Annotated in this window: 52 protein-coding genes, 1 tRNA gene and 1 pseudogene (1 of these 54 running past the window's edge); 46 read left to right on the top strand and 8 right to left on the bottom strand. The window is 41.7% G+C overall.

Going from position 1 to position 57671, the window contains the following annotated elements; translation table 11 throughout:
• The 3 genes from DWW33_RS15665 to DWW33_RS07265 form a co-directional block, all read left to right on the top strand.
• A protein-coding gene (locus DWW33_RS15665; RefSeq protein WP_118639179.1) for a methyl-accepting chemotaxis protein crosses the window boundary here: on the top strand, nt 1-1268 show its 3' portion. 952 nt of this gene lie to the left of the window's left edge; 1268 of the gene's 2220 nt are visible here — the last part of the coding sequence; its start codon lies off the left edge, out of view; its stop codon occupies nt 1266-1268.
• Between the two features lie 315 nt (nt 1269-1583).
• Nucleotides 1584-2645, top strand: a complete 1062-nt coding sequence (locus tag DWW33_RS07270) for an iron-containing alcohol dehydrogenase family protein (protein ID WP_117841808.1) — start codon at nt 1584-1586, stop codon at nt 2643-2645.
• 111 nt (nt 2646-2756) lie between these two features.
• A complete protein-coding gene (locus DWW33_RS07265) occupies nt 2757-3281 on the top strand; it encodes a SpoVA/SpoVAEb family sporulation membrane protein (protein WP_118639178.1) in 525 nt (174 codons plus the stop codon).
• Nucleotides 3282-3641: 360 nt separating this feature from the next.
• On the opposite strand, the gene DWW33_RS07260 is transcribed toward DWW33_RS07265, so the two are convergent.
• Nucleotides 3642-4535, bottom strand: coding sequence for a hypothetical protein (locus DWW33_RS07260; RefSeq protein ID WP_022244353.1), 894 nt, complete (start codon nt 4533-4535; stop codon nt 3642-3644).
• A 68-nt stretch (nt 4536-4603) separates the two neighbouring features.
• Here DWW33_RS07260 and spoVAD point away from each other — a divergent pair, with 68 nt between their 5' ends.
• The 3 genes from spoVAD (at nt 4604) to DWW33_RS07245 (ending at nt 6504) form a co-directional block, all read left to right on the top strand.
• On the top strand, nt 4604-5617 hold the full coding sequence (spoVAD, locus tag DWW33_RS07255; RefSeq protein WP_118639177.1) for a stage V sporulation protein AD: 1014 nt from the start codon (nt 4604-4606) through the stop codon (nt 5615-5617).
• Nucleotides 5618-5687: 70 nt separating this feature from the next.
• Entirely contained in the window at nt 5688-6044 is a 357-nt protein-coding gene (spoVAE, locus tag DWW33_RS07250; protein ID WP_117841811.1) for a stage V sporulation protein AE, read from the top strand.
• Between the two features lie 79 nt (nt 6045-6123).
• Nucleotides 6124-6504, top strand: a complete 381-nt coding sequence (locus tag DWW33_RS07245) for a hypothetical protein (RefSeq protein WP_197420834.1) — start codon at nt 6124-6126, stop codon at nt 6502-6504.
• 125 nt (nt 6505-6629) lie between these two features.
• Here DWW33_RS07245 and guaB read toward each other — a convergent pair whose 3' ends face one another.
• On the bottom strand, nt 6630-8087 hold the full coding sequence (gene guaB, locus DWW33_RS07240; RefSeq protein ID WP_022244357.1) for an IMP dehydrogenase: 1458 nt from the start codon (nt 8085-8087) through the stop codon (nt 6630-6632).
• 202 nt (nt 8088-8289) lie between these two features.
• On the opposite strand from guaB, the gene hisA reads away from it, so the two are divergent.
• From hisA to DWW33_RS07215, 5 genes and pseudogenes are all read left to right on the top strand, one after another.
• A complete protein-coding gene (hisA, locus tag DWW33_RS07235; protein WP_118639176.1) occupies nt 8290-9069 on the top strand; it encodes a phosphoribosylformimino-5-aminoimidazole carboxamide ribotide isomerase in 780 nt (259 codons plus the stop codon).
• Between the two features lie 19 nt (nt 9070-9088).
• Entirely contained in the window at nt 9089-10417 is a 1329-nt protein-coding gene (gene glnA / locus DWW33_RS07230) for a type I glutamate--ammonia ligase (protein ID WP_118639175.1), read from the top strand.
• A 33-nt stretch (nt 10418-10450) separates the two neighbouring features.
• A complete protein-coding gene (locus DWW33_RS07225; protein WP_117698948.1) occupies nt 10451-10999 on the top strand; it encodes an ANTAR domain-containing response regulator in 549 nt (182 codons plus the stop codon).
• A gap of 56 nt (nt 11000-11055) precedes the next feature.
• Nucleotides 11056-12270 (top strand): LL-diaminopimelate aminotransferase, encoded by a 1215-nt coding sequence (locus tag DWW33_RS07220; protein WP_117841815.1) that lies wholly within the window; start codon nt 11056-11058, stop codon nt 12268-12270.
• Nucleotides 12271-12345: 75 nt separating this feature from the next.
• Nucleotides 12346-12761 (top strand): annotated as a pseudogene (locus DWW33_RS07215) (GH36-type glycosyl hydrolase domain-containing protein); the annotation flags it as partial.
• A gap of 312 nt (nt 12762-13073) precedes the next feature.
• On the opposite strand, the gene DWW33_RS07210 reads toward DWW33_RS07215, so the two are convergent.
• Nucleotides 13074-13146: transfer RNA gene (locus DWW33_RS07210), tRNA-Gly, on the bottom strand.
• Nucleotides 13147-13257: 111 nt separating this feature from the next.
• Here DWW33_RS07210 and DWW33_RS07205 point away from each other — a divergent pair.
• Genes DWW33_RS07205 through DWW33_RS15560 form a run of 4 tightly spaced genes read left to right on the top strand, consistent with a single transcriptional unit; the run spans nt 13258 to nt 14800 of the window.
• Nucleotides 13258-13707: a hypothetical protein gene (locus DWW33_RS07205; protein WP_117947679.1), complete on the top strand. Its 450-nt coding sequence runs from the start codon at nt 13258-13260 to the stop codon at nt 13705-13707.
• A 56-nt stretch (nt 13708-13763) separates the two neighbouring features.
• The gene (locus tag DWW33_RS07200; RefSeq protein WP_117699161.1) at nt 13764-14357 is read left to right on the top strand and encodes a M48 family metallopeptidase; all 594 of its coding nucleotides are present in this window, start codon (nt 13764-13766) and stop codon (nt 14355-14357) included.
• A complete protein-coding gene (locus DWW33_RS07195) occupies nt 14341-14670 on the top strand; it encodes a hypothetical protein (RefSeq protein ID WP_117947678.1) in 330 nt (109 codons plus the stop codon). The genes DWW33_RS07200 and DWW33_RS07195 overlap by 17 nt, the downstream gene beginning before the upstream one ends.
• Entirely contained in the window at nt 14597-14800 is a 204-nt protein-coding gene (locus tag DWW33_RS15560; protein ID WP_147343693.1) for a hypothetical protein, read from the top strand. The genes DWW33_RS07195 and DWW33_RS15560 overlap by 74 nt, the downstream gene beginning before the upstream one ends.
• Here DWW33_RS15560 and DWW33_RS07190 read toward each other — a convergent pair.
• On the bottom strand, nt 14797-15171 hold the full coding sequence (locus DWW33_RS07190) for a DUF3783 domain-containing protein (RefSeq protein WP_158565790.1): 375 nt from the start codon (nt 15169-15171) through the stop codon (nt 14797-14799). The two genes, DWW33_RS15560 and DWW33_RS07190, sit on opposite strands and share 4 nt — an antisense overlap.
• A gap of 172 nt (nt 15172-15343) precedes the next feature.
• On the opposite strand from DWW33_RS07190, the gene DWW33_RS07185 reads away from it, so the two are divergent.
• From DWW33_RS07185 to aspS, 5 genes are all read left to right on the top strand, one after another.
• A complete protein-coding gene (locus DWW33_RS07185; protein ID WP_118639174.1) occupies nt 15344-17659 on the top strand; it encodes a RelA/SpoT family protein in 2316 nt (771 codons plus the stop codon).
• A gap of 75 nt (nt 17660-17734) precedes the next feature.
• The gene (locus DWW33_RS07180) at nt 17735-18367 is read left to right on the top strand and encodes an MBL fold metallo-hydrolase (RefSeq protein WP_118087965.1); all 633 of its coding nucleotides are present in this window, start codon (nt 17735-17737) and stop codon (nt 18365-18367) included.
• 9 nt (nt 18368-18376) lie between these two features.
• Nucleotides 18377-19870 (top strand): coproporphyrinogen dehydrogenase HemZ, encoded by a 1494-nt coding sequence (gene hemZ / locus DWW33_RS07175; RefSeq protein WP_118639173.1) that lies wholly within the window; start codon nt 18377-18379, stop codon nt 19868-19870.
• 108 nt (nt 19871-19978) lie between these two features.
• Nucleotides 19979-21235, top strand: a complete 1257-nt coding sequence (gene hisS, locus DWW33_RS07170) for a histidine--tRNA ligase (RefSeq protein ID WP_118639172.1) — start codon at nt 19979-19981, stop codon at nt 21233-21235.
• A gap of 64 nt (nt 21236-21299) precedes the next feature.
• A complete protein-coding gene (gene aspS, locus DWW33_RS07165; RefSeq protein ID WP_117699154.1) occupies nt 21300-23123 on the top strand; it encodes an aspartate--tRNA ligase in 1824 nt (607 codons plus the stop codon).
• 283 nt (nt 23124-23406) lie between these two features.
• Here aspS and DWW33_RS07160 read toward each other — a convergent pair whose 3' ends face one another.
• A complete protein-coding gene (locus tag DWW33_RS07160; RefSeq protein WP_022244372.1) occupies nt 23407-24279 on the bottom strand; it encodes a DegV family protein in 873 nt (290 codons plus the stop codon).
• 233 nt (nt 24280-24512) lie between these two features.
• Between DWW33_RS07160 and DWW33_RS15835 the strand changes: the two genes are divergently transcribed.
• From DWW33_RS15835 to DWW33_RS07125, 9 genes are all read left to right on the top strand, one after another.
• Nucleotides 24513-24680 carry a hypothetical protein gene (locus DWW33_RS15835; RefSeq protein ID WP_022244373.1) on the top strand — a complete coding sequence of 56 codons (168 nt, stop codon included), beginning with the start codon at nt 24513-24515 and terminating at the stop codon, nt 24678-24680.
• A gap of 11 nt (nt 24681-24691) precedes the next feature.
• Complete coding sequence (locus DWW33_RS07155) at nt 24692-25774, top strand: ATPase, T2SS/T4P/T4SS family (RefSeq protein ID WP_330408398.1); 1083 nt, start codon at nt 24692-24694, stop codon at nt 25772-25774.
• Nucleotides 25761-27023 (top strand): hypothetical protein, encoded by a 1263-nt coding sequence (locus tag DWW33_RS07150; RefSeq protein WP_118639171.1) that lies wholly within the window; start codon nt 25761-25763, stop codon nt 27021-27023. Before DWW33_RS07155 ends, DWW33_RS07150 begins: the two co-directional genes overlap by 14 nt.
• 8 nt (nt 27024-27031) lie before the next feature.
• Nucleotides 27032-27406, top strand: coding sequence for a hypothetical protein (locus DWW33_RS07145; protein ID WP_022244376.1), 375 nt, complete (start codon nt 27032-27034; stop codon nt 27404-27406).
• 116 nt (nt 27407-27522) lie between these two features.
• Entirely contained in the window at nt 27523-27666 is a 144-nt protein-coding gene (locus tag DWW33_RS15660) for a hypothetical protein (protein WP_156454680.1), read from the top strand.
• A gap of 5 nt (nt 27667-27671) precedes the next feature.
• The gene (locus DWW33_RS07140; RefSeq protein WP_118639170.1) at nt 27672-28115 is read left to right on the top strand and encodes a hypothetical protein; all 444 of its coding nucleotides are present in this window, start codon (nt 27672-27674) and stop codon (nt 28113-28115) included.
• The gene (locus DWW33_RS07135) at nt 28112-28747 is read left to right on the top strand and encodes a hypothetical protein (protein WP_117841827.1); all 636 of its coding nucleotides are present in this window, start codon (nt 28112-28114) and stop codon (nt 28745-28747) included. The genes DWW33_RS07140 and DWW33_RS07135 overlap by 4 nt, the downstream gene beginning before the upstream one ends.
• A gap of 10 nt (nt 28748-28757) precedes the next feature.
• On the top strand, nt 28758-31424 hold the full coding sequence (locus tag DWW33_RS07130) for an InlB B-repeat-containing protein (protein WP_147404706.1): 2667 nt from the start codon (nt 28758-28760) through the stop codon (nt 31422-31424).
• Between the two features lie 77 nt (nt 31425-31501).
• Entirely contained in the window at nt 31502-32281 is a 780-nt protein-coding gene (locus DWW33_RS07125) for a hypothetical protein (protein WP_118639168.1), read from the top strand.
• 32 nt (nt 32282-32313) lie between these two features.
• Here DWW33_RS07125 and DWW33_RS07120 read toward each other — a convergent pair whose 3' ends face one another.
• Complete coding sequence (locus tag DWW33_RS07120; protein ID WP_117698829.1) at nt 32314-33564, bottom strand: HlyC/CorC family transporter; 1251 nt, start codon at nt 33562-33564, stop codon at nt 32314-32316.
• Nucleotide 33565: 1 nt separating this feature from the next.
• Nucleotides 33566-33805, bottom strand: a complete 240-nt coding sequence (locus DWW33_RS07115; RefSeq protein WP_022244383.1) for a hypothetical protein — start codon at nt 33803-33805, stop codon at nt 33566-33568.
• 128 nt (nt 33806-33933) lie between these two features.
• On the opposite strand from DWW33_RS07115, the gene DWW33_RS07110 reads away from it, so the two are divergent.
• The 4 genes from DWW33_RS07110 to DWW33_RS07095 all read left to right on the top strand — a co-directional run bounded on the left by DWW33_RS07110 (nt 33934) and on the right by DWW33_RS07095 (nt 36643).
• On the top strand, nt 33934-34575 hold the full coding sequence (locus DWW33_RS07110; protein WP_117698828.1) for an HAD family hydrolase: 642 nt from the start codon (nt 33934-33936) through the stop codon (nt 34573-34575).
• A 276-nt stretch (nt 34576-34851) separates the two neighbouring features.
• Nucleotides 34852-35175 (top strand): PadR family transcriptional regulator, encoded by a 324-nt coding sequence (locus tag DWW33_RS07105; protein ID WP_022244385.1) that lies wholly within the window; start codon nt 34852-34854, stop codon nt 35173-35175.
• On the top strand, nt 35172-35864 hold the full coding sequence (locus DWW33_RS07100; RefSeq protein ID WP_158577464.1) for a DUF1700 domain-containing protein: 693 nt from the start codon (nt 35172-35174) through the stop codon (nt 35862-35864). Before DWW33_RS07105 ends, DWW33_RS07100 begins: the two co-directional genes overlap by 4 nt.
• The gene (locus tag DWW33_RS07095) at nt 35861-36643 is read left to right on the top strand and encodes a DUF4097 family beta strand repeat-containing protein (protein ID WP_118639166.1); all 783 of its coding nucleotides are present in this window, start codon (nt 35861-35863) and stop codon (nt 36641-36643) included. Before DWW33_RS07100 ends, DWW33_RS07095 begins: the two co-directional genes overlap by 4 nt.
• Nucleotides 36644-36729: 86 nt before the next feature.
• On the opposite strand, the gene DWW33_RS07090 is transcribed toward DWW33_RS07095, so the two are convergent.
• Entirely contained in the window at nt 36730-37296 is a 567-nt protein-coding gene (locus DWW33_RS07090; protein WP_022244388.1) for an ECF transporter S component, read from the bottom strand.
• A gap of 210 nt (nt 37297-37506) precedes the next feature.
• Here DWW33_RS07090 and DWW33_RS07085 point away from each other — a divergent pair, with 210 nt between their 5' ends.
• The 13 genes from DWW33_RS07085 to DWW33_RS07035 form a co-directional block, all read left to right on the top strand.
• Nucleotides 37507-38739 carry a CapA family protein gene (locus tag DWW33_RS07085; RefSeq protein ID WP_117841834.1) on the top strand — a complete coding sequence of 411 codons (1233 nt, stop codon included), beginning with the start codon at nt 37507-37509 and terminating at the stop codon, nt 38737-38739.
• 106 nt (nt 38740-38845) lie between these two features.
• Entirely contained in the window at nt 38846-40609 is a 1764-nt protein-coding gene (locus tag DWW33_RS07080) for a S8 family peptidase (protein ID WP_118639165.1), read from the top strand.
• A 123-nt stretch (nt 40610-40732) separates the two neighbouring features.
• Nucleotides 40733-45001 carry an EAL domain-containing protein gene (locus DWW33_RS07075; RefSeq protein WP_117698822.1) on the top strand — a complete coding sequence of 1423 codons (4269 nt, stop codon included), beginning with the start codon at nt 40733-40735 and terminating at the stop codon, nt 44999-45001.
• Between the two features lie 361 nt (nt 45002-45362).
• Entirely contained in the window at nt 45363-47999 is a 2637-nt protein-coding gene (locus tag DWW33_RS07070; protein WP_118639164.1) for a cation-translocating P-type ATPase, read from the top strand.
• A gap of 318 nt (nt 48000-48317) precedes the next feature.
• The gene (locus DWW33_RS07065; RefSeq protein ID WP_117698821.1) at nt 48318-48749 is read left to right on the top strand and encodes a hypothetical protein; all 432 of its coding nucleotides are present in this window, start codon (nt 48318-48320) and stop codon (nt 48747-48749) included.
• Between the two features lie 33 nt (nt 48750-48782).
• Nucleotides 48783-48926, top strand: a complete 144-nt coding sequence (locus DWW33_RS15830; protein WP_197420839.1) for a hypothetical protein — start codon at nt 48783-48785, stop codon at nt 48924-48926.
• Nucleotides 48927-49268: 342 nt separating this feature from the next.
• Entirely contained in the window at nt 49269-52697 is a 3429-nt protein-coding gene (locus DWW33_RS07060; protein ID WP_117841838.1) for an ABC transporter ATP-binding protein/permease, read from the top strand.
• A 65-nt stretch (nt 52698-52762) separates the two neighbouring features.
• Entirely contained in the window at nt 52763-53197 is a 435-nt protein-coding gene (locus DWW33_RS07055) for a MarR family winged helix-turn-helix transcriptional regulator (RefSeq protein WP_117698820.1), read from the top strand.
• Nucleotides 53198-53320: 123 nt separating this feature from the next.
• Nucleotides 53321-53827: a DUF2798 domain-containing protein gene (locus DWW33_RS07050; RefSeq protein ID WP_117698819.1), complete on the top strand. Its 507-nt coding sequence runs from the start codon at nt 53321-53323 to the stop codon at nt 53825-53827.
• A gap of 72 nt (nt 53828-53899) precedes the next feature.
• Nucleotides 53900-55168, top strand: a complete 1269-nt coding sequence (locus DWW33_RS07045) for a Y-family DNA polymerase (RefSeq protein ID WP_117698836.1) — start codon at nt 53900-53902, stop codon at nt 55166-55168.
• Complete coding sequence (locus DWW33_RS15555) at nt 55158-55343, top strand: hypothetical protein (protein WP_147326048.1); 186 nt, start codon at nt 55158-55160, stop codon at nt 55341-55343. Before DWW33_RS07045 ends, DWW33_RS15555 begins: the two co-directional genes overlap by 11 nt.
• 114 nt (nt 55344-55457) lie before the next feature.
• Nucleotides 55458-56249 carry a sporulation initiation factor Spo0A C-terminal domain-containing protein gene (locus DWW33_RS07040; RefSeq protein ID WP_117698818.1) on the top strand — a complete coding sequence of 264 codons (792 nt, stop codon included), beginning with the start codon at nt 55458-55460 and terminating at the stop codon, nt 56247-56249.
• Nucleotides 56250-56699: 450 nt separating this feature from the next.
• Nucleotides 56700-57671, top strand: a 972-nt coding sequence (locus DWW33_RS07035; protein WP_199650747.1) for a T7SS effector LXG polymorphic toxin, incomplete at its 3' end; no start/stop codon positions are given.

The raw sequence follows: 57671 nt of genomic DNA, 5'->3' as shown, positions 1-57671 counted from the left end.
AAGAAGTGTCTTATGAGGGCGCAGATTATCTGTTTACATACAGCAGGATTGAAGGTACGAATATGCTGGTATGTGCCATGGTTCCGCAGAAAGAGATTATGGCAGGTGCACAGGCGATTCTCAGATATACGTTAATTGCCGTAGCAATATGTGCAGTTATTGCAATCGTGGTAGGTTCCGTTCTTGCAAGCGGAATTTCCAAAGCAATCCGTAAGGTTAACCGTGTCTTAAAGAAGACCTCCGATGGAGATTTGACCGGACAGATCAGCATGAAGCGTAAGGATGAGTTTAATGTGTTGTCATCCAGCATTACCAATATGATTGGCAGTATGAAGGATCTGATTCTCAAGATGACCAATGTCAGTGGTCATGTTTCTGATTCGGCAGTCCAGGTAGGAACCAACTCCGAAGTTTTATTGGAAGTAACAAAGGATATCACGGAAGCAGTGGATTATATCAACAGTGGTATTTCCCAGCAGGCACAGGATACGGAAAGCTGCCTGGAGCAGATGAATGGTCTGGCAGAAAGAATCAATGTTGTACATGAGAATACTGATGAAATCAGCGAAATTGCCCAGGAAGCCCAGGGAGCAATTGAAAATGGTATGGTTATCGTAGCAAACCTTGGTGAAAAAGTTCAGGGTACAACGGAAGTAACAGAGACCATCATCCGGGAAATCAGAGAACTGAACAAAGAATCTATTGCAATTAACAGCATCATCGGAACAATCAATGAGATTGCAGAACAGACTAATCTTTTGTCCTTAAATGCATCAATTGAGGCGGCGAGAGCCGGTGAAGCAGGAAGAGGATTTGCAGTAGTTTCTGAAGAAATCCGTAAACTGGCAGAACAGTCCGGAAATGCGGGTAATCAGATTGGTGAGATTATCAATCATATTCAGGAACGTCTGGCAGCTACCATCGAGACAGCTGGACTTGCAGGCGAGAGCGTTGCATTCCAGACAGAAGCATTGAATAATACCGTTGATGTATTTAAGAATATCAGTCAGCAGGTAAGCAAGCTGGCAGAGGATGTTGAGAAGATTACCCAGAGTGTGGGTGGCATCGAACAGGCAAAAGAAGATACCATGAATGCCATCGAAAGTATTTCAACGACCTCTAACCAGACAGAATCTGCATCTGAAGAACTTGCCCGTAGTACAGAGAAACAGTTACAGGCAGTAGAAGTATTAAATGATGCGGTAAAACGGCTTCAGATGGATGCAGAGGATCTGGATACATCAGTAAGTATCTTCAAGGTACAGTAAGGAATATAATTCGGCAGTCAGGTTTCTGGCTGCCGTTTTTTACTTTACAGGAAATTGCTTTCCTGTAAAGTAAAAAAACGCTCCGCGAGGATGCGCACTGCGGCGTATAAGGTAGATGTCGCAAGCGACCGCCGCAGGCGCGGGAATGTGCCAAGGCACATTCTTTGTTTCGTAAAGAATCCGTAAGAAGCTGCCAGTGACAGGTTCTGCAGGGCGAGCTTGATATTATGGCATAGAATACATATAATAAGAGTCAGAGTATTTCAAAAGTTTGAGAAAGCTAAGAAGTTGAGATAGAAAAGAGGAGAAATAAATATGCAGACAGGAAAAGCAATTTCAGTTCCGGCAATTCTGAAAGTCGGAAATGGCACGTTAAATCAACTGGGAAGTTATTTAAAGGGAGAAGGCTTAAAGCAGGTAGTCATTTTTCTTGGAAATGGTTTGATTGATATGTTTGGTGAGACTGTAATGGAATCACTGAAAAAAGAAGAAATTACAGTGTTGGAGTATAGCGAACTGGATACCGTTGATATCGATGATATTATAACGCTTGCATTTTCCATGCCGAATAAAACGCAGGCAGTTATTTCAATTGGTGGCGGAAAAGTAATCGATGCTGGAAAATATGCCGCATTTTTAAGAAACATTCCGTTTATCAGCGTTCCGACCTCCAGTTCCAGTGATGGATTTTCCAGTGCCAGTGCATCCCTTTTGGTGCACGGTAAGAGAACTTCGGTTCCGGCAAAACTGGCTTATGGCATTGTGGTGGATACGCAGATTATCCGCACGGCACCAGAGAAATTTATTTATTCCGGTATCGGAGATATGATTTCAAAAATCACAGCATTATATGACTGGATTTATGAGGAAAAATGTGGTTACTCCACGGTAAATGATTTTGCAGTTATGATAGCGAAGAAAGCGGTGAACAGTTTTGTCCGGACTCCATATCAGAGCATAAAGGATGAATTGTTTTTAAAAGAACTGGTGGATTCTCTAGCCATGAGCGGAATTGCCAATGAAATTGCCGGAAGCAGCGCACCGACCAGTGGAAGCGAGCACCTGATTTCGCATGCACTGGACAAATTATTGGAAGTGCCACAGTTACACGGTATTCAGGTCGGTATTGCAACCTATATCATGAGCAAGGTGCACAATCACAGATATGTGCGGGTACAGACCGTATTGGAAGAGACCGGATTTTTTGATTTTGCAGCAACACTTCAGATGAAAAAGAGCGATTTCCTTGCGGCAATTGATTTGGCACCGTCTATTAAGCCATTCCGTCACACTTACCTTCACGAAGAAAAATACCGGGAAGAAGCAAAACGCCTGGTGAGAGAAGATGAAATCTTAAATCGTATATTGGTTGACTGACATTCATAAGGAACTGCCGGGCATCCGTAAGAAGCTGCCGGTGTATGTATAAAAGAAACAAGTTTTGCCATACTAAGAGAAAAATATTATATTATTTAGGAAGGTTTTAGCATGGCAAAAAGTGAATCAGAAAAAGATATGCGGCAAAAAAATGAAAATCTGAATAAAACAGTACAGGAGCAGGATGTTGTGGAAAGAAACCAGGCATATAACGAATATGTAAAGCAGGTAACACCAACGCATAATCTTGCCCTGAAAATGTTAAAAGCATTTGTGACCGGCGGAATTATTTGTTGTATTGGCCAGGTGATTTTAAATATTGCACAGAACGCAGGACTGGATAAAGATACTTCCGGCGGCTGGTGCAGTATGATCCTTGTCCTCATGAGCGTAATTCTTACCGGTCTTAATATTTATCCATCAATTGCAAAATTTGGCGGGGCAGGAGCCCTCGTTCCAATTACCGGATTTGCCAATTCAGTGGCGGCTCCTGCCATCGAATTCAAAAAGGAAGGTCAGGTCTTTGGTATTGGCTGCAAAATTTTTACCATTGCGGGTCCGGTAATCCTTTATGGAATCTTTACAAGCTGGCTACTTGGGGTCATATACTGGATATATCAGCTGATAGCGAAGTAAATTGGGCAAAATCGTTCAAAAACAAGAGAATTTTGCCCAAAAGAAGTAGAAAAGCAAGACTTTATCAAGGAAGAGGAGTCGTGTCCCGCGGTAAATTGGGCAAAATCGTTGAGGAACAAGAGAATTTTGCCCAAAAGAAGTAGAAAAGAGAGACTTCACCAAGGAAGAGGAGCCGTGTTCGGTGGTAGATTGGGCAAAATCATTGTGAAATAAGAGTGTTTTGCCCAAAAGAAGTAGAAAAGCAAGACTTTATCAAGGAAGAGGAGCCGTGTCCCGCGGTAAATTGGGCAAAATCGTTGAGAAACAAGAGGGTTTTGCCCAAAAGGAGAAGAAAAACAAATTCACAAAGTCAGCTTCCCGCTAATCCCCAAAATAGTAATGAATTAATTGCTCGGCATAAGCAGAATCAAAGGGATGCTCACTTGTTTCATAAGTAGTAATTAATTGAATGGATGGGATAATGTTATGTGCGGTGTAAAGCTGAAGCTTGGAAAAGACATTCTTTCGATAAGAAGGAAAATCCATCAGACCAAAATGCTCCCAGTAATAAAATGCTCCTGTTTTAGGATGACGAAGCGTGAAATCAGGGTGCAGGGTAGTTTCGCCTAAACACAGTGCACATTCATAACGAAAAGGAATACGGTTATGTGAGAGCAGTGTTGCAATCAGTGCTTCTGATTTGGAACGGACCATCAGACCGGAAGCAGATTTGTGAATCCGTTGTTCCGGGTATTTGATATTGTATTCAAAATCAGCATTCATCCATTGATTTAATTCTGTGGAAATGGGTTGGAGGACAGTGTGAAATAATTCACAATAGGGAGAAGATTCTTGAAAAAGAGTTTCAATTTTAGAAGGATGTGAGGCAAGGGTGTCAATACAGGTGCGGATTGTCTGTCGCTCAAAAGAGAGGGACTGCAGTTTTAGTTCTAAATATTTTTTCCGGGCCATGACTTGAGCAAAATTTTTCTCTTTCTTGGGAATATAAAACTGTTGGGATAGAAGTTGATGATACCACTTGGTATAGTTGCCATTGTGGGTACAATAAAGAGTGCCGGGTGGCAGAGTGGAAAGTTCATCCTGAATGGCAGAGATTTGCTCCGTAAGATTCTTATAATGAGATAATAGTTTATTATAGATGTCAGTTTCTCCTTTCTCAAAAAGTTCAATGGAAATATTGAAAAATGTTGAAATTAATTGCTGCCATGGATTTATTACAGCATAACCGTAGATAGAAGTAAAGAAAAGAAACATGAAAAATTTCTGAAAAATACATAAAATGTCAGAACCTGGACATGCTAATCACAAAAAGGAGTGATGACATGTCTGAGGTAAAGGGAAAACAGAGTCTTCGCTTTGCGAAGACTCCTTTTATTTTAAATTCGGCATCGGTGGTCGGAAAGAAAGAAGGTGAAGGACCGCTGGGAGAGTATTTTGATGTGATTGGAAATGATGACAAATTTGGATGTGAGTCATGGGAGGAAGCAGAAAGTACCTTGCAGAAGGAAGCAGCAACCCTGGCATTGGGAAAAGCAGGGCTTGCGCCGGAAGAAATCCGTTATATTTTTGCAGGAGACCTATTGGGGCAGACCATAGCAACATCCTTTGGACTTCTTGATTTTGAAATTCCATTGTTTGGAGTGTATGGCGCCTGCTCCACGGCAGGGGAATCCATGTCACTTGGAGCGATGTGTGTGGCGGCAGGATTTGCGGAAAATGTCCTGACGATTACGTCCAGTCATTTTGCCAGCGCGGAGAAACAGTTCCGATTTCCGCTGGAATATGGGAATCAGCGTCCCATGTCGGCTACCTGGACGGTTACTGGAAGTGGTGCCTATGTATTGTCCACCCAACGGACTCATGTAAAAATCAGTGGAATCACCACCGGAAAAATTGTGGACTATGGAATTCATGATTCCTTAAATATGGGAGCAGCGATGGCACCGGCAGCGGCAGACACCATAGCTGCACATTTTGCGGATTTTGGAAGTCAGCCGGAAGAATATGACCGCATTATAACTGGGGATTTAGGAACTGTCGGACAGGAAATCCTATTTGATTTGCTAAAGAAAAAGGGCTATGACATCGAGAACAATCATTCAGACTGTGGAATCGAAATTTTTGATGCAAAAGAACAGGATACGGATGCTGGCGGAAGTGGCTGTGGCTGCAGTGCTTCTGTTTTATCTGCCTATTATCTTCCGAAGATTATTTCAGGGGAATGGAAAAAGGTGTTATTTGTGCCAACCGGAGCATTGCTTTCCACAGTAAGTTATAACGAAGGGAAAAATGTACCGGGAATTGCCCATGGAGTAATGCTTGAGTATGTGCCGTAACAAAAGCCTGGTAGATAATAAAAAGTAATAATAGTTTTGATAAGAATGATGGAAGAAAGGAAAAGAACACATGGATTATGTGAATGCATTCTGGGTAGGAGGCCTGATATGTGCCCTCTGCCAGATTTTAATGGAAAAGACGAAAATGCAGCCGGGACGGATTATGGTGCTATTGGTATGTTCCGGAGCTGTTTTGGGAGCAATCGGTGTATATCCGCCTTTCGTGGAATTTGCAGGGGCGGGAGCATCGGTGCCATTGTTAGGCTTTGGCAATACGCTGTTTAAGGGAATTAAGGAAGCAGTTGATGCCAATGGATTTATCGGAATCTTCATGGGTGGATTTACGGCAACGGCGGTAGGAATCTCTGCTGCATTGGTATTTGCCTATCTGGCATCCCTGATATTTGAACCAAAGATGAGAAAGTAGAAAATCCACACAGAAGATGCATAGAAAAGGATAGGTTGGAAACAATAAACTTGAAATCAATAAAAAGGAGATATTGAACATGAAGAAATTAAGAAAACTGGTGTTGACCATGATGGTAGTGTGCCTCTTTGGCAGCATGGCAGCCTGTGGTAATAGGAATGGAAATGAGGAAAATACCACGGAAAACGGAGCAGGAAGTAACAATACTACCAATAAGAATGACACAGACAATAAGAATAACACAAATGACAAGAATAATCGTGACAATACCACAAACAATGGAGATAACGGCGACGGTGTGGTAAATGATGTGACAGACGGAGTAGTAGATGGTGCAGAAGATATTGTAGATGGTGTGGATGATGCAGTAGATGATGCCGGAACCGGAATTAAAGATGCTGTGGATGATGCAACAACCGGAACCAATGGAAATGGTAATAATGCAAAAACAGCAAGATAGTTTTGAATAAAGATTTTTAAATGAAAAAAACAGGATTGAAAACTCAATGAAAAGTTTTCAATCCTGTTTTGTATAATATGAGTACCACGATGACTCATATAAAATTGTTTCTCTTGGTGAAAAACTTATTTGTCATCAATACTGTAGTTTGGTGCTTCTTTTGTGATATGAATGTCATGTGGATGACTTTCCTTTAAGGAAGCAGCAGTAATCTTAACGAAACGGCCTCTTTCCTGTAATTCTGGAATAGTAGGACATCCGCAGTAACCCATACCGGAACGGATACCACCGATTAACTGGAATACGGTATCTTCAAGACTTCCCTTGTAAGCCACACGTCCTTCAACACCTTCCGGAACAAGTTTCTTAGCACCTTCCTGGAAGTAACGGTCTTTGCTTCCATTTTCCATAGCTGCAAGAGAACCCATACCACGGTAAACTTTGTATTTTCTTCCCTGATATAATTCGAAGGTTCCAGGAGCTTCGTCACATCCTGCGAACATACTTCCCATCATACATACATTACCACCGGCAGCTAAAGCCTTGGTCATGTCTCCGGAGTACTTGATACCACCATCGGCGATGATTGGAATACCATATTCTTTTGCAACTGCAAAGGCATCCATGACAGCAGTAATCTGAGGAACACCGATACCTGCAACCACACGGGTAGTACAGATAGAACCAGGTCCGATACCAACCTTAACAGCATCAGCACCAGCTTCAATTAAAGACCTGGTTGCTTCACCGGTTGCTACGTTACCTGCGATAACCTGAAGATCAGGATAAGCAGCTTTGATTTTCTTAACTGCATTTAAGATATTTAAGGAATGTCCATGTGCGGAATCTACAACGATTACATCGACATGGGATTTTACCAGTGCATCGATACGGTCCATCATGTTAGCAGTAATACCAACAGCAGCACCACAAAGCAGTCTGCCCTGGTCATCCTTTGCGGATAATGGATATTTAATCTGTTTTTCAATATCTTTGATTGTGATAAGGCCTTTTAAGTGAAAATCTTTATCTACAATTGGAAGCTTTTCTTTTCTTGCCTTAGCGAGAATTTTTTTCGCTTCGTCTAATGTGATTCCTTCCGGAGCAGTAATAAGACCTTCGGAAGTCATGCTTTCTTTAATTTTCTTTGTATAATCTGTTTCGAATTTTAAATCGCGATTGGTGATGATGCCGACTAATTTTCCGTTTTCTGTAATAGGAACTCCGGAGATGCGGAAGTTGTGCATTAAATCTTCTGCGTCAGCTAATGTATGATCTGGGGATAAGAAAAATGGGTCTGTGATAACTCCATTTTCGGAACGTTTTACCTTGTCCACTTCCTCCGCCTGAGCCTCGATAGACATGTTTTTGTGGATGATTCCGATACCACCCTGTCTTGCCATAGCTATTGCCATGCGATGTTCAGTTACTGTGTCCATTCCAGCACTCATCATTGGAATGTTTAATTTGATTTTCTTAGTCAGGTATGTGGTAAGATCAATCATATTAGGAGTAACTTCCGAATATGCAGGAACCAGCAAAACATCATCAAATGTAATTCCTTCGCCGATAATTTTACCCATTTTCTCGTTTCCTCTCTTTCTTATTAAAAAGTGTGTAATATAATAAAGCCTTTAATTTCTCAATTCTAGCAAAAAAATAATATACTGTCAATTGTTAAAACAACTATTCCATTTTATATAAAAATATGTTATTCTTTTAGACGGACAACGGGGTCAACCAAGGGTGAACGTTGTCCTTTTTTCAAACAGAGGGGGAAAAAGGATGGAATTTCGACCGTGCATAGACATCCATAATGGCAAGGTCAAGCAGATTGTGGGCGGAAGTCTTAAGGATGAAGGAAATCAGGCAAAAGAGAATTTTGTGGCGGAGCAGGATGCCGCTTATTTTGCAGAATTTTATAAAAAAGATAAGATTCGTGGCGGACATATCATTCTGCTGAATCCGGCAGACAGTTCTTATTATAAAGAAACGAAACGTCAGGCACTGCTTGCACTTCGCACCTATCCGGGCGGTATGCAGGTTGGCGGCGGCATTCATGCAGAGAATGCGAAAGAATTTATTGAGGCAGGAGCCAGTCATGTAATTGTGACATCCTATGTATTTAAGGATGGAAAAGTAAATTATAATAATCTGGAGAAAATTCTTGCAGCAGTAGGAAAAGAGCACCTGGTTCTGGATTTGAGCTGCCGGAAAAAAGATGGCGACTACTATATAGTGACAGACCGCTGGCAGAAATTTACCGAAGAGAAAATCACGCCGGAGTTATTAGATAAATTAAAGGAATATGCGGATGAATTTTTAGTACATGCAGTAGATGTAGAGGGAAAAGCATCCGGCATTGAAGTCCCACTGGCAGAAATGTTGGGAGACTGGGGCAGAATTCCAATTACATATGCTGGAGGAGTCGGCAGTTTTGAAGATTTAAAGCAGTTAAAAGAACATGGAAAAGGCAGGCTTAATGTGACGATAGGCAGTGCATTAGACCTGTTTGGCGGCAGAATGGCATATAAAGAGGTTCTGCAGTATATAAATCAAGTATAAGGAAAAGGAGAGCGGCAGTATGAAGTATACAAAACAGGATATTATCCGTATGGCAGATGAAGAAGATGTGGAATTTATCCGGCTTCAGTTTACGGATATGTTTGGAACCTTAAAAAATGTGGCAATCACACGAAGTCAGTTAGAGAAGGCACTGAATAATCAGTGTATGTTTGACGGTTCATCCATAGAAGGCTTTGTCCGGATTGAGGAGTCCGATATGTATCTCTACCCGGATTTAGACACATTTACTATTTTCCCATGGAGACCACAGCAGGGAAAAGTTGCAAGAATTATCTGTGACGTTTATTGTGCAGACGGAACACCTTTCGAAGGAGACCCAAGATACATATTGCGGAAAGAGATTACGCGTGCAGCAAAGATGGGCTATACCTTTGATGTAGGACCAGAGTGCGAATTCTTCTTATTCCATACCGATGACAATGGCCAGCCTACAACCATTTCCCATGAGAAAGCAGGATACTTTGACTTAGGACCGGTAGACTTAGGTGAAAATGCAAGACGTGATATGGTGCTGACCTTAGAGGATATGGGATTTGAAATCGAGGCATCCCATCATGAAGTAGCACCAGCACAGCATGAAATTGATTTCCGTTATGATGAAGCATTGGCAACAGCCGATAAGATTATGACTTTTAAACTGGCAGTTAAGACCATTGCAAAGCGTCATGGCTTATTTGCAAGCTTTATGCCAAAGCCAAAATATGGAATCAACGGTTCCGGCATGCATATTAATATGTCACTTTCCCAGAATGGAAAAAATATATTTGATGACCCATCCGGTGAACTTGGTTTGAGCAAAGAAGCATATTATTTCATTGGCGGAATAATGAAACATATGAAAGGTATGTCCGCTATCACCAACCCACTGATAAATTCTTATAAGAGACTGGTTCCGGGCTATGAAGCACCGATTTACATTGCATGGTCTGCAACGAACCGCAGTCCGCTGATTCGTATTCCGGCATCCAGAGGGGCAGGAACCAGGGTGGAATTAAGATGTCCGGATCCGGCAGCCAATCCATATCTGGCATTGGCAGTATGCCTTGCAGCAGGCTTAGATGGAATTGAAAATAAGATTATGCCGCCGGAAGAGGTAAGAGAAAATGTATTTGAAATGAGACTTTCCAGGAAAGTGGAAAAGGGTATTGAATCACTTCCGGGAGATTTAATGGAAGCAATCGAAGAGTTCGAACACGATGATTATATCAAAGGGGTTTTAGGACCACATATTACAGAGAAATATGCAGAAGCCAAGAAGGCTGAGTGGGCGGACTACAGAGCCCAGGTGACACAGTGGGAGATTGATGAGTATCTGTATAAGATTTAGTTGATGTAAGAAAATGCTACAGGAGATAAGAACTTGATTAATGTTATTGTTGCATTCCCTAAGATAGAAAACGCCAAAAGTATAAAAAATATACTTGTGCGCAGTGGATTTCATGTAGATGCAGCAGTCACAACAGGGGCTCAGGCATTGCAGTATGCGAATTCGTTAGATGGAGGTATATTGGTCTGCAGTCCAAGATTTGTGGACATGATGTATACTGAACTGCATGAATATATTCCTGCTACATTTCAGATGCTTCTCGTTGCTTCGCCGGATATCTGCAATGAGCACGAAGTTGCTGATATTATGTGCCTTTCCATGCCGCTTAAGGTGCACGAACTGATACAGACGGTAGAGACCATGTCTTATACTATTACCAGAATGCGTAAGAAACGGCGTATGGAACCGAAGGTACGGAGCGAAGAGGAAAAACGCATGTTACAGGATGCCAAAGAACTTCTGATGGTACGGAATAACATGAGTGAAGAAGAAGCACACCGGTATATCCAGAAACGGAGTATGGATAATGGAACCGGACTCATCGAGACGGCACAGATGATTTTGAGCCTTATGCATGCATAAGTATGAAAAATAGGTTAAATATAGTAGATTATTTAGAGAGAAGAAAAGGAGATATTATGTATCAGATTAATGAAAACTACCAGAAATTACCAGGAAGCTATTTATTCAGTACCATTGCCAAAAAGGTAAATGCATTTACCCAGGCAAATCCGGATAAGAACATCATCCGTCTTGGAATCGGGGATGTTACCCAGCCAATCGCTCCGGCAATTATTGAGGCTTTACATAAGGCAGTTGATGAGATGGCAGATCCTGCAACCTTCCATGGATATGCACCGGATTTGGGATATGATTTCCTGCGTAATGCTATTGTAAAAAATGATTATCAGGCAAGAGGATGTGCAATCGAAGCAGATGAAATTTTCGTATCCGATGGAGCAAAGAGTGATTCTGGAAATATTCAGGAATTATTCGGACCGGATGTAAGAATTGCTGTATGTGACCCGGTATACCCGGTATATGTGGATTCCAATGTTATGGCTGGAAGAACCGGTACATATAACCCGGATACCCAGATGTGGAGCAATGTAATTTATATGCCATGTACCAGAGAAAATAATTTCGTGCCGGAATTCCCGAAGGAGACACCAGATGTAATTTATCTGTGCCTGCCAAATAACCCGACAGGAACAACCATCACCAAAGCACAGTTACAGGAATGGGTAGATTATGCCAATAAAGAAGGCGCACTGATTATCTATGATGGTGCTTATGAAGCATACATTTCAGAAGCAGATGTGGCTCATACGATTTACGAATGTGAAGGAGCACAGACCTGTGCCATCGAGATTAAGAGCTTTTCAAAGAATGCAGGATTTACCGGAGTACGTCTTGGATATACTGTAGTACCAAAGGATTTGAAATGCAATGGCGTATCTTTACATGATATGTGGGCAAGACGTCACGGCACCAAATTCAACGGCGCACCTTATATCGTACAGCGTGCCGGTGAAGCAGTATATTCCGAAGCTGGAAAAGCACAGTTAAAAGAACAGGTTGCATATTACATGAAAAATGCAAGCGTAATTAAGAGCGGTCTGAAAGAAGCAGGCTTCGAAGTATTCGGTGGTGTAAATGCACCATATATCTGGTTAAAGACACCGGAGCAGATGACATCCTGGGATTTCTTTGATTACCTCTTAGAAAATGCCAATGTAGTAGGAACACCGGGATCCGGATTCGGACCAAGCGGAGAAGGATACTTCAGACTGACAGCATTCGGAACATATGAGAATTCAGTTGCAGCATTAGAGAGAATTAAGGCATTATAAGTCAGTATCATAAGGAAATACGAAAATATGGAAATATGGAAGGGACAGTGATTTTAATTGCTGTCCCTTTTTGGCATCCGATATAACAGGCAATACGGACATTTTGACAATGAGAAAAGAGAATATGTAATTGACCGGGTGGATTTGCCGGCATCCTGAACAAACTACCTTGGCGTAAAAGATACCTGTGTGGTCGTAAATCATACAGCGGGGGCTATATGTTTTACAAGACACCGGAGTATCATCGTGTAACAAGATTCCGGGCGAATGGAGTTCCAATGGATCGTCCGGGACATTATGTATATATCCGCGATGAAGAAGACGGAGATTACTGGAGTGTTTCCTGGCAGCCGGTTGGCAAATCACTGGATGAAGCAAAATATACCTGCCGTCATGGAATGAGTTATTCCAAATACAGCTGTGATTACAAAGGAATTGCAGCAGAGCAGACCTTAGTTGTTAAGATAAAATTTTACCCGAAGATGTACGATTGGCACATGAAATGACAGAAAGGTTAAAAATTTTATCAAAGTATTCTTTTCCTAAAAAACCTTCTTACGGAAGTAATAAATGCGACAAACGGAAACATTATTTTAGCATCAACCATATTTGGAAACACACCAAAGGTTGCAGAAAAGAACTATTATGTAGGAACAAATTTAGCGGTTGCAAAACAGGCATTAAATGAAAGACATTTTCTTAACCCAAAATAGCGAAAATCTGGTTAAGAAAGCAAGAATTTAAGAATTAGAAAAATGCTGTAAACCCGCATAAATCAAGGCTTACAGCATCCCAAAAAATAGAGCGATAGACGGGGCTCGAACCCGCGGTCTCGACCTTGGCAAGGTCGCGCGTTACCAACTACGCCACTATCGCATTTGTGCTGAACACGAAACTTACTATACTATAAGAAAAAGGGTTTGTCAAGTGTAATATTAGAAAAGTTTTCACATAAAATACAATAAGCAAGAAAGCAGGAGGACTCCCTTGAGTGCAAAGACAAAGATTGTAGTGCTTCATATGAAGGAACTGATTTACACAGGAATTTTTGCGGTACTTGGAATATTACTGGTATTATTGTTGGTCTATATGTTTTCTCCGGATAAAGATGAGGAGAGCCGGGAGACCATGAAATATGTGGCAGGGGTATATACGTCTTCCATCATATTTAATGATAAAACCGTGGATGTGGAGGTTGTGGTGGATGAGAATAAAATCAATTCCATTTCGCTGGTAAATCTCGATGAAACTGTAACCGCAATGTATCCGTTGATGCAGCCGGCACTGGATAATTTGAAAGAACAGATATATGAAAATCAGTCAACGGATAATCTCAGCTATTCCGATGATAACCAGTATACGTCCATGGTGCTGATTCACGCCATTGATGATGCCCTGGGAAAAGCAGCGGCTGCCCCGGAGACAGAGGCGGAGTAACAGTATAAAATGATACGACAGAAATAGCAAAAGGAAAACAAGAAAAAGGCTTGTCAGTGCCTGCACCAGAAAGCTATAATAATGGAATGGAGAATACAATACAATATGAACTGACACCAAAAAAAGTAAAGAATATTATCATCCGGGTAAAAGCCAATGGCGTAGTGACAGTAACGATGCCCTATCGCATGAGCAAAAAGAAAGTGGATGCATTTGTGCAGAGCAAGGCGGAGTGGATCCGCATGATGCAAAAGAAGCTTGCAAATCAGCAGAGGATAGATGTGGATGCACTGGAGTGGAACCGGCAGAAAGAGCAGTATTTAAGAGATATACTGCTGAGGGAGTATGAATTGTTTCAGGCTTATCATATTTCTATGCCAACGGTCAGATTCCGCAGCATGACCAGCCGCTATGGGAGCTGCTGCAAGGCAAAGGCATCCATTACTTTGAATAAAGTACTGGCAGACCTTCCGTTAGAATGCGCAGAATATGTTGCTGCTCATGAACTGGCACACCTGGTAGAAGCAAATCACAGCAGACGATTTTATCAGGTGCTGGATACTGTGATGTCAGATCATAGAATACGAGAAAAAAGGTTGAGAGAATATGCGTTATTCCATGGAAAACGCGAGCATGAAGGTGGAAGTTGAGTCTCTTGGGGCAGAACTGAAATCTGTGCTTGGAAAGAAAAGTAACATTGAGTACATGTGGTGCAGCAATCCGGAGTATTACAAACGGAGTGCACCAAATCTGTTTCCGATTGTTGGAAGCTTAAAAGACGGAGTCTATCATTATCAGGAAAAGACTTATGAGATGGAATTAATCTATCATATGAATGGCAACAGACTGGAAATCACATGGAACATTAAGAATACCGGCAAGGAAAAATGTGTATTTCCCGGAAGCTACGTTATTTGGACTCTGGTCAGCAGAGAAGAAGAATGTACCATATGCAGCCATTGAACCTTGGTTTGGAAGATGCGATAAAGAGGATTTTAACGGAAGTTTGGAAGAAAGGGAATGGGGACATGCGTTAGCACAGGGTGCATGCTTCCGGGCAGCATACACCATAGAAATTGCAGGAGAAGATTAATTTTCATGCATTTTCTTATCTTCCGCTAAGAGTTCTTCATGAAGTGCAATGGAATCCCAGTTGATATTGTGCTCCGTGAGAACGGCTTTCAGACCGATTCTGGTAAGATGAAGCTTTTTTAATTCCACCAGGAAACGGTCTAAAAGAGCATTATCAAAGCCTTTGAATACCAGCATTTCGTCGGTGAAACCATCGCCGGTATAGACCTCTTCTTTCAAAGGGAAGCCATCAATCCCTGCGAGGGCACCTAAAGTCTGGTTATATTGTTCTTTGGTGATAATACGGATTTTTATTTTTAACCGGAGGCAGAGCATTTTTAATGTTCTGCCTTTGCTGTTTTCTAAATTGTAAAATAATAAAACTGGATGCATAAGGGAAAACTCCTTTCTTAAAGAGGTAGAAAAAATCTGCCATTCAGCCATAAAGTATAAGGTTTCCGGGGGAAAATGGCAAGTATAAAAGATTGCATTTTTATATATTTTTTATTATAATGAAAAATCATAGTTAAAAGTGGGATAAAACGCAAAAAAGTTGGTGTGAATTATGGCAGATATTACAACAGAAGAATTAGAAGAATTAGAAAATGAAGTGGTGTCTAAGGATGACAACATAAAGACCATGCAGGAATTCGTCAGTCCGGAGAGCCTGTATCAGGAGCTGATTGCCAGCGTGAAGAAATATCACCCGTCGACAGATATTTCTTTGATTGAAAAGGCATATAAGACAGCGGATACGGCACATAAGGGACAGGTACGAAAATCCGGTGAAGCATATATCATTCATCCGTTGTGTGTGGCAATTATTTTAGCGGAACTGGAGCTGGATAAAGAGACTATCGTAGCCGGACTGCTTCATGATGTCGTAGAGGATACCGTCATGACAGTAGAGGAAATTGCTTCGGAGTTTTCAGAAGAGATTGCCCTTTTGGTGGATGGCGTTACGAAGCTGGGTCAGTTATCTTATGATGCGGATAAAGTCGAGGTTCAGGCAGAAAACTTAAGAAAAATGTTCCTTGCCATGGCAAAGGATATCCGTGTTATCTTAATCAAGCTGGCAGACCGGCTGCACAATATGCGTACGTTAAAATATATGACGCCGGAGAAGCAGAAGGAAAAAGCAAGAGAGACCATGGACATCTATGCGCCGATTGCACAGCGTCTTGGTATTTCTAAAATTAAAATCGAATTAGATGACCTTTCCTTAAAGTATCTGGAGCCGGAAGCATATTATGATCTGGTAGAAAAGGTTGCACTTCGTAAGAGTGTCCGTGATGATTATGTGCAGAGCCTTGTAAAAGAAGTGAGTAAACATATTGAAAATGCAGGAATCAAGGCACAGATTGACGGAAGAGCAAAGCATTTCTTTTCCATTTATAAGAAAATGGTCAATCAGCATAAGACCTTAGACCAGATTTATGATTTATTTGCCATAAGAATTATCGTGGATAATGTCAAGGACTGCTATGCAGCACTGGGTGTCATCCATGAGATGTATAAACCAATCCCGGGACGTTTTAAAGATTATATCGCTATGCCAAAGCCGAATATGTATCAGTCCCTCCACACCACACTGATTGGACCGACCGGACAGCCGTTTGAGATTCAGATTCGTACCTTTGAGATGCATCGTACCGCAGAATATGGTATCGCTGCCCACTGGAAATATAAGGAAGCTGCCAATAACGGCGGCACAGTGGCTACCACCAAATCAGAGGAAGAGAAGTTAAGCTGGCTGCGCCAGATTTTGGAATGGCAGAAAGACATGTCAGATAATAAAGAGTTCATGAGCCTGTTAAAGAGTGATTTGAACCTCTTTTCCGATACCGTATTCTGCTTTACTCCGTCCGGAGATGTCAAGAATCTGCCAACGGGTTCCACACCGGTAGACTTTGCGTACAGTATCCACTCGGCAGTTGGAAATAAGATGATTGGAGCCAAGGTAAATGGTAAATTAGTTCCAATTGATTACGAGATTCAGAACGGTGACCGTATTGAGATTATCACGTCCCAGAATTCCAAGGGACCGAGCCGTGACTGGTTAAATATTGTTAAGAGTACACAGGCGAAAAATAAGATTAACCAGTGGTTCCGGAGTGAGTTAAAAGAAGAAAATATCGTGAAGGGCAAGGAACTGATTGCCCAGTATTGTAAGGCAAAATCCATTAATCTTACGGATATTAACAAACCGGAATATCAGAGTAAGGTTATGCGGAAATATGGATTCCATGACTGGGATTCCGCACTGGCAACCTTAGGACACGGCGGACTGAAAGAAGGTCAGGTCGTGAATAAGATGCTGGAGGAGTACCGGAAAGACCACCCAATCCAGCTTACCGATGAGGATGTATTGAACAATGTGCCTTCCGAGAATAAGGATAAGGCAGTTCCACAGAAATCCAAGAGTGGTATCATTGTAAAAGGACTTTATGATGTGGCAGTGCATTTTTCCAAATGCTGCAGCCCGGTGCCGGGAGATGAAATTGTAGGATTTGTCACAAGAGGCCGTGGTGTATCTATTCATCGTACCGATTGCATTAATATCATGAACCTTTCCGAGCTGGAAAAAGTGCGTCTGATTGATGCAGAGTGGCAGCAGGGTGCAGAGCATGGTGACAATGGACTTTATCTTGCTGAGATTAAAATATTTGGTAATAACCGTACCGGACTTTTAGTAGATATTACCAGAATTTTCACCGAACGGGAAATTGATATCAGTTCCATTAATTCCAAGACCAGCAAACAGGGTGTTGCGACCATTTCTATTTCCTTTAATACCAAAGGCAAAGAGGAATTGAGCAGCTTAATAGAAAAAATCCGTCAGGTAGAGAGCGTGATTGATATTGAACGTACTACCGGCTGATAGAGCATTAGCAAAATAAATTGCTGATTTATGAAAAAAAGTCAAAGTCAGTTATTATTATAGAAGAGGAAAATTATGACAGAACAGACAGAAGTATTACGATATATTGTGGGACCAGTCTGCACCAACTGCTATCTTCTGGTAAATCATAAGACAGGAGAACTTCTTGTGGTAGACCCGGGAGACCAGGCACAGTTGATTGAAAAGCAGATTGAGAAAACCGGAGCAAAACCGGTGGCAATCCTTCTGACCCATGGACATTTTGACCATGCAGGAGCAGCAGAAGAGCTTGCAGATAAATACCAGATTTCCATTTATGCCCATGAGGCAGAGAGGGAGACCTTGGAAGACCCGGGACTTAACCTTTGCGGGATGATAGGAGAGCATAAGGTCTATCGTGCAGATGTTTTCGTAAAAGACGAAGAAGTATTAAATCTTGCAGGATTTTCCATCCGTGTATTTTTTACACCGGGGCATACCATTGGCGGATGCTGCTATTATATTGCAGATGAGAAGATTCTTTTCAGCGGAGATACGCTGTTTCAGGAATCTGTGGGAAGAACCGATTTCCCAAGAGGAAGTGCATCGGATTTAATCCGGGCAATCAGAGAAAAACTGATGCCGCTGCCGGATGATGTGACCGTGTATACCGGACATGACGAAAGCACTTTAATAGGCTATGAGCGGATGCATAATCCGTATTTATAAGGACGAACCATGATAACAGTATTATTAGATAAAGCAGAATTTGAATATGATATCCATTCGCTGGTAAAGGCATTTTATCCGAAGGAAGAGGTATATGTTTCCACGAAGGATAAGGAGAAAAAAGAAGAGCCGGTACATTATCACATGGATGTACAGTTTGCACCGGAAGAAATCATTTTTTCCTGGAAAAAGGTAGAGCCTTCAGAAGAAAATGAAAATCAGACCGGAATTACAAAACGAGTAGCAGTAGATGATACAAACCGCAAGGAGACAAAGAACAGCCTGAAACGGACGCTGTATCAGCTGCTGTCAGAATATACCGGAGTGGAACTTCCGTGGGGAAATCTTACCGGTATCCGCCCGACCAAGATTCCGATGGCACTTTTAGAAGAGGGTAAGAGCGAGGAAGAAATTGCCCGCTATATGAAGGAAACGTATTTTACCTCCGATGAGAAGATAAAGCTCAGTATTGAAATTGCAGAGCGGGAGTTGGAACTTTTACACAAATTAGACTACGAAGAAGGCTACAGCCTTTATATTGGAATTCCATTCTGTCCGACCACATGTCTTTACTGTTCTTTTACGTCCTATTCCCTGGCAGCCTGGAAGAATCGTATGGATGAATATCTGGATGCACTGGAAAAGGAACTGGATTATACAGCGGTCAAATTTGCACATAAGAAATTAAACAGCATTTATATCGGTGGTGGAACACCGACCACATTAAATCCGAAACAGTTAGACAGATTGATTCGAAAAATTAAATGTAGTTTTGATTTATCTGATTTAGTGGAATTTACAGTGGAAGCCGGAAGACCGGACAGTATTACAAAAGAGAAGCTTATGGTGCTTCGCAATCATGATATCAGCAGAATTTCCATTAATCCACAGACCATGAAACAGGAGACACTGGATCTGATTGGACGGCATCATACCGTGCAGCAGACAATAGACAGCTTTTATCTGGCAAGAGAACTTGGATTTGATAATATCAATATGGATTTAATCGTAGGACTTCCGGGAGAGAGTCTTTCAGATGTAGCAGATACCATGGAAGTAATCCGGAAGTTAGCACCGGATAATCTGACGGTTCACTCACTTGCCATCAAGCGTGCAGCAAGGCTGAATATACAAAGAGAGCGTTATCAGGATTTTGAAATTGTCAATACCGCAGACCATATTGCACTGACTTCCAAAGTAGCAGAAGAAATGGGCCTTTCTCCATATTATTTATACCGCCAGAAGAATATGGCAGGCAATTTTGAAAACGTAGGCTATGCAGCACCGGGAAAAGCCGGTGTATACAATGTTCTTATTATGGAAGAGAAACAGAGTATTGTAGCCTGTGGTGCTGGTGCATCCACGAAACGTGTCTGGGTACAGCCAAATCCCGATGGCACACACCGGATTGAACGTGCCGAGAATGTCAAGGATGTGGCACAGTATATCACAAGGATTGATGAGATGATTGAACGGAAGAGCCGGCTCTTTACAAAGGAATAAAAGCGGTTGACATATCAGAACACGAAAAATATAATAGTTCTGTATGAATACAAATATATAATAAGAAAAATAGATAAAATGCTTATCTCGGAAAATGGAGGAAATTTCATGGCATTGAGTAAGAAGCCGGTTACAGGCATGAAGGATATTTTACCGGAGGAGATGCAGATTCGTGATTATGTGCAGAATGTAATCAAAGAGACCTACCGGAGTTTTGGATTTACACCAATTGAAACTCCTTGTATGGAGAATATTGCAAACCTCACCAGCAAACAGGGTGGAGAAAATGAAAAACTCATTTTCAAAGTATTAAAACGTGGTGAAAAGCTGAACTTAGAGACAGCAGAAAAAGAAGAAGATGTAGTGGATTTTGGTATGCGTTACGACCTTACCGTTCCATTGGTAAGATTTTATTCCAATAACAGTAACCAGCTGCCATCTCCGTTTAAAGCATTACAGATGGGAAATGTATGGCGTGCAGACCGTCCGCAGAGAGGCCGTTACCGCCAGTTTATGCAGTGTGATATTGATATTCTGGGTGAGCCGTCTAATCTGGCAGAGATAGAGTTGATTCTTGCGACAACAACAACGCTTGGAAAAATCGGATTTAAGAATTTTGAAATTCGGATTAATGAACGCCGTATTTTAAAAGCAATGGCAGCTTACAGTGGATTCCCGGAAGAAAGCTACGACCTTGTATTTATCATCTTAGACAAGATGGACAAGATTGGGCTGGATGGAGTCGCAGAAGAACTGAAAAAAGAAGGCTTTGCAGAAGAAGCAGTCGATAAGTACTTATCCTTATTTGAAAAAGCAGAAGGTACCGAAAACGGACTGGTTACCTTATGTGATACATTAATTGAAGCAGGATTCTTAGAGGAAGAAGTAAAGCAGAACCTGACAGAGATTATCGACAGCGTAGAAGCTACCAAGGCAGCAGATTTTAAAATGGTATTTGATCCGACTTTAGTGCGTGGTATGGGTTATTATACAGGAACTATTTTTGAAATTGCAATGCCAGAGTTTGGCGGAAGCTGCGGTGGCGGCGGACGTTATGATAAGATGGTTGGAAGATTTACCGGAAATGATGTACCGGCTTGCGGATTTTCCATTGGTTTTGAAAGAATCATTCTTCTGCTCTTAGAGAGCGGATTTAAGATTCCGGGACAGGCAGCGAAGAAGGCATATCTCATCGAAAAGGGATATCCGGCAGATAAGCTGCAGGAGGTAATTGCACAGGCTCAGAAGGAACGTTCCGAAGGAACCCAGGTATTAGTGGTTCGTATGAATAAGAACAAGAAGTTCCAGAAGGAGAAGCTTACGGCAGAGGGTTATGAAGAATTTGTAGAGTTTTTTAACAGATAGTCTGTTTTTCTGCAAGAAGCAGAAAATGGAATGATTTTGATAAAATTTTTAGGAGGATAAAAAAATGTCAGAATCCATGCAGGGATTACACAGAACCCATAGATGTACAGAAGTATCCAATGCCAATATTGGAGAAAAAGTTACCGTCATGGGCTGGGTACAGAAAAGAAGAAATTTAGGAAGTCTTATATTCATAGATTTAAGAGACCGTTCCGGAATTCTGCAGCTTGTATTCGACGAGCCAAAGGTAGGAAGCGAAGGCTTTGCCAAAGCAGGAACACTGCGTAGCGAGTTTGTTATTGCAGTCGAAGGAACCGTGCAGAAGCGTTCTGCAGCAGTTAATGAGAATTTAAAGACCGGTGATATTGAGGTAATTGCTGAGAGTATCCGTATTCTTTCAGAATCACAGACACCGCCATTTCAGATTGAAGAGAACAGCCAGACGAAAGATGAGATTCGTTTAAAATATCGTTATCTTGATTTACGTAGACCGGATATCCAGCGTAACCTGATGCTGCGTAGTAAAGTAGCATATCTGATGCGTGATTTTATGGCAAAAGAAGGTTTCTTAGAGATTGAGACACCGGTTCTTTGTAAGTCTACACCGGAAGGTGCAAGAGATTATCTGGTGCCAAGCCGTATACATCCGGGTAGCTTTTATGCATTGCCGCAGTCACCACAGCTTTTCAAACAGCTTCTGATGGCATCCGGATATGACCGTTATTTCCAGATTGCAAAATGTTTCCGTGATGAGGATTTACGTGCAGACCGTCAGCCGGAATTTACCCAGGCAGATATGGAGCTTTCTTTTGTAGATATTGATGATGTATTAGATGTCAATGAGCGTCTGTTAAAATACATTTTCAAAGAAGCCATCGGTGTAGATGTAGAACTTCCACTTAAGAGAATGCCTTGGCAGGAAGCAATGGATCGTTTTGGTTCTGATAAGCCGGATACCCGTTTTGGAATGGAATTAAAGGATGTATCTGATATTGTAAAAGATTGCGGTTTTGGTGTATTTACCAGTGCGTTAGAGCAGGGCGGTTCTGTCCGTGGTATCAATGCAGAAGGACAGGGCGCAATGCCAAGAAAGAAGATTGACAAGCTGGTAGAGTTTGCAAAAGGCTATGGAGCAAAAGGACTTGCTTATCTTTCTGTACAGGAAGATGGCAGCTATAAATCATCCTTTGCAAAATTCATGACAGAAGAGGAATTGAAGAATCTGGTAGCAGCAATGGACGGAAAGCCGGGAGACCTGCTTTTATTTGCAGCAGATAAGAATAAAATCGTATGGAATGTATTAGGTGCACTTCGTCTTGAAATTGCCAAAGAATTAGACCTCTTAGACCCGAACCAGTATAATTTCCTCTGGATTACAGAGTTCCCATTGTTAGAGTGGTCAGACGAAGAGAATCGTTATATGGCAATGCATCATCCGTTTACCATGCCAATGGAAGAGGACTGGGATAAGATTGATACAGATCCAGGTGCAGTACGTGCCAAAGCATATGACATCGTATTAAATGGTACCGAGTTAGGCGGTGGTTCTGTCCGTATCCACCAGAGTGATATTCAGGAGAAAATGTTTGAGGTTCTTGGCTTTACAAAAGAGAGAGCACATGAGCAGTTTGGATTCCTTCTGGATGCATTCTCCTATGGTGTACCACCACACGCAGGACTGGCTTATGGTCTTGACCGTCTGGTTATGCATATGGTACATGCAGATTCCATCCGTGATGTCATCGCATTCCCGAAAGTAAAGGATGCATCCGACCTTATGTCCAATGCCCCGGATATCGTAGATGAGAAGCAGTTAGAGGAACTGTGCATCAAAGTGGATGAGAAAGAAGTAGAAGAAAAAGAAGCAGAAGAAGCTGCAGAAAAATAAAGAAACAGATAAAGCATGTTTCTCACATAAATAAAAGAGTTATTATATCACAGAATTTTAAACCGTGGTACAATAACTCTTTTTTGATTTACGCGAGTAGCGAGAAAAAATCTGAGAGAAAAGAAAGAGCCAGGCTTGCCTGAGCGAATTTCTTTTCTCAGCAGATTTTGGCGAGCACCGCGATAACTCGAGAAACTCGCAAAGCGTGTTTCTCGTAGTTGTCAGATATTTTGCCAGACATCCGTAAGAAGCTGACTTTGACCGCTTCGTATCTGCCGGTGTTTTATCGATATTCACCCATATAGAACAATGCAATCGTTCCAGGACCGGAATGTGCACCGATGGTTGAACCGACATAATTGATTAAGAAGCTGTCGATGCCAAAACGTTCTTTTACAAGATTTGCAACAAACTGTGCATCTTCTAAAGCATCACCATGGCTGATAAATACGATATCATTCTGGTCACGGTAGGAGCCCATCTGCTTTTCCATATTGTCAACCAGGGTAATCAGGGATTTTTTACGTCCACGAACCTTGGAAACCATAATAAGATGACCTTCATCATCTACATGAAGCACCGGCTTTAAGTTAATCATGGTACCAAGAACTGCAGCGGTTTTAGAAACACGTCCGCCTCTGTGAAGGTGGAACAAATCATCTACCGTAAAGTTATGTACCAGATGTAGTTTATTTTCCTCCAGCCATTTTACGGTTTCTTCTAAAGTGGCACCATTTTCTTTCATCTGGACAGCTTTGTGAACCAGAAGTCCCTCTCCCATGGAAGCACAGAGAGAGTCTACGACAACGACTTTATGTGGAAAATTATCTTCTTCCATTTCACTTGCAGCAATTTTTGTACTGGAGTAGCTGCCGCTGAGTCCGCTGGAAAAGGCAATGTGAAGAATATCACAGTCATTTTCCGTGGCAATTTTTGTAAAGATTTCGCGGGCAGTTTCCGGGTTGACCTGAGAGGTGGTAGGCAGAGAGCCGGCGCGCATCTTTGCATAGAATTCTTTGACATCCATTGGATGTTCCCAGTCATAGGTTTTGCCGTCTATAGTATAAGTGAGTGACAGCATGCCAAGATTATGTTCTGCTACATAATCTGCCGGCAAATCTGCGGTAGTGTCGGTGGTGATAATAAATTTATTCATGTGTCCTCCTGTAGTTCTTATATAAAATTGTGGCATAAAATCATACCTTTTTTATTATAGCATAATGAAAAATGAAAATGTAAAATTTTTATAAAAATGAAAAAATATATTTACAAAAAAAGAAAAAGCAGGTATGATTAGAGCCATCTTATTTATCTTTTTTTATCCGGGAGTTTCCTCCCAAATATTCCAAACAGTGAAACGAAATTCAGTATGGAAAGGGGTTTTCTTATTTGAAAGAAATTTTTGAACAGTATGGTGGGGTAATTATAACAGTAGTTGCGATTGCAGCATTAGCAGCACTTGTGACAGCAATTATGGGAAATGGAACCAGTGGCCCCGTTTATGATGCATTTAAGAACTTAATTGATAACTTTGGAAATAACATCGGAACACCATAGGAGGGGATGACTTGGACAGACAGGAACTGGGTATCCGGATGGAGCCGGATTATTTTGGCCCCCTTTGGCGTTATGTCCGGAATGATAAGATTACAGATATTGACTATAACGGAAACCAGTTGTGGATTACAGATGTAGAAAATGAACGCTATCTGATTCGAAGTCATGGCATTACAGAGAAGTTTGTAGAGCAGTTTTCCCATCGGATTGCCAATGAAGTGAGCAAGCCTTTTAACAAGAAAAATAATTTGTTGGAGGCGGAGACCAACACGCTGCGTATCAGTATTGTGCATGAATCTGTTGCCATATCCGGCAGGAGTATCTGTATCCGTAAGTCAATGCCAATGTTGCGTATGCAGGTAAAAAGGATGGTGGAGGATGAGTATGTAGCTGTTCCGGTACTGGAATTGCTGACCAATTGTGTGGCTGCAAAAATGAATTTTGTCTTTTGCGGAGAACCGGGGGCGGGAAAGACAGAATGTGCAAAATTTTTTTCGCAGTTTATTCCGGCAGGAGAGCGTGTCATTACGATAGAGGATAATCCAGAATGGCATTACAGTCAGATTAATCCCGGAAAAGATTGTGTGGAACTGCGAATTAATCCGGATTTTGATTATACCAAAGCCATTAAGACATGTCTCAGACAGAACCCATCATGGATTATGTTATCGGAGGCACGTTCTACGGAAGTAAAGTCTTTACTGGAATGCTGGTCTACCGGAATCCGTGGATTTACCACGCTTCATACGGATGATGTGCGTAAAATTCCGGACCGTATTTTGAATATGATGGAGAGCCGTATGGATGCAGACCGCATGGAAAATGATGTATACAGCTATGTTGATGTTGGAATTCTGCTGCGGAAGAAAATGAGTGCAGAAGGAAAATTGTACCGTTATATAGATCAGGTCTGCTTCTTTGTAAGAGAAGAAGGAAGAAATGAAATACATATGCAGGTGGTGGATGGCAATCTTATGGTGAGAGAACTTCCAAAAGGGCTGATTGCGCGTATGAAGCGGCATGGAATTTCCGAGCCATTTGATAATCCGATGATACAACATCGTCTGGAAGGAGAAGAATATGAAAAAGAATGAGCGTTTCGTTGCCTATGGAGGTTGTTATGGATTATTGCTGCTGGCAGCATTTTTATTACAGCTTAAGTGGCAGGGATATATCTGCTGCAGTATTGTATTTGTTCTTGTTATGTGGCGTATGGATAAAGTGTTGAAGGAAGAAAAGAAGCAACAGACCCGTCTGCAGGAAGCAGAATTGTATATGGAGCAGATGCTGTATGCATTTTTGCAGAATCCGAAAATCTTATCTGCACTGGAGACAGTTTGTATATTGTTTGAACCGGGGGCCATGCGGAAACAGATAGAAACTGCCATCTTTCATTTACGAAAAGAATATGACAGCAATATGAAAGAAGAGTTAGATGCGATTGAGCAGCAGTATGAGAATCGCAGAATGAAAGAGATTCATGCGTATTTTCTGATGGTAGAACAGTATGGCGGAGCATACGAGACAACGGTGGAATTGCTTTTAGAGGATTTGCAGAAGTGGATGGAACGGGTCAGACTGCATCAGCAGGACTGTAAGAAATATCGAAGAAATGTATTCTTAGCGGTGGGTTTATCCATTCTGGTATGTGCAATAACGAATCATTTGCTGCCAAAAGATATTGAATTATCGCAACTTTTGGTTTGCCAGATTGCATCAATTCTTTTTCTGTCCCTGGATATGCTGATTTGCTTCCGGGCAATGAAGCGTACCTGTCGCAACTGGTTGAAGGAAAGGGAATCTTATGGAGAAGGGGATGAAAAGAAATATCGTTATGTGCAGTCCCATAAAGGAGTGCGCAGTAATTTCTACCGGAAGTATCTGAGAAAGAAAATAGAAAAGGAATTTCCGCAGTGGTTAATGGACATTTCTTTATTGCTTCAGACTGAAAATGTGCAGGTGGCATTCTATCGTATCCGGCCGCAGACACCGGAGGTTCTAAGAACGGCAGTGGATGATATGCTGGAAGAACTTTCACAGAATCCGGAGAGTCTGGAACCATATCTTAATTTTTTAAAAGATTATGATTTACCGGATGTGCATTCTGCTATGCGGATGTTGTATGCATTATCCAACGGCGGATATGGAAACAGTGAAAAGCAGTTAAGTCAGATTTTAAAACGGAATCAGGAACTTTTAGATAAGGCAGAAAGAGAACAAAATCAGGATTCACTGGCTGGATTATATGCATTGTTTTTAGCCCCGGCATTGACTGGAGCAGGAAAAATGATGATTGATATGACGGCATTTCTGGTGGTATTTTTAGCAAGCGTACATAGATAGGGGATTAGATGGAACAGGTAATAAAAACATATCTTGGAATATTTCTGATGATGTTGCTGTCAACAGTTGGAATAGGTATTGTTGCAGCAGAAGCGCAGATTTGTCAGGCAAGAAATTTTAAATCGGATGTGGTAGTGGAACTGGAAAACAGCAATTATAACCGGGAAGTAATAAATGCCTGTATAAAGCAGGCTGATGAACTGGGCTATCAGCTGCAGGTTAATTTATATGAGGATTCCGGAGCTGTAACTGTATGTGAAAATGGAAATGTGCCGCCCGTGGAAAAGGAGGTAACCATGGCGGAAGTGATATTGCATTACGCATACCGGATGGGACCATTTCACAGTAAAACGGAGCATAGTATCCGGGGATTTGGAAGGTAGATTTATGAGAAAAATTATGGAGGATTATGGACAGGCAATCATCTATGCAGTACTTGGAAGTGGTTGTATCGGAGTGTTGTGGTATTTGCTTGGTTATGTCCGGTAAGGGGATAAAAATGCATTTTTTTATGGAAGAATATGGTGGACTTGTGATAGCGGTTCTGGCAGTCATTGTTATGACAGGAATTTTATTTGGACTGTTTTCACAGGGAGGTTATCTTTATGAAATGATAAGCAGGGCACAGGGGGCATTGGGGTAAAACAAATGAAAACATTATGGAAAGAATATGGACAGACAGTAATTACCGTATTAGTGGCGGCAATGTTACTGATATTATGCTTATGGGGATTTCGCATAATTGGAAGTGGGATGGAACGTCCGGCAGCCGGTGCAGATGTTGGAAATAATATGGACGGAAAAATGTTAAAAGATATTCATAGCCGTCAGGTTCCGGTGATTATCTATGAAGATCATCGCATCTTAACGATTGCAGATAAGATAGCGTTATCAGAACTGTTTCACGCAGTGGATGCAGATGGAAAGGAACTTAAGATTGAGATAACTGATATCAGAAATCAGGCAGGAAAAACAGTAGAAGATATTTATGAAAAGGCAGGAATCTATGAAATAGAGGTGCGGGCAGAAGATGCATATGAAAAGCGGACGGTTTCCCGTTTCCGGATTCCGGTAAATGGAGGCGGTATATGAAACATATGGTATTTGGGGTATTGTCCGGTGGCATTGTCATACTTTTTGTAGTGATGCTGCTGACCATGCAGCATAAGAATGTGCGAAAAGAAGAATTAGAACAGAGTCTTACCGAAGCAATGGAAACAACATTGCAGATGGTACAGGCGGATGCAGACAGAGATTATACTTCCGAAGATATGAGGACATTACTGATTCGAAATCTGGTTCCGCAGATGAATTCCGATTCAGAATTAACTGTTCGGATGATTGCAGCAGATGCAGAAAAAGGATTACTTTCTGTGGAAGTGGAAGAGTATTTTTCGTATCCGGGCGGGAAAGAGGGCAGCATACAGTGCTGCCGTACAATTCTTACAGATGACGATGGGAATGGAGAAGAAACGGAGAAAGGGGAAAAAGAAGTGGCAATGCAGACGGTAATCTTTTATCGCTCCAGGGAAGAAATGGAACAGGGAAAATCTTATTATAAGAAGCTGGAAATACAAAAGGGGGATTACTGTACCTCTCCGGCAGAACCGGTTTGTGATGATTTGAAAAAGAAGTTTTTAGAGTGGCGGGACAGCAAGGATTATCTCGCGGATTTTACACAGTGTGTAGAAGAAAATCAGACATATTATGCAGTATTTGAATAGGGGGGTAAGCATGAAAAAGAAGGTGCGAAAGGGAGTATGCCGTTTCCTTTGCGGATGCATGATTCTTTTTATGAGTCCGTGCAGTATTCAGATGATAAGTGCGGAAACGGTAGAAGAAACTGAGGTGGCAGAATCTGAAAAAGCAGAAGTATTAGAAGCAGAAGTATTAGAAGCAGAAGTATTAGAAACAGAAGTATTAGAAACAGAAGAAACCAAGCAGTTGGAAGAAATGCCGGATGAATTGACTTCATCTGTTTACGGAAGTGCCCAGACCTGGTATCCGGAAACTTCCGGGTATTTCATATTGATAGTTCGTGACAATGCAGGTGGAAGAACAGCTCGTTACCGGATTGACTGTAATATAGGGGAACGTCATTCCAATGGGATTAATTATCGAATCTATTATAAAATGTATCTGATTGGGGGAGACGAGCTTGGCATTACATTAGAAGATAGGGAATATTATACCAGACATGATAATGCAACTTCTGAAATAGGAGCAAGGGAATATCATCTTCCGGTTACGTTTCGTCTGCCGGAGCTGGGGCATCATTTTGAAGGAGTGTCTACCAGCAACTGCTATCAGACATACTTTGAGAGTATGGAAGAGGAAACCTGTAGTTTTGTGGTGGACACCAACGGATGTGGAATGACACCCTGGGGAGATGATGGCGCATGGCATAATGATAATATCGAAGTAAATTATCTCGAAAATCGTTATACCATTCATTATGATGGAAATGGGGCTACCAGCGGAACTGTTGCTTCTCAACCGGATGTGCTGTATGGAAAACAGATTCAATTACAGCAGAATCAGTATAAGAAAGAGTATACAGTAACCTTGGATGGAAATGGTGGAACATCTGAGGCAGAGAAACTTACCGCGGAAAGCACCTTTGCCGGGTGGGAAGATCATAACAGTTTTTATTATAACGGAATAGAATTTCCGTGGTATGCATTTGATGCCCCCTGTTATGCAAAAGCAAATCAGGATTTACTGGAAAGTTTCGGGTTTAATAAGGCAGCATTAGTAAAACATTTCTATCAGTATGTGATACAGGGCAGGGAACGAAGAATATCCAGTCCATATTTTCGATTGACGGATTATATGAAATATGGAGGGGAAGATTTAAAACAGGCATTTGGCAGCCGGCGTGAGTCATATTTATTACATTGGATAAATCATGGATATAATGAGCATAGAGAGGGAATAGGCACAATCGGTGTGCCGGAAGCGTTATCGGAACTTTCTGTATACGAAGATAAGGCACAGGTATTAAATTTATCTTCAAAGCATAAGGGAGAGGTTCTATTAAAGGCACAATGGAAGGATGCAGAAGTAATACTTCCATCCGCAAAGCGCAGTGGGTATGCGTTTGCCGGCTGGGCAGACAGGAAAGATGCTAAAGAGCCGGTATATAATTCAGGAGATAAGGTAGTGGTAACGGAGAATCAGACCTTTTATGCCATCTGGAAGAAATCAAAGCCACCGGTTATAGAGCGGACGATATCGATTCAGAATGGAACGGATGGATTCTATACATATGTCTTTGTGCGGGATGGCGGAGATGGAATTAAAAAGATTGCTTTTGCGGTGTGGAGTGAAAACCAGGGTCAGGATGATTTGACGGCAGAATGGCAGATGTCAGAATTAGGAGAAAAAGGGGACTATTTTATAGAGGGGCAAAACTATAATTACCGTTATTATACCTCTGCTGTAAAACATAAGAATGAATATGGAAGGCATCTGATTTCAATTTATGCATATGATGGTCTGGATGGCTATGCAACAGCAGATACGGATTTTTGCTATTGTTTTCCAATCATTTTTGTTGGAAATGGAGGCCTGATCGATGGAGAAGAGACAAAGCAGGAGAGCCGATATTATGGGACACCCTATGGAGAAATGCCAGACGCCGTGCGGGAGAACTTCCTTTTCTTAGGATGGAGCACAGAGCCGGATACAGAACAGGACAAAGAGGAAGATAAAAAGCCGGATGTAATATGGCAGGAAAAAGAACTTATCGGGGAAGAAGATGTTTTTTGCCATGCAGGGGAACAGAGATTATATGCACAGTGGGATGAGAGTCCTGTTATTGAGGCAAAAGATCAGTATTATAGTTTGACGGATGCAAGAAGCGGCAGGATTACAGAGGAAATACTTTTGCAGCAGGCATGTGCAAAGGACAGAGAAAACAGCTCAGAAGATAATCCGGAAGGTATCTTAGAGAGCGGAGTAGATGAAGAGAAGAATACTGTTTTTTGCGTGGAAGATTATACGGAAGAAGAGTGGAAGAACTTTGCGCATGAAGGAACCACCACGATTACTTATTATGCAAAAGATGCAGTTGGCAATGTCAGCAGAAAACAGGTTACCGTTTATCTGGTGGATACTACTTCGCAACAGGTGGAGGACAAAGGAAAAACGTTTCGATTTATCAGTGAAAAATATCTTGATACCATAACACAGGATTCTATTTGGAGGAGAGAAGAAAATTACAGACAGTTAGAAGAGGCATTGCAAAGGAATACGGCTTTAGAAGTCTGGAATTTATCACATCAACAGATGAATGAGATGAAAGAATATGAATTGCAGCATAATACTGGGAAAATGACGGAAATAGAGCGTTTTCGGAACAAATTTATCCATTGTATCGGTGAATATGCCGAAATTTAGAAAGAAAGAAGAAATTGGTTGCACAATAAAAATGACTTATGGTATAGTTGGAGAAAAGTGAAAGGAGTTATGAAAAATTGAATCCAAAGAAAAAAATATTGATTTTATCAGGCTGTCTGCTTACAGTGGCAGCTGTAGTTGGTGGTACATTTTTCGTACAGAAGAGCAGTAATCATGTTTTAAACAAAACATCCATAGGAAAATTCCACGAAGCAGAGGAGCATACTGCAACAGGAGTTGTGGTATGTAAGACGGAAGCATTGCAGGAGGTATTTCAGCAGAAGAAAGAAGAGGTTCTGTTGGCAAAGCAGGAAGTGCCGGATGAATCCGAGGGAAAGAATGAGAAAACCGATAAAAAGGGAACACAGGAAGTGACACCGGGAAAGGAACCAACAGAGCCGGCATCAACTGCAGGAGGGCCGGCCCCTTCAGCTCAGAAAAACGCAACGACATCCGGGGGACAGGAACCTGTCGGTGGAATTCCAGCAGCACCATCAGATGCACCATCGGAAACTCCGGCAGCACCATCAGAGACACCGTCGGAAACTCCGGCAGCACCATCAGATACACCGTCAGAAACTCCGGCAACGACACCGACAGAACAGCCGGCAGAGGAAACAAAACCAGCAAATCCATGCCCGTATCCGCTTTGGACAGTGATGAGTTTTGATGATGGAACTATGGGATATTACTGGCCGATGGATTATGATATTGCAGATGCAGTAAGAGTGGACAATGAGCTGTATGAATTACATTATACCAGACTGGTAAGTACAACTTTTGTGGGAAATTATGATGGTGCATATCATGTAAGATTAAGTAAATTCAGTTATCATATTCCGTATGCAGATGACTGATGATAGAAAAAGAAAGGTATATCGAAAACTCCCTAAGGAGTTTTCAGATATACCTTTTCGATTCTGTTCTTATCCATTTTTTCAACCCGGAGCAGGATTCCATTTTCTGTGGTAATGGATTCTCCCTCGTCCGGAAGATGGTCTAAATGTTCTAAGATATAGCCGCCAATGGAATCATAATCTTCTGACTCTAAATGAATCCCCAGTTTTTCGCACATATCATAAAGGTTCATGGAACCATTGACCAGGTATTCTTTTTCACTTAAAGCAGTAATATCAGCTTCTTCATTGGCATCATATTCGTCATGAATTTCGCCTACAATTTCCTCTAATAAATCCTCTAAAGTAACAAGACCGGCAGTTGCACCATATTCATCTAATACGATAGCAATGTTGAGGGAAGAAGCCTGCATTTCTTTTAATAATTCAGCAGTATTCTTATGCTCATATGTAAAGAACGGTTCCCGCATAATAGAGCGGATGGAAAAATTCGTCCGGTCATCATAGAGCAATAAATCCTTTACATTTAAAATACCAATGACATTGTCCGTGGTATCTTCATATACCGGTAATCTTGTATATTTGGCTTCCCGGAAAATCTCTAATAATTTTTCGTAGCTGGCATTGACATCTACGAAAGTCATATCTATGCGGGGAACCATAATTTCTTTTGCTTCAGAATCAGTTAAATCGAACACATTATTAATCATATTGCGTTCTTCATTCTCAATAACACCGGATTCGTGACTGACATTTACGATAGTACGAAGCTCGGCTTCTGTCATGGTCTGCTTCTTGGCATCAGGATTAATATGCAGGAGCTTTAAGAAGCCATGGGAAAGCATATTAATAATAAAGATGACAGGAGTAAGAACCTTCATAAGAAAGCTGACAACTCCGGAGTACGCCAATGCCAGTTTTTCGGAATGTATGGTAGCAATTGTTTTTGGAGTGATTTCACCGAAAATCAGAATCAAAACAGTTAAAATTCCAGTTGATATTCCGGCAGCAACACTTCCGAAAATGCGGATGGCAAGTGCTGTAGAAATAGCAGAGGCGGATAAGTTTACAATATTATTCCCGATTAAAATAGCGCTTAACATCTTAGATGAATGATCCGTGATAGCAAGCACGCGCTTTGCCCTTACATTTCCTTCATCTGCCAAGGTCCGCATCTTAATCCGGTTAACGGTTACAAGGGCGGTTTCAGCAGAAGAAAAGAATGCTGATAAAAGAATCAGTATGACAAGACTTACTAATTGGATGATATCTGTTCCACTCAAATTAGTCCACCTGCAGATTGGAATAGTAATCCGTAAGAGCACTTAAATCTACCTCTGTATAGGATACCGGTTTATTTGCTTCATGATTTTTATAAATGGAGAAGCCTGCCCAGCCTATGATAAGTGCAATGACAACAACGGTAGCGGTATAACCCAGATAACGCTTGCATTTCTCCTGTTTCATTATTTTTTTACGATTTTTCTTTTGTTCTTTATAACGGTCAACTTTTTCCTGACTCATAAGAAATCTCCTTGCAATTTTTTTAATAATAATGGTATTATACACCATGTAGGAATAAAATTGAACAAAAAATTCAAAAACTAATAGAAAACTAATAGAAAACAGAAAAATAGAAGAAGGAAAGAAAAATGAAGCAGGGAATAATTTTTGATATGGATGGAACTCTGTGGGATTCTACAGTCGGTGTGGCAGAATCCTGGAATGAAATATTAAAACAGGAAAAAGTGAACCGTACACCTCTGACTGTAGAGGATTTTCGTGGAATCATGGGAAAAACAATGGATGTTATTGCAGCAAAATTTTTCCCGGATATGCCGGAAAAAGAGCGGATGGAACTTTTAGATAAATGTGGCGAATATGAAAATGAATATCTGTCCGGGCATGGTGCGGTGTTATATCCGGGTGTGGAAGAAACCTTTGCAAAGCTGAAGGAAAAATATGAACTTTATATCGTAAGCAATTGTCAGAGCGGATATATCGAGGCTTTTCTTTCTTATTATAACTTAGGAAAATATATTTCGGATATAGAATGCTATGGAAATAATGAAAAACAGAAAGAAGATAATATAGCCCTGGTAGTATCCCGGAATGCACTTACCGATGCAGTGTATGTGGGAGATATCCAGAGCGATTACGAATCCAGCAAAAAGGCAGGAGTCGCTTTTATCCATGCAGCATATGGATTTGGCACAATTGATGATGAAGTACCGGAAATTGAAAATTTGTCACAGCTTCCGGAAGTGGTAGAGAAAGTATTTGCCGGAAAATAATTAAAATAGAAAACAGGAAGAGCAAATTGAATAAGTGAAAAGAGAGTCTGGTTTTGGTTGAAAAGAACGAAGCCAGGCTTTTTTAGTTTACGCAAGTAGCTAGAAAAATCGCATGCTTGCATGCAGATTTGGCGAGCACCGCGATAACTCGAGAAATTCGAAAAGCGTATTTTTCGTAGTTGACAAACAATACTATACGATATATAGTATTGAATATAAAATAGTAATGCATAAAGAATAATATTATATTTATGAAAATCTGGAGGGAGTGATTGCATGGTATTTAATACAGGTGCGGCACTTCTGGATGCAATTGTTTTGGCTGTAGTATCAAAGGATGAGGAAGGTACTTATGGCTATAAGATTACACAGGATGTGCGGAAAGCCATTGAAGTGTCAGAATCAACGCTGTATCCGGTGCTGCGAAGATTGCAGAAGGACGGTTGTCTGGAAGTATATGACAGAGAATGTGGGGGCAGAAACCGAAGGTATTATAAGATAACTGGAAATGGAAATGAAAGATTAACATATTATCGAAAGGAATGGGAAAATTATTCTTCGAAAATAACAGAATTATTTTCCGGAGAGGAGAAGATATGAACAGACAGGAGTTTATGAGAAGGCTGGAGCAGTTATTAGAAGGAATTCCGGAAGAGGAAAAACGGGAAGCAATTGCATACTATACCAGTTACTTTGAAGATGCAGGAGAAGAAAATGAAGAGAAGATAATCCGGGAATTAGAATCACCGGAAAAAGTGGCAGCAACCATCCGGGCAGATTTCCCAGGATGCAATAATAGTGAGACAGCATCTTCCGGTAATCAGCAGAATTATAACGGTGCAAGCCAGAGTATGGGACAGCAGAATTATAACGGTGCAAGCCAGAATATGGGGCAGCAGAATTATAACGGAACGATCCAGAGGGAAGACAATACCACAAGAAATATTCTGCTTATAATCCTGCTGGTGATTACTTCACCAATCTGGGGCGGTATTTTAGTAGCAATTGGTGGAACGTTAGCAGGAATTATCGGAGGACTATTTGGAATTGCAGTCGGCTGTGTAATCGGCGGAATAGCGGTAGCAGGTGTAGCAATTACAATTCTGGTAACAGGCACAATTTCCCTAGGTCTTATTTCTATGGCAGCCGGACTTCTGATGCTTGCAATCGGATTATGCGCAGCCGGACTTCTGGTTTTGGTATGTGGAAAGTTTCTCCCATGGTTGGCAAAAGGAATTGCAAACTTATGGCAGTCATTATTTAAGAAGAAAGGGGGCGCTTGCGCATGAAAAAAGCATTAAAAATTATTTTTGGTATTGCATTAGGCTGTTTTCTTTTAGGCTGCGTGGTATTAGGAATTGGAATTGCAACCGGTGGAACCATGCGGGAATTTGTAGAAGCAGTGCAAAATAATAAATTTGCATTTCATTGGGATATAACTGACTGGGAAGGACAGGATAAAGGAACAGCCAGTACAGAAGAGACTGCATTTGAACCGGAAGATGTGAAATCACTTGATATCGATATGGATGCAGGAATGTTGAAAGTAGTCAAAGGAAAAGGCAAAGAGATTAAGGTAATAACAACTTCTAAAAATGCTGAGGTAGAGACTGCATTGGAAGATGGAACTTTAATAATCAGCGAAAACTTCCATGCAGCATATTGGGGCGATGGAGTGCATCGTTTACAGGTGGTTATTGAAGTGCCGGAACAGCTTGAGTTAGAGGAACTTTCAGTTGAAGTCGGAGCAGGAAATATTGATATAAAAGAAGGACTGTTGACGACAGCATATGCAAGCTTGGATGTGGATGCCGGAAATCTTGATTTTGTCGGTGAAGTAAAAGGTGATTTAGACGCCAATTGTAATGTGGGAAATATGGAATTGAAATTAACCGGAGAGCAGCAGGATTACAATTATAGTTTAAGCTGTGATGTTGGTTCTATAAAAGTAGGAGATATTTCCGTTTCCGGACTTGGCAGAGAAAAAGAAATCGACAATGACGCAGATTATGATATGGATGTAAGTTGTGATGTGGGAAATATTGATGTGATTTTTGAAAAACGATGAGAAACACGCTTTGCGGGCTGCCAGCATAAAAATGATAGCAGATAATGTGAAAAGACATTGCCTGCTATCATTTTTTATAAAATTATTTACTTGGAAACCCACTCATTTACATCATTGATTTTACTTAAAACCGGGAGCAGAATCAGGCAGAGAATAATGCCGACAACACCCTGGACGATATTGAATGGAATACCTGCAGCAGAAGAAGCAATTCCGGTAGCAAGAGCAGCGGAGGAGAAAGAACCGCTGGCAAATGCAGCAAGACCTGCTTCAAACAGGAAGTAGCCAAGTACCATAAGAGCCTCACCTACGATACCGCCGATAACAACGCGGACACTGCGGTTAGCTTTGGAAGAAATGTTAAGCCGCAGTTTGTGGAACAGAAGTCCGGCGATGCATGCGGTCAGAGCCTTGATGATTAAAGTGGCAGGAGCCCAGGTCATATAGCCGGAGAAAATATCAGCAAACATGGAGCCGATACCAGCGGCAAGTGCACCAATTCCAGGTCCTAAGATAATACCACATAGGAGTACCAGTCCGTCTCCTAAATGAATATATCCAAAAGTTGGTGTAGGAATCTTAATAATCATAGTTGCAATGCAGGTAAATGCAGCAAGCAAGGCCGCAGTAACCATTTTCTTTGTATTTTTCATAATAAAGTAAATCCTTTCTTTGGTATGTGATCTGCAAATCGTTTTCCCTATCATATGTAAAATGTGGTTTGATTAAAATAGCCAGATATAACAAATATGACCATGCCAGTTTAAAGGCAAAAGGAGTATACAAATTTTAACGATTGCCGAAATGCTCATTCATTGGTAAAATAGTCACGGAAACATGACTACAAAAAAGGAGATAAAATAATGAAGAAAGAAGTTCGGATTGCATTATATATAGTTTCTATAGTGTGTGTGATTCTGCTGGGTGCAGCAATGATATATGCAGCCCATCACGGTGGAAGCATCCGCCAGAAGGACAGCCGGCAGACTGCCGCAACAGCAGGGACAGAAGCGGCAGAAGACAGCAAGGATAAAAATGGAGAATCCGATTTAAAGACCAGTGATAAAACTGACGGTAAAAATGATGCGGAAGCCGGAAAGGATGCAGCTTCTGAAGATGCAGATAAGAATACGGAAAAAAATGAAGAAACAACGGATGTAACAGAAGATACAACACTGATGTTTACCGGAGACGTACTTTTTGCCAATTCTTTTAAAACAAACTATGATGCCGGAGGCATAGATGCTGTCATAGATAATGGCATGAAAGAGCTGCTTGTAAATGCAGATATTACCATGGTAAATGAAGAATTTCCGTTTAGTAACCGGGGCACCCAGATGGAGGACAAGCAGTATACCTTCCGCACAGACCCATCCTATGCAGCAGCATTAAAGGAAATGGGCGTGGACGTGGTCACTCTGGCAAATAATCATATCCTCGATTATGGAAGGGAAGCATTGAGTGATACGTTTACAACATTAGATGGACAGGGCATTTTATATGCCGGAGCAGGGGACAGCGTAGAGCGGGCGCAGGAAGTGCAGGTAATAGAAGTAAATGGGAAAAAGTATGGATTTCTTGCAGCATCCCGTGTACTTCCGGTTGCCGGCTGGAATGTAGAAAGCGCAGTACCGGGAGTCCTTTCTACTTATGATGAAACGCGGTTTGTCAATGCCATTGCCGAAGCGCGCAGTCAGTGTGATGTGCTGGTGGTTTATGTCCACTGGGGCTTGGAACATCAGGAAAAACCTGAGGCATATCAGAGAACACTGGCACAGAAATATATTGAAGCCGGTGCAGATGTAGTGTTTGGTGCACATTCCCATTGTCTGCAGGGCATTGAATATATCGACGGAAAGCCGGTGTTTTACAGCCTTGGCAATTTTGTTTTTGGCAGCAGCATTGAGCGCACCATGGCAGTGGAAATGGTAGTGGATAAGGATGGTGCAATTTCTTATAAGCTGGTGGGAGCAAAGGCAGAAAATGGAAAGACCAGACAGATGAATGAATTAGAACAGCAGCAGTTGAATGACTATATCAACAGCATTTCCTTTGGCGTAACGGTACAGGATGACGGAACCGTAACACCACAATAAGAGACAGCAGAGTATGAAACAGTATTGGTACAATAAGCTGAAAAGAAGTGCATAAAAATACAGGATTGCGATAGAGTAGTAATAAAAGAAATTGCCGGGAGATGGAATGAACAGTTCGAAACGGGAAAACTTACTGAATCTGGCACTGGATGCAACGGAAGAGGAAAGACTGCAGTCCTTAAACTTAAATGTAGGATATCAGGAAGAAACGGACACATGGGAAGTCATTGTAAAATATACCGGAAGTCTCAGAAAATTAGAGGAGATATTTCCGGATATTGAAGTTACAGAACTGAGCAATGAATATGCAGTTATCCGGCTGCCGGAGGCTTTGATGGATGCGGTAACAGACCGGACAGAAATTGAATATATGGAAAAACCAAAGAGGCTCTTTTTCTCTGTACAGCAGGGAATCAGAGCCTCCTGCATTACGTCCCTTTATACAAGAAAAATGGGGTTAGGGGGAACGGGATTGAGTGGGAAAGGTGTGATAACGGCATTTTTAGATAGTGGCATCGATTACAGACACCCGGATTTTAGAAAGGAAGATGGAAGCAGCCGGATTCTGGCAATCTGGGATCAGACCATTGCAGGAAATCCACCGGCCGGATTCCGGCTCGGGACAGAATATGACCGGAATATAATTAATGATGCATTGCAGCAGGAGGATATACAGGAGGGGTACCGTATCTGCCCCAGCCGGGATTTATCCGGGCACGGAACCCATGTGGCAGGAATCGCAGCGGGAAATGGAAGATCATCCAATGAAAGAAACCGGGGCGTGGCATATGAAAGTGATTTGCTGGTGGTAAAGCTTGGCACACCGGGAAAAAATTCCTTTCCAAGGACAACAGAGCTGATGCTTGGAATGGATTATATTCTCCGGAAAGCACTGGAACTTAAGCAGCCGGTGGCAGTAAATATAAGCTTTGGCAATACCTATGGTTCCCATGATGGAACCTCTCTTCTTGAAACCTATTTATCTGATATGGCAAATTACTGGAAATCGGTTCTGGTGATTGGCACCGGAAATGAAGGCAGTGCCAGAGGGCATACCTCCGGGCAGCTTGTAATGGGAAGAGAACAGGAAGTGGAATTTGCAGTAGGAGAATATGAGCCTGCGTTAAGCTTACAAATCTGGAAATCCTATGCGGATATTTTTTCCATCCGGATGACACATCCCAGTGGGAAAACGGTGGGGATTATCCGGCAGCAGCAGGGCCCCCAGAGATTTACTATCGAAGGAACGCAGATTTTATTATATTTTGGAGAACCAAGCCCTTTCAGTCCTTTTCAGGAAATCTATTTTGATTTTCTTCCGGTGGAAAATTATATCGACAGCGGAATCTATAAAATAACGCTGATACCGGAAAAGATTGTAACCGGGGTCTATAATATGTGGCTGCCTTCCCTTGCGGTCATCGGAGAAGCAACCGGATTTTTATATCCCACAGAAGAGACAACGCTTACAATTCCATCCACTGCCTATAAGGTAATTTCGGTGGGGGCCTATGATGCAAGATATAATCAGGTGGCAGCCTTTTCCGGGAGAGGGTTCACCAGAGAGACCAATCAGGTGAAACCGGACATCTGTGCGCCAGGGGTGGACATTGAATCCTGTGCACCAGGCGGCGGTTATACCGTACGAAGCGGAACTTCAATGGCAACGCCATTTGTAACCGGGACGGCAGCACTTTTTATGCAATGGGGAATTGTAGAGAAACATGATGCTTTTTTATATGGGGAAAAAATAAAAGCATATCTCATCCGGGGAGCAAGACCACTGCCGGGATATTCCTTTTTCCCAAATCCAAGGCTGGGCTGGGGTGTATTGTGTGCAGCGGACAGTCTGCCATCGGATGCTGGATGAATACGGTTGTACTTTTATGACACTTTTCTGAATAAATATTGTAAAAAACGATAATTTGATGTACAATTAAATAATGCAGAAAGGAATGTATAGACAGAAAAATATATATTTTTTGGAGGGGCTATGCAGGAGAAGAATACGCTGGATGAATTGTTTAAAGGGAAAAAAGGATTTGCGGAATGTTACCAGACTCTGCAGTTATTAAGTGAAAGTACCGATGATTATTTATTTCTGGCAGATTTAAAAGAGGGTAAATTTTATTTCGCCAGCAATGATATATCAAAGAGATATGCATTGCGCATGGATGAAAACAACAGTTGCGGCATAGATGACTGGAAAGATATTGTATATGAAAGAGACTTAAACCAGTGGGTTAATGATATGGAATCTATCTGCTCTGGAAAAAGCCTGATACATGATTTGGAATACCGGCTGGTAGACAGAAACAGCAATCTGGTCTGGATCAGCTGTCGTGGAAAAGCTGAACTGGATGAGACCGGGATTCCTTATGTAATGGTGGGAAGAACATCAGATACTGTCCTTTTGGGAAAGACAGATTCACTTACCGGACTTTTTAATAGTACTAAATTAATGGAACATCTGGATGAAATGCTGAACAGCAGAAAAGAAGGTGTTTTGCTTGTCCTTGGTGTGGATAATTTTAAAAATATCAATACGAAATATGGAAGAGGCCATGGTAATTTTATTTTAAAGAGGATTGCGGCTCTTCTGGAAAACAGTATTGATGAAAACATAAAAATTTATCGTCTGGATGGTGACCGGTTTGCAGTTAATTTTGTGGGATATGATATGGAGGCTGTGCGTGAGGTATACCAGAATATACAGATGAAGATGATGGAGAACTGTACCTTTTCAGCAGGTGCAGTCTGTTATCCGATGTCCGGAATCAAGGATGCCAATACACTGTTTAACTATGCGGAAAGTTCTCTGGACCGTGCCAAGAAGAGCGGTAAGAACCGGTTGATTCTTTTCTCAGCAGAAGATTATGAGAAACAGTTGTCGGTTATTGACTTAACAGAAGAAATCAGAAAGAGTATCCGCAACCAGTGTGATGGATTTTATCTTCTCTTCCAGCCACAGATTGGGATGAGTAATTATGAAGTAGTGGGAGCAGAGGCACTGCTCCGTTTCCGCTCAAAATATCATGGGGTGGTGTCACCAAATCTTTTTATTGGAATATTAGAGCAGAGCGGAATGATTGTGCAGGTGGGAAAATGGGTATTAAAGGAAGCCATTGCCCAGTGTGCAAAGTGGCGGCGTTATAATCCGGAATTCCGTATGAGTATTAATCTTTCTTATATACAGTTACAGCAGCCGGATTTAAGCCAGTACATTTATGATTTATTAGAACAGGAAGGAATTCCCGGAGAAGCTATTATTCTGGAACTGACAGAAAGCATGCAGTTACAGGATTATACCAAATACAATCAGTTATTTTATCAGTGGGGCAAGCGTGGTATACAGATTTCCATGGATGATTTTGGAACCGGATATTCCAGCTTAAGTTATCTTAAGAGTCTGGCAATTGATGAGATTAAAATTGACCGCTGCTTTGTCAGCCGGATTAATATGAGTGCATACAATTACCGGCTTCTTCGTAATATTTTGGAACTGGCAAGAAGTGCACAGATCCGGGTAGTATGTGAAGGGGTAGAAACACCGGAGGAATTACAGACACTTGCAGAGCTTGCACCTGAAGTTTTACAGGGGTTCTATTTCAGTAAACCGATTGAAGAAGAGCTGTTTGAAAAACAGTATATTTTTGGACATGTAGAGGAAGAACGGTGGCAGGAAGATTGTGGGAATAGTACAGTGATTCTGCCGGAAGCAGGAGACGGTACCGATTATAAAGCGATATTAGACCAGTTAGAAGAGATGGTCTATGTCATAGATGCGGAAAGCTATGAGTTATATTATATGAATTCTGCCGGACAACGAATCAGCGGCGTTAGTGATTATGCCGGCAAGAAATGTTATCAGGTATTAGAGGGCAGGGAAGAACCGTGCCCAGATTGTAATATGGCAAAATTAAAGCATAAGAAGTTTTTGACCAGATATGCAAATAATGAATTCTTAGGAACCCAGATGTTGATGAAGGATAAATTAGTAAACTGGGGCAATAAGGCAGCACGCCTTCAGATAGGTATTGACATGAATACCATCAATATTTCCATGAGCAGGCTGGAAGAACAGTTAGAAGTGGAAAAGGGCATTGTGAAAGCCTTGGAAGAGGCGAAAGAAAAAGAAAATGAAGCTGATATCATCAGTGAACTTCTTCATCATACCGGGGAATTTTATCAGGCAGACCGCTGCTATATCTTTTTATATTCCAAAGAGGCAGATAGCTGGAGTAATGTCTGTGAGTGGTGTGAAAATGAGATTCAGAGCCAGCAGCTTTATCTGGCATCGGTACCGGGTGACCGGGTAAAACTGGTGATTGGCAGTCTGAAGGAAGACAGACCGGTTATTATCAAAGATGTGGATATGTATCGGGAGTCAGCACCGGATTTGTGGAAAATATTAGTGCATCAGGAAATACGCAGGCTGATGCTTCTTCCATTGTTAAATGAAGGTCATTTATTTGGATTTATTGGTGTGGATAATCCGAAATACCGCCCAAATGATAAGACTTTTCTTGCCAGAATACGTCCTTTTATTTCAAATATACTGATTCGTGACGGAATGATGGATGTAAAGAGTGAGATGATAGCCCGTATGACGGGTATGCTGAAGGAGGAAAATATATTACAGTCTGTAAAACTGGGACTGTGGACGCTGGAACTGGATACGGTCAATGGAAAGAACCGTCTGTATGTGGATAAGAGCATGCGCAGCATTCTGGGCATAGACGACATTATGAACAGCGAGGAATATTTCAGGTTCTGGTATGATAACATCAGTGATGGTTATTACGATTATGTACAGAATGCATTACATGATATTATTACAACCGGAAAGATTATTGAGATGGAATATACCTGGAATCATCCGGAACGTGGAAAAGTGACAGTACGCTGTGTTGGAGTGCTTGGTCATCAGGAAAATGGTGTCTATACATTAAAAGGATATCATCGTATCAATAATGATATGATTCGGAAAAAATTTTTAAAGAGTCAGGAATATGAACGTATGGAGTATAATGAGAAGAAACATACCATTTATTTCCATACAAATCGTTCTATGTTAAAGGGAAATCAGCTAAAAGAGGTTGGATTTCCGGAAAGCTGGGAGGATGGAATGGTACATCCCCATTTCCGGGATGTATTTCATGCAGCGTTTACCGGTGTAGAATATAGAAAAGAGGATCAGGTATTAGAAATTCTTTTAAAAAACAAGCAGGATGAGTTTGAATGGTTCCGTCTGGATATCTGTAAAATCGGAGACCAGAAACAGGATGAAAATTTGAGGATAGTTACTATTTATCAGATTGAAGATCATCAGAATATCCAGTTAAAATATTTACAGAGAGAGGACTTTTATCAGGCAATGCTGTCGGAGACCGTGGCATATGCTGAGGTAGACCTGAGTAATGGTAAGATTCAAAGCAGTGGTGGACTCTGGAAAGATTACGTAGCAGAGGGCGAGCGGGAAGCATTAAATTATATGAAGGTTTTCAACCGTCATATTGATGAACTGGTATTAGAGGAAGACCAGTTTGGATGCTATGATGTATTAGAGCAGGAAAAGATGGTTTATAATTATAACAGTGGAACGGCTACTGTGAATTATCAGCTTCGCAGAAGGATGGCAAGAGGAAGTTACCACTGGATGGAGCTTACCGTACATGTATTTCAGGAGCAGGTAACAGAAAATATGTATGCACTGCTGTATCTTAAGGATATAGATGGACAGAAACGCCGTCAGCAGGAACAGGAGCGTGCAGCCAATACCGATCCGTTGACGAACGTACTGAACCGGCGGATATTTGAACAATATACCAGCCATTATGTATTAGAAGAAGCAAAGAAAGGGGAAGTGTGTGCACTTCTTATATTGGATATTGATAATTTTAAACAGATTAACGATACCAAGGGACATCCATATGGAGATAAAGTATTGCGTACTTTTGTGGATACCATTCATGAAAGCTTCCGCTGTACCGATTATATAGGAAGACTTGGTGGGGATGAATTTGTAGTATTGTTTAAAGGATTTGGCTCAAAGAAAACCTTGGATAAGAGACTGGTTCGGATGCAGGAACAGCTGCGGGAGAAGCTTCCGACTCCGGTATCCTGCAGTGTTGGAATCACCCTGATTAGAAAAGACAGCTATAACTATGAAGACAGTATCAGGCAGGCAGATAAAGCTTTGTATACAGCGAAGCATAAAGGAAAGGATACCTGTTGTTACTGGGAAGAGTCAGAAAAATAGGCATTGACGGAGACAAAAGGTATATGTTATGATGATGGCGTATCAGGGAGTAGTTCGCACCGGATAGCCGGTGTTGTATTTTTCGTCATCACGTTATCTGAAGAGGGATAACCGGAATATACACTGCAGAGGAACGAGACTTTTACCGTATTATTTTGATGCGGTAAAAGTGCTCGTTCCTTTTTTGCTTTACAGGAAATTGCTTTCCTGTAAAGTAAAAAACGCTCCGCGAGGATGCACACTGCGGCGTATAAGGTAGATGCCGCAAGCGACCGCCGCAGGCGCGGGAATGTGCCAAGGCACATTCTTTGTTGCGCATGGTTGATACCCGGTAACATAAAAAGCAGGAGGTTAAGCGTATATGAAAGCATATTGGAATTGTACGAAAGAGCAGTTAGAAGAAATGTTTGGCTTTCGGGAAAAAGGATTAACAGAAGAAGAAGTAGAAAGAATACGAAAAGAGACAGGCGAAAACCGGCTGAGCGAGGGCAGACATAAGAGTCTGCTGCAGGTGTTTTTAAGCCAGTTTTGTGACTTGATGGTAATAATACTGATTATTGCAGCAATTATTTCCATGTTTTCCGGAAATGTTGAGAGCACTATCGTAATTTTTCTGGTATTACTTATGAATGCTGTTCTTGGTACGATACAGTATAGGAAGGCAGAAAAATCACTGGATAGTTTGAAGGATTTGGCGGCACCAACGGCCCGGGTTATCCGGGATGGAAAACGTCAGGAGATTGCATCCAAAGAGATTGTGCCCGGGGATTATGTAATCTTAGAAGCAGGGGACATGATTGTGGCAGACGGAAGAATTCTTCGCAATTATTCCCTGCAGGTCAATGAAGGCTCACTGACAGGAGAGTCTGTCAATGTAGAAAAAAATGAAGAAGTATTGCCGGAAGAAGTACCGTTGGCAGACCGGAAAAATATGGTATTTTCCGGAAGCTTTGTAACATATGGAAGAGCGGAGGTACTTGTAACAGCAACAGGAATGGAGACGGAATTAGGAAAGATTGCCGGGTTGATGAATCAGACGAAGGAGCGTAAGACTCCGCTTCAGATAAGTCTTGATTCTTTCAGCAAAAAGCTGGCAATACTGATTATGGCAATCTGTGCACTGGTCTTTTGTCTTGGCATTTACCGGAAGATGCCGGTCATTGATGCCATGATGTTTGCTGTTGCACTGGCAGTAGCGGCAATACCGGAAGCATTAGGCTCTATTGTTACAATTGTGCAGGCAATGGGAAGCAGGAGAATGGCAAAGGAGCACGCCATTGTCAAAGAATTAAAAGCTGTGGAAAGCTTAGGCTGTGTATCGGTAATCTGCTCCGATAAGACGGGAACACTGACACAGAATAAGATGCATGTGGAAGAGGTTTATCTGAATGGTATGACTTGTAAACCGGATGAGATGACCTTGGAGTCCAGCCTGCAAAGGCTTTTTTTATACAATGCTATTTTAAATAATGATGCCAGCATAACGGATGGAAAAGTACTGGGAGATCCGACAGAGTCTGCCCTGTTGGAAATGTTCCACGAAGTCCGCCTGAATCAGGACAGAACGGAAAATGTAGGGCAGCTTACCATACAGGAAGAAACGATTCGAAATATGATTCCGAGATTAGAAGAAATTCCATTTGATTCTGAACGGAAATGCATGAGCAGTAAATACCGGCTGCGTGGCGAAGAAGAAATTATTTTTACAAAAGGAGCAGTAGATGTCCTTTTAAACCGTTGCATAAATGTGGCATATGAAGAAGAGATAAGACCGATGGATAATGTAGAAATCGCAAAAATCCAGAAGCAGAATCAGCATTTTTCTGAAAAGGGACTCAGGGTACTGGCATTTGCATGTAAGAAGTCCGGGGGAGAACTGACGGTGGAAAATGAAAATGGACTTACCTTTTTAGGATTAGCTGCCATGGCAGACCCGCCAAGGGAAGAATCCATACAGGCAGTAGCAGATGCGAAGCGGGCGGGAATCCGTACCGTAATGATTACCGGAGATCACAAAATCACAGCCGTTGCGATTGCAAAGCGTATTGGAATCTATGAAGAGGGGGACCTGGCATTAACCGGAACAGAGCTGGATGCCTGCCCGGAAAAAGAACTGGAAGAAAAGATTGATAAAATATCTGTTTATGCGAGAGTGTCACCGGAACATAAGATACGGATTGTAAAAGCCTGGCAGAAGAGGGGCAATATCGTTTCCATGACCGGAGACGGTGTAAATGATGCACCGGCATTAAAGCAGGCAGACATCGGAGTAGCCATGGGAATAACCGGAACGGAAGTGGCAAAGGATGCGGCAGCCATGATATTAACAGATGATAACTTTGCTACGATTATTAAAGCAGTAACGAACGGAAGAAACATTTACCGTAATATAAAAAATGCTATTTTATTTTTACTTTCCGGCAACATGGCAGGAATTTTATCTGTATTGTATACATCCCTTTTGGGGCTTCCGGTTCCATTTGCTCCGGTGCATTTACTGTTTATTAACCTGCTGACAGATTCCCTTCCGGCAATTGCCATTGGCGTGGAACCGCAGGATGCAAGTTTATTGGAAGAAAAACCAAGGCAGACATCGGAAGGAATTTTATCTGGAGAGACATTCCGGCGAATTATGTTGCAGGGCTTATGCATTGCGGTATCCACCATGGCAGCATTTTATATCGGAAATGGAAAAGGTGCGGCAATGGCATCCACTATGGCATTTGCAACACTGACAATGGCGCGTCTTTTCCATGGATTTAACTGTCGTGGAAACAAGAGCATTTTTGCATTGGGCTTTACCGGAAATCCATACAGTATCCTTGCATTTGTGTCTGGAAGTGTGCTGCTGGGACTGGTGCTTTTTGTACCGCCGCTGCGGGGGTTATTTTCAGTAGAATCATTGTCCTGTCCTGCTGTGATTGAGATTATTCTGCTGGCAGCACTTCCGACCGTTGTCATCCAGATGGTCAGAGGAGTGAGAGAGTTAAAAAAATAAGCCAAATTTGCAGCCGGTGTCCGGGAAGAAATTTTTGATGAAATGCGTTATCGTTCTTGAAAGTGTTTTTTCTGATAATAAATTGTCTTTCCGCTGCTTTGACTGCTCACCCCATCTGTCCGTCGGAAGCGGATGCAAACTGGAATCTGCAAGGGCACATAAGAATTTCGATATTGTGTTTGATTTCGGCTGGCAACCGGCGCAAATTCATGCTTGTATTTTTCTCTCTGTCCTTAGCCCATCTGGCTGCATCAACTCTTGACGGAAGCTGTCCTGCGACATATACTAAGCTTAATCACAGGGTAAGGAATGAGACAGATGTATCGGAAAAAGATAATCAGGCATTTGGCACTGCTGTGGAGCATCCTGTTTCTGGTAGCCATTGCAGGCGCATCCACCAGAACAGAACAGGTTTCCCCGGCAGAGAAAGAAGCCTTTGCAGTAAATTACATAGAATTAAAGAATGCACGTCTTTTAGATACTCCGGATAAGATGTTATCCAGAGAGGAGCAGATGCAGAATACAGGCATTGCGGCATTGACACTAGGCTGCAGCGGTAGACTGGCGAACCATAGGAGAAATATTGGAATGATGTTCTGGCTGCTGTTGGTGGTGCTGCCACAGCTTTTTATGGGACGTATTCAGAGGAATCGGAAGAAGCATGGCGATAATGTACTAAGGAGCCTGATGTTAGCAAGGTTTGAGCGGAAGGCGGACGGAAAGAAGGAAGCATTGGCACCCGCATATTAAATACATAAAATAATAATATGCGAGGTGTAAGAAATGAATATTTTTATCTGGATTATGATAATCTTAGGTGGTGGAGTAGGAATTCTTTCCTGTGCTTATCTGGTACTGGCAATGCCGGTACTTCTGGTATGGAAGATTTGCCGGAAGGTAAAATATCACATTGGATTATTTGATTAGAAGATAAAGAAAAGAGGATTCTGGAATCTGGCAGCAGGTCAGAAAACAGAATTCTCTTTTTACTTTACAGGAAATTGCTTTCCTGTAAAGTAAAAAACACTCCGCGAGGATGCGCACTGCGGCGTATAAGGTAGATGTCGCAAGCGACCGCCGCAGGCGCTAGAATGTGCCAAGGCACATTCTTTGTTATGCACTTACGGGTATTTCTAAAATTTTTATGAAAACCATGATATTTTTCGAAAGTGAGATGTAAAAATGTTCGGAATAAGGTAATATAAAAAACAGAGTGAGAAAGAAAAAGTAAAATAGAAAAATAAGAAATGGAAAACGAGAGAATATCATATGCTTCAGATTCAACACATTTATAAGGAATATAAGACCGGAAGTCTGGTGCAGAAGGCACTGGATGATGTCAGCTTAAATTTAAGGGATAATGAGTTCGTGGCAATCCTCGGACCGAGTGGTTCGGGAAAGACCACGTTGCTTAATATAATCGGAGGACTCGACCGTTATGATAGCGGAGATTTGATTATCAATGGAATATCCACGAAGAAATACAAGGACAGGGATTGGGATTCTTACCGGAACCATACCATTGGTTTTGTGTTTCAAAGTTATAATCTGATTCCCCATCAGACGGTACTTGCAAATGTGGAACTGGCATTGACCATTTCCGGTATCGGTAAGGCAGAGCGGAAGAAACGAGCCGTTGCGGCATTAGAGCAGGTGGGACTGGGAAACCAGTTACACAAGAAGCCAAGCCAGATGTCCGGTGGACAGATGCAGCGTGTAGCCATTGCAAGAGCTTTGGTCAATGACCCGGATATTCTGCTGGCGGATGAACCGACGGGAGCATTAGACAGTGACACCAGTGTGCAGGTCATGGATTTGCTGAAGGAAGTGGCAAAAGACCGGCTGGTAGTTATGGTAACCCATAACCCGGAATTAGCAGAGCAGTATGCTACCAGAATTGTTAGATTAAGTGATGGAAAAATTCGTGCTGACTCCAATCCTTATGAAGTGGATGAGGCAATGTTGAAGGAACCGGAGCATAAAAACATGGGAAAATCCTCCATGTCATTTCTTACGGCATTGTCCTTAAGCTTTAATAATTTAAAAACGAAAAAGGCAAGAACCCTGCTGACTTCCTTTGCAGGCTCTATTGGAATTATCGGCATTGCACTGATATTATCTCTTTCTACCGGTGTAAATAAATACATCAAAAATGTAGAGGAAGAGACCTTATCCGAGTATCCGCTGCAGATTCAGAGTACGGGATTCAGTCTGGCATCCATGAGTCTTGGAATGGCAGATTCTGAAAAGAATACGGAAAGTGATGACGGAAATGCCAAAACAGATAAAGAAAATTCCGGGGATAAAGTAAAAGTCATTAAGATGGTAACCAATATGTTTTCCACGATGGCATCTAATGACCTGGAGGCTTTGAAAAAGTATCTTGATGAAGGAGACAGTGGAATTGAGCAGTATACTACAGCGGTGGAGTATACTTATAATATCAGTCCGCAGATTTTTAAGGAAAATGAAGACGGGATACGTCAGGTAAATCCGGACAAATCTTTTGATGCAGTAGGTCTTGGATCTTCATCTGGTTCCAATAGTCTGATGTCATCCATGATGAGCACGGATGTTTTTTATGAGATGCCGGAAAACAGTAAGTTATATGAAAAGCAGTATGATATTAAGGAAGGACGCTGGCCGGAAAATTATAATGAGTGTGTGGTGGTGCTTACTTCCAATGGCGGAATTAGTGACTTTTTACTGTATACATTAGGTCTTCGTGACCCGCTGGAATTAGACGAGATGATACAGCAGTTTGCCAGTGAGGAAAATATTGAGACACCATCTGATTTTGGAACTTATACTTATAAGGATCTGGTAGGAATCCAGTTTAAACTGGTGAACAGTGCGGATTATTATACTTATGATGAAGAGTATCAGGTCTGGAAGGATAAGTCGGATAATGAAGACTTTATGAAACAACTGGTGGCAGATGGAGAAGAGCTTACGATTGTAGGTGTGGTGCAGCCGGCAGAAGGAAGTAATGCCGCATCCTTAAATACAGGAATTGCATATCCAAAATCTCTGACAAAGCATGTGGCAGAGGAATCGGCAAAGAGTGAGATAGTAAAACAGCAGCTTGCAAATCCATCCGTAAATGTCTTTACCAATGAAGCGTTTGGTGAGGTAGATAAGGAAAACGGATTTGATATGCAGTCATTGTTTACCGTAGACAGTGAAGCATTGGAAAAAGCATTTTCCTTTGATGAAAGTGCCTTAAGCGGGTTGGAAAATTCTATGGGGGATATGGGAAGTGCCGATTTGTCCGAAGAATTTTCCGTGGATGCTTTTTCCATGGGTCAGTCAATTTCTGCGGAAGAAATGCAGGCAATTGCAGGCAGTCTCTTAGAGGGCTACCAGCAGTATGCAAAGGATAATCCGCAGGCAGATTATTCGAATCTGTCCCAGTATTTTATGAACTATTTAAATACGGAAGAAGCCCGGAAAATTTTATCCGATAATATCAAAGAGATTATTACGACAAATGGCATGGTAACTATTACACCGGAGCAGATACAGAGCCTCATCCAGCAGATTATGGGTGGATATCAGCAGTATGTCATAGACCATGGTTATACCGACCCGGAGAAATTTGATGAGTACTTAGCAGAATATTTGCAGACAGAGGAAGCCCAGGGAATCATAACAGCGTGGGCATCTGAGATATTTACAGGTAGTGGAAATATTGAGATTACGCAGGAGCAGATGCAGAAATTGTCTTCTGAATTATTTGCAGGTTATCAGACTTATGCACAGAATAATGGATTACCTGACCCGGCAAAATTGGGAGATTCTTTTGCAGCATATCTGAATACAGCAGATGGTCAGCAGAGAATTGCAGCCGGACTTTCGAATGTTATGAATGTGGACGCAGTACAGCAGCAGATGATGACGGCAATACAGCAGTATATGCAGCAGGCAGTGACACAGATGGGAAACAAGCTGCAAAGTGCCATGGCATCCGGCATGCAGGTGGATGAAGAAGCATTTTTAAATGCATTTCAGATTAATATGAATGAGGATGAGCTGACAGAGCTTTTGATGTCTATGGGTTCTGCAACCGGAACAACCTATGAGAATAACTTAAAGAAATTAGGCTATGTGGATTTTGCAGTGCCAAGCGGAATTAATATTTATCCGAAGGATTTTGAAAGCAAGGAGCATGTGGTAGAAATTTTAGATGCATACAATAACCGCATGGAAAAGGAAGGCAGGGACGAGCAGGTGATAACCTATACCGATATGGTAGGAACGCTGATGTCTTCCGTAACCGATATTGTGGATATTATCACATATGTACTGATTGCATTTGTGGCAATTTCGCTGGTGGTATCTTCAATTATGATTGGTGTCATTACTTATATCAGTGTGCTAGAGCGAAGAAAAGAAATCGGAATCCTAAGAGCTATCGGAGCATCGAAGCGGAACGTTTCCCAGGTATTTAATGCAGAGACCTTTATTATCGGACTGTGTGCCGGACTGATTGGAATCGGATTTACACTGCTTCTGATTATTCCGGTCAATGCGATTATCCATAATCTTGCAAATACAACCGATGTAAGTGCGGTGCTTCCGGTAGTTCCGGCACTGGTGCTGATTTTACTCAGTATCCTTTTGACACTTCTGGGTGGTCTGATCCCATCAAAGAAAGCATCGAAGAGTGACCCGGTAACAGCACTCCGGACGGAATAATGAGGTTGACATTTTTTGAAAAACATTTATAATAAGTAGCAAAGCTACCTAAAAGGAGTGAAATTATGGCAGTGAAGATGCCGCTTGGACTTCGGATTGCAATTATAGACCGGGCATTCCGTCGCAAAATGGATGAATGGGCAGAAGAAATCGGAATTACTGCCGTCCAGCTTCGGGTATTAGGAGAAGTCAGTCTGATGGAAGATAATGGAGTGGAAGAAGTAAATCAGAAGGACTTAGAACATATCGAGCAGGTGACACATCCGACAATGACGGGAATTATAAAAAGGCTTGAGGCAAAAGGATTTTTAATCTGTGCACCAAGTGAGAATGACCGGCGTTATAAGAAAATATCCTGTACGGAGAAATCCCGTGGAATTCATAAGGAGATTGCGAAGAAGGAAGCACTGGTTGTAAAAGAAATGTGTAAGGATTTTACACCGGAGCAGATGGAAACATTTCTGCAAATGACAGAGATGATGTTACAGAATATTTCCTAAGCATAAAATAAAAGTGAAATCGGAAGAGGAGGAAGTTACCGTGTAAATTTTCTTTTCTGATTTCACTTTCGTTTTGAACTAATAGGTAGCTTTGCGACTTAATAAAAAATGGAGGTAATGATTATGCCAATGCATAAGAGAGAAAGTTTGATTTATACGGTGTTAATGTGTTTTTCCATGGTGTTATGGATGAGTATGTATAATGTAGCACTGCATATGGGAACACTGAATATGGAAGTAATAAGAGAAGGCTGGCTGGGATTCCCACTGGCATATGTATGCGCAATGTGTCTGGATTGGTTTCTGGTATCTAAAATTGCAAAGGGATTTGCATTTCGTTTTCTGGTAAAACCGGAAAGCAGCACAACGAAAAAAGTGATTGCAGTTTCCTGCTGTATGGTAGTTCCGATGGTAATTTTCATGTCCTTATACGGTGGACTGGAAGCCTGCGTAAAAAGCGGAGCATGGAATATGCTTCTGATTATCTGGCTTACCAATATTCCAAAGAATTTTATTATGGCACTGCCGTTTCAGCTTCTGATTGCAGGTCCGTTGGTAAGAAAGATTTTTCGGACAGCATTTCCGGTTGGAACCGTATTATTAGAAGCAGAAAGTGGAAATCCTGTATAAGAATTCCTCTTGTAAAATCCAAACATATGTGCTAATATAAAACAAGAACAAATGTTCTTGAAAGGCATTGATATGAATGGAAATAAAATCTATTTATGTATTGATTTAAAATCTTTTTATGCATCGGTGGAGTGCGTGGAATGGGGATGGGATCCGCTGACTGCCAGGCTGGTGGTCGCAGACCCGGAACGCTCAGAGAAAACCATCTGTCTTGCCGTATCACCGGCGTTAAAGCAGATGGGAGTTCCCAACCGGTGTCGTGTCTTTCAGATTCCCAAAGAAATTCCATATAAGATGGCACCACCCCGTATGCAGCTATATATTGATTATGCAGCGGAAATCTATGGCGTATATTTAAAATATATTGCAAAAGAAGATATTCAGGTCTATTCCATTGATGAAGCATTTTTGGATGTGACGGATTATCTGCATCTCTACCAGATGACAGCAGTGGAACTGGGCAGGACAATCATGCAGGATATTTTAGATACCACGAAGATTCCGGCTGCCTGTGGTGTAGGAACCAATCTCTATTTAGCGAAGGTTGCTTTAGATATTATGGCAAAGCATGAGACAGACCGGATTGCCTATCTGGATGAAGCACGCTACCGGGAGAAACTCTGGAAACATAAACCGCTGACTGATTTCTGGCGGGTGGGGCGTGGAACGGTAGAGCGTCTATCGAATATGGGCATCTGCACAATGGAAGAGATTGCCCATGCCAGAGAGTCTTTATTATATAAGTCTTTTGGCATAGATGCAGAGCTGTTAATTGATCACGCATGGGGAAGAGAACCGGTAACGATAGCGGACATCAAGGCATATCGGCCGAAGAATACATCCTTTTCCAGCGGTCAGGTGCTGCCGCGGGATTATGAGTATGAGGAAGGTGTACTGGTGGTAAAAGAGATGGCAGATTTATTGTGCCTTGACCTGGTAGACCAGGGTCTTGTAACATCCCATATCAGTCTGGTAATCGGTTACAGCAATCAGAAATGCTTTGAACCGGCGAAGGGAAGCACAACGCTGCGCAGTGCAACCAGCTCCAACCGCCGGCTGCTGTCTTATGTAGAGCAGCTTTATCGGAGAATTGTAAGACCGGGAGCATATATCCGGCGGATTACATTGACTTATACCGGCGTAATGGCAGAAGATTATCAGCAATTTGATTTGTTTTCAAATCCGGAAGAGACAGAGAAGGATGTGAAGGCACAGCGTGCAGCAATCTCCATCAAGCAGCGCTACGGTAAGAATGCTATTTTAAAGGGAATGAATTTGGAAGAGAGTGCAACGACAATAGAACGAAACGGTCAGATTGGAGGGCATAAGAGTGGCGTATAGAAGAGACACCATGGGAGCCGGACAGCAGGAAAACGCATCCGGCTGGAATGAGAGAGAGAATCTGAGAAGAGAGAAAATGGACATCGAAGACCGTGCCAAGCAGTTTATGCCCTTCGATGCCCTGAAGGGCTTTAAGGAAGCACTGCGGAAGAAGGAAAAAGAGAAAGGGTATTGATTTTTTTGACAAAATGATATAAATATATATCTGTAGCATTGTATAGATACAGGGAGTAGATTCCACAAAACAGCTAGGAAGCTGAATCGGAATGCTGAGGGAGGAAAAGAAAGAATGATTCGAATCATGCTTGTAGAAGGTGATAAACTTTTGTGCAAGGAATATGCATTAGAAATAGCCCGGGATGAAGAATTTGCATTGGTAGCGGTAACGGGGCGGCAGAGTGATGCAATCAATATTCTGACAGAACAGGAAGTAGATGCAGTAATTGTAAATTTGGAGTTAGAAGAAGGTGACGGAATCCATCTCATTATAGAGATGAAACGGAAGTTAAAGAAACATCCGGAAATTATCGTAACAACAAATTATGGTTCGGAGCATTTTCTGCATAGCATCAATAAGTTAGATATAGATTTGGTTTATAAGAAAAATAACGAATTATTTTCACCAAAGAAAATTATTGAAATAATTAAGCTGACCGCACCAACGACTGCAGATGTAGAAAGCGAATATCATAATGGAAGAAAGGTAATCTATACGGAACAGGAAGAAACCGAAATTCAGTATGTACTGGCATGGGGTGAACTGATAAAAAGCGGTTTTGAGCCGGACCGAAAAGGAACCAAATATCTTGCAAGAGCAATTGGGATTCTGTTGGCTGTTCCCAATGGTACGTCAATCCAGATAACGAATGATGTTTATCCGCAGGTTGCACAAGTATATCAGACATCAGTAAGTGGTGTGGAAAAATCAATTCGAAATGTAATAGAACGGGTATGGTCAAAGCCAGATAAGGAGACATCATACCTCAAGAATCCAGAATGGAGAGGCTCAATACAGAACAAACCATCGAATACAGAGTATATTCAGTGTGTGGTCAGACGATTGCGGAATGTTTTACATTAAATAAATACTTACAAAATAGAAGAAATTTGAATTTCTAAGGAGATTCAGATTTCTTTTTTTTACGCGAGAAACTCACGAAGTGTGCTTTTCGTAGTTGCCCTGCATTGTAAGAAATTGTGGTTATAGTTATTGGTAAAAATGCACAACCAATTCGTACTTCGTGCATGAGTGTAACCGGTTTTTATATATAATTCGACTTAAAAAATTTTTGGCTCGACCTTGAATCTGCTGGAAAGCGGTAAAGGAAATTTTGAGAAAAACAGCATAAAACAAGGAATTTGGAAGAAAAAATAATAAAAATAAGAGTGGCATAAAAGTCGAATATAGGGTGCTGAAAAGTCGAATTTCAGACAAAAATAAGTCGAATATTTTTCCTTGAAAGTCGAATGGAAAAGGGGAAAAATAGATAACAGACAGGATAAAAACAGAATAATAAAAGTGGAGAAAGTTATGGGATTTCAGGTAAAGTATGAAGAAATTACCAGCATTCGGGAACTGATTCTGGCACAGCTTGACCGGTGGATAGAACAGATAGATGTGGTAAGAAGCAGTATTGTAGAGATTGCTGCCATGTCGGAGATGCATGGAGAGGCAGCAGAGCATGTAAGAAGCTATATGTGGGATTATCATATGAATCTTGCAAATATGATAAAAGATACGATAGAAACCTACCGGAGCAGCTTTATACTCTATACAGACTGGTATTATAACATTGATTCTGACCAGATGGCAGAGATGTCCCAGGATTCCATGGAGGGATTGGAGGAAAATATCCAGGGAGCCAGGTCAGACTTTGATGCGGTAGCAGAGGAAGTGGCGGATATTGAGAGAGAACTGTCTGCTTATCTTGATGTGGGCAGATTTTCTACAACCTGTATGGAAAGCTGTTTTGACAATGCGCTTGCCGGAGTGCAGAATGTCCGTACACAGATAGGGGAATATGAAGAGGCACACAGCCATGCAGACATGTATCCCATCGATATGATGGTAGGTTATCTTCGCAGTATTATTGGTGGACAGTTAGGTGGCAGTAGTGCTACAATCAGTGCATATGATGCATCGGTTGTGAATGCAACAGAGTCTTTCCAACTGGCACAGATGATGGATGGAATGTTAAGTACATATCTCGAGCAGGTGAAGGACAGGGTAAACTCCTGTGAGGAGTTCTATGAACTGCAGCAACAGCAGTGGCAGGAATCTATCCGACTGAGAACAGAAGAAGGCATTGTGAAAACACTTGTCGGAGTCGGAACCATGATTCTGGGAGGAATGCTTGTCGTAGCAACCTGTGGTATGGCTCTTCCTTTAGTGGCTACAGTGGGAGTTGCAGCAATTGGATTAGGCACAGCTGCATATGGATGTGCAAATACAGTAGAAGGTGGTCAGGATGTTTATGCAGGAGTAACAGGAGACCCAAGAATG

Origin of the sequence: Roseburia sp. AF15-21 (genome assembly GCF_003479505.1) — a bacterium.
Classification (GTDB): Bacteria; Bacillota; Clostridia; order Lachnospirales; family Lachnospiraceae; genus Roseburia_C; species Roseburia_C amylophila.
Note: the sequence above shows the minus strand (reverse complement) of the source record. Positions and strands in the feature narration are given on the sequence as shown.

Bases quoted from the DNA above. Each gene is read 5' to 3' on its own strand.
- DWW33_RS07270 (WP_117841808.1), top strand. From the start codon at position 1,584: ATGCAGACAGGAAAAGCAATTTCAGTTCCGGCAATTCTGAAAGTCGGA.
- DWW33_RS07265 (WP_118639178.1), top strand. From the start codon at position 2,757: ATGGCAAAAAGTGAATCAGAAAAAGATATGCGGCAAAAAAATGAAAAT.
- DWW33_RS07260 (WP_022244353.1), bottom strand. From the start codon at position 4,535: ATGTTTCTTTTCTTTACTTCTATCTACGGTTATGCTGTAATAAATCCA.
- spoVAD (WP_118639177.1), top strand. From the start codon at position 4,604: ATGTCTGAGGTAAAGGGAAAACAGAGTCTTCGCTTTGCGAAGACTCCT.
- spoVAE (WP_117841811.1), top strand. From the start codon at position 5,688: ATGGATTATGTGAATGCATTCTGGGTAGGAGGCCTGATATGTGCCCTC.
- DWW33_RS07245 (WP_197420834.1), top strand. From the start codon at position 6,124: ATGAAGAAATTAAGAAAACTGGTGTTGACCATGATGGTAGTGTGCCTC.
- guaB (WP_022244357.1), bottom strand. From the start codon at position 8,087: ATGGGTAAAATTATCGGCGAAGGAATTACATTTGATGATGTTTTGCTG.
- hisA (WP_118639176.1), top strand. From the start codon at position 8,290: ATGGAATTTCGACCGTGCATAGACATCCATAATGGCAAGGTCAAGCAG.
- glnA (WP_118639175.1), top strand. From the start codon at position 9,089: ATGAAGTATACAAAACAGGATATTATCCGTATGGCAGATGAAGAAGAT.
- DWW33_RS07220 (WP_117841815.1), top strand. From the start codon at position 11,056: ATGTATCAGATTAATGAAAACTACCAGAAATTACCAGGAAGCTATTTA.
- DWW33_RS07195 (WP_117947678.1), top strand. From the start codon at position 14,341: ATGAAGGTGGAAGTTGAGTCTCTTGGGGCAGAACTGAAATCTGTGCTT.
- DWW33_RS07190 (WP_158565790.1), bottom strand. From the start codon at position 15,171: ATGCATCCAGTTTTATTATTTTACAATTTAGAAAACAGCAAAGGCAGA.
- DWW33_RS07185 (WP_118639174.1), top strand. From the start codon at position 15,344: ATGGCAGATATTACAACAGAAGAATTAGAAGAATTAGAAAATGAAGTG.
- DWW33_RS07180 (WP_118087965.1), top strand. From the start codon at position 17,735: ATGACAGAACAGACAGAAGTATTACGATATATTGTGGGACCAGTCTGC.
- hemZ (WP_118639173.1), top strand. From the start codon at position 18,377: ATGATAACAGTATTATTAGATAAAGCAGAATTTGAATATGATATCCAT.
- hisS (WP_118639172.1), top strand. From the start codon at position 19,979: ATGGCATTGAGTAAGAAGCCGGTTACAGGCATGAAGGATATTTTACCG.
- aspS (WP_117699154.1), top strand. From the start codon at position 21,300: ATGTCAGAATCCATGCAGGGATTACACAGAACCCATAGATGTACAGAA.
- DWW33_RS07160 (WP_022244372.1), bottom strand. From the start codon at position 24,279: ATGAATAAATTTATTATCACCACCGACACTACCGCAGATTTGCCGGCA.
- DWW33_RS07150 (WP_118639171.1), top strand. From the start codon at position 25,761: ATGAAAAAGAATGAGCGTTTCGTTGCCTATGGAGGTTGTTATGGATTA.
- DWW33_RS07145 (WP_022244376.1), top strand. From the start codon at position 27,032: ATGGAACAGGTAATAAAAACATATCTTGGAATATTTCTGATGATGTTG.
- DWW33_RS15660 (WP_156454680.1), top strand. From the start codon at position 27,523: ATGCATTTTTTTATGGAAGAATATGGTGGACTTGTGATAGCGGTTCTG.
- DWW33_RS07140 (WP_118639170.1), top strand. From the start codon at position 27,672: ATGAAAACATTATGGAAAGAATATGGACAGACAGTAATTACCGTATTA.
- DWW33_RS07135 (WP_117841827.1), top strand. From the start codon at position 28,112: ATGAAACATATGGTATTTGGGGTATTGTCCGGTGGCATTGTCATACTT.
- DWW33_RS07130 (WP_147404706.1), top strand. From the start codon at position 28,758: ATGAAAAAGAAGGTGCGAAAGGGAGTATGCCGTTTCCTTTGCGGATGC.
- DWW33_RS07115 (WP_022244383.1), bottom strand. From the start codon at position 33,805: ATGAGTCAGGAAAAAGTTGACCGTTATAAAGAACAAAAGAAAAATCGT.
- DWW33_RS07110 (WP_117698828.1), top strand. From the start codon at position 33,934: ATGAAGCAGGGAATAATTTTTGATATGGATGGAACTCTGTGGGATTCT.
- DWW33_RS07105 (WP_022244385.1), top strand. From the start codon at position 34,852: ATGGTATTTAATACAGGTGCGGCACTTCTGGATGCAATTGTTTTGGCT.
- DWW33_RS07100 (WP_158577464.1), top strand. From the start codon at position 35,172: ATGAACAGACAGGAGTTTATGAGAAGGCTGGAGCAGTTATTAGAAGGA.
- DWW33_RS07095 (WP_118639166.1), top strand. From the start codon at position 35,861: ATGAAAAAAGCATTAAAAATTATTTTTGGTATTGCATTAGGCTGTTTT.
- DWW33_RS07090 (WP_022244388.1), bottom strand. From the start codon at position 37,296: ATGAAAAATACAAAGAAAATGGTTACTGCGGCCTTGCTTGCTGCATTT.
- DWW33_RS07085 (WP_117841834.1), top strand. From the start codon at position 37,507: ATGAAGAAAGAAGTTCGGATTGCATTATATATAGTTTCTATAGTGTGT.
- DWW33_RS07080 (WP_118639165.1), top strand. From the start codon at position 38,846: ATGAACAGTTCGAAACGGGAAAACTTACTGAATCTGGCACTGGATGCA.
- DWW33_RS07075 (WP_117698822.1), top strand. From the start codon at position 40,733: ATGCAGGAGAAGAATACGCTGGATGAATTGTTTAAAGGGAAAAAAGGA.
- DWW33_RS07070 (WP_118639164.1), top strand. From the start codon at position 45,363: ATGAAAGCATATTGGAATTGTACGAAAGAGCAGTTAGAAGAAATGTTT.
- DWW33_RS07065 (WP_117698821.1), top strand. From the start codon at position 48,318: ATGTATCGGAAAAAGATAATCAGGCATTTGGCACTGCTGTGGAGCATC.
- DWW33_RS15830 (WP_197420839.1), top strand. From the start codon at position 48,783: ATGAATATTTTTATCTGGATTATGATAATCTTAGGTGGTGGAGTAGGA.
- DWW33_RS07060 (WP_117841838.1), top strand. From the start codon at position 49,269: ATGCTTCAGATTCAACACATTTATAAGGAATATAAGACCGGAAGTCTG.
- DWW33_RS07055 (WP_117698820.1), top strand. From the start codon at position 52,763: ATGGCAGTGAAGATGCCGCTTGGACTTCGGATTGCAATTATAGACCGG.
- DWW33_RS07050 (WP_117698819.1), top strand. From the start codon at position 53,321: ATGCCAATGCATAAGAGAGAAAGTTTGATTTATACGGTGTTAATGTGT.
- DWW33_RS07045 (WP_117698836.1), top strand. From the start codon at position 53,900: ATGAATGGAAATAAAATCTATTTATGTATTGATTTAAAATCTTTTTAT.
- DWW33_RS07040 (WP_117698818.1), top strand. From the start codon at position 55,458: ATGATTCGAATCATGCTTGTAGAAGGTGATAAACTTTTGTGCAAGGAA.